The sequence below is a fragment of the Pseudooceanicola endophyticus genome, assembly GCF_018760365.1.
Classification (GTDB): Bacteria; Pseudomonadota; Alphaproteobacteria; order Rhodobacterales; family Rhodobacteraceae; genus Pseudooceanicola; species Pseudooceanicola endophyticus.
In genome coordinates this window covers 1-54,102 of the sequence record NZ_JAHIAB010000005.1, presented here as the reverse complement: position 1 = coordinate 54,102, position 54,102 = coordinate 1, and the positions used below count along the sequence as shown (strand labels likewise).

Sequence of the window (54,102 nt, the reverse complement as noted above, 5' to 3'; positions counted from 1 at the left end):
CCCGCCGGCAAAGCGCACCGCCAACCCGCCGCCCGAACTGTGGCCCAGCAGCACGACCTTCTGGCCCGGCCGGGCGAAGGCACCGATCAGATCGACGATATCCTCCTCCAGCTGGCCGATGTGATCGACATCGCCGCGCCGCCCCGGAGCCCGGCCATGGCCGCGCAGATCCGGGATCACCACGTCGGCATGGCGCGCCAGCAGCGGGGCCAGCCCGTCGAACTGCCCGCCATGCCAGCCAGAGCCATGCAGCGCGATGACCAGCGGCGCGCCCTCGGGGCCTTCCAGGCGGCGCACCGGCAGCTCCAGCCCGTCGCGCAGCGCCACCCGCCCGAGCGGCAGCGGCGGATGCCCCGCCGCCAGCACCCCCGAGAAATCCAGGCCACCACGCCCCGGCATCCGCCCGCGCGGCTGCGACAGGATCAGCCCCAGCGGCAGGACAATGCCCACCGCCACCGCCAGCTGCACCAGGTCGCGGAAGGAATCACCGTCCATCCGTCCCCCTCAGCCCTGCACCGCCCCCTGGACAGAGCGCGCATGCAGCAGCTTCCAGGTGACCGCATCGACCAGCGCCTCGAAGGAGGCATCGACTATGTTGGCCGAAACACCGACGGTGGACCAGCGCCGGCCCTCGCCGTCCTCGCTGTCGATGATGACACGGGTCACGGCCTCGGTGCCGCCATGGGTGATGCGCACCTTGAAGTCCACCAGCCGCATGTCGTCGATGATGCACTGGTACTTGCCCAGATCCTTGCCAAGCGCCTTGGACAGCGCGTTCACCGGCCCCTGATCATTGCCGTCCCCGTCCGAACTTTCCGAGACCGAGAGGATCTTCTCGCCGTCGACATGCACCACGACCACCGCCTCCGAGACGCTGATCACCTGGCCCTTCGCATTCTTGCGCCGCTCGATGGTGACACGGTAGCGCTCGACCTCGAAGAAGGCGGGCAGCTGGCCAAGCGCCTTGCGCGCCAGCAACTCAAAGCTCGCCTGGGCGCTGTCGTAGGTATAGCCCGCATCCTCGCGCCGCTTCACCTCCGAGAGGATCCCGGCCAGCGCCGGATCGCCCTTTGGCACGGCAAGACCGGCATCGGCCAGGCGGCGGCGCAGGTTCGACTGGCCGGCCTGGTTCGACATCGGGATGACCCGCTCGTTGCCCACGATCGCCGGGTCGACATGTTCGTAGGTCGAGGGATCCTTCAGGATCGCGCTGGCATGCAGCCCGGCCTTGTGGGCAAAGGCCGAAGCCCCGACATAGGGCGCCTGCTTGACCGGCACCCGGTTCAGGATGTCGTCCAGCTTGCGCGACACCCCCACCAGCTCTGCCAGCGCGCTGCGCGGCACGCCGGTCTCGTAGCGGCTGGCATAGGGTTCCTTCAGCAGCAGCGTCGGGATCAGGGTGATGAGGTTGGCGTTGCCGCAACGCTCGCCCAAACCGTTCAGCGTGCCCTGGATCTGGCGCACCCCGGCATCGACGGCGGCCAGCGAACAGGCGACCGCGTTGGCGGTGTCGTTGTGGGTGTGGATGCCCAGCCGATCCCCCGGGATGCCCGCCGCGATCACCTCGCGCACGATCTCCCCGGTCTCGACGGGCAGCGTGCCGCCATTGGTATCGCACAGCACGATCCAGCGCGCGCCCGCCGCCAGCGCCGCGCGAATGCATTCCAGCGCATAATCCCGGTTGGCCTTCCAGCCATCGAAGAAATGCTCGGCGTCAAACAGCGCCTCGCGCCCCAGCGACACCAGGTAGCCCACCGAACGCGCGATGTTCTCGACATTCTCCTCCAGGGAAATGCCAAGCGCGGTGGTGACATGGAAATCATGGGTCTTGCCCACCAGGCAGACCGCCCCGGTGCCGGCATTCACCACCGCGGCCAGCACGTCGTCATTCTCGGCCGAGACTCCGGCCCGTTTGGTCATCCCGAAGGCGGTCATCTGCGCCCGGGTCTCGGGCGCGGCCTCGAAAAAGGCGCTGTCGGTGGGGTTGGCCCCGGGCCAGCCGCCTTCGATGTAATCGACCCCCAGCAGGTCGAGCATCCCGGCAATGCGGATCTTCTCTGCGGTGGAAAACTGCACGCCCTGGGTCTGCTGCCCGTCGCGCAGGGTGGTGTCGTAAAGATAGAGACGGTCCATCAGGCTCCTCCCGCCAGAGCGCACCATGGCCCCCGGCCCTGATCATTTTCTTGTTCCAAATACCTTCGGGGGTGAATGGCGCGCGCCCGCGCGCCAGAGGGGGCAGACAGCCCCCTTGCCCGGCCTGCCCGATGCGTCACGCCAGCCCCTCCAGCTTCGCGGCATCAAAGCCCGCACCGGGGATCAGCTCGACCCCGGCCTTGGACATCCGCACCTCGACCCCGGCGGCAAGCAGCGCCTGCTTCAGACGGTCCACCTCCGAGAAATCCTTGCTCTCCATCGCGGCGGCGCGGGCGGCGGCCAGCACCCCGGCCAGCCCGGAAAGATCCGCCTCCGGGGCGGCGGCCCAATCGCCCAATTCCTCGCCCAGCAGGCCCATCAGCGCGGCCGAGGCCTTCAGCCCCGCCGCATCGCCCGCACCGGCCAGCCGGTGGAGCTCGGCCAGGGCGCCGGCGGTGTTCAGGTCATCGGCCAGCGCCGCAAGCACCGCACCCGAGATCTCTCCCGCCTCGACGCCCTCGACCAGGACCCGCCACTTGCGCAGGGTGGTCTCGGCCTCCTCGCGCTTCTTTTCGGTCCAGTCCATCGGCTTGCCGTAATGGGTGCCAAGGAAGACCATCCGGATCACCTCGCCCGGCACGCCCCTGTCCAGAAGATCGCGCACGGTGAAGAAGTTGCCCAGCGACTTGGACATCTTCTTGCCCTCGACCTGAAGCATCTCGTTGTGCAGCCAGAAGCGCGCGAAACCCGCCTCCGGGTGGGCGCAGCAGCTCTGGGCGATCTCGTTCTCGTGGTGGGGGAACTGCAGGTCGATGCCGCCGCCGTGGATGTCAAAGCTCTCGCCCAGCAGCTCGTAGCTCATGGCCGAGCATTCGATATGCCAGCCCGGACGGCCCCGGCCCCAGGGGCTGGCCCAGCCCGGCAGATCATCGGACGAGGGTTTCCAGAGCACGAAATCCATCGGATCGCGCTTGTAGGGCGCGACCTCGACCCGGGCACCGGCGATCATGTCCTCGACCGAACGCCCCGAAAGTGCGCCGTAGGCCTTGTAGCTTGCGACCGAGAACAGCACATGCCCCTCGGCCTCGTAGGCATGGCCGTTTTCGACCAGCCCGGAGATCATCTCGACCATCTGGCCGATGAAGGCGGTGGCGCGGGGTTCGTGATCCGGACGCAGGGTGCCAAGCGCATCCATGTCCTGATGATACCACGCGATCGTCTCGGCGGTGCGTTCGGCGATCAGTTCTTCCAGCGTGCCCGCAGCCCCCGCTTCCTTGCGCGCCAGCGCGGTCGCGTTGATCTTGTCGTCGACGTCGGTGAAGTTGCGCGCATAGGTCACGTGATCCGTGCCGTAGACATGGCGCAGCAGGCGGTAGAGCGTATCGAAGACCACCACGGGCCGCGCATTGCCCAGGTGCGCGCGGTCATAGACCGTCGGCCCGCAGACATACATCCGCACGTTGTCGGCGGTAATCGGAGTGAAAATCTCCTTCTTCCGCGTGCGGGAGTTGTGCAGCTTGATCTCGACCATGTCTCGCTCCTGTCGGGCCGCTCGGGCCGGGCATGTCCGCAAAGGCACTCCGCCCGCGGGCGGCTTACAGGATCCTTTGAGAGGGGAAACGAGAAGCGGCCCGCGAGAAGTATCTCAGCAGGGGATAATGCAGCCGGTAATGATGCAGCGCTTCGTCATGGCCGCGTTCATAACGAAGCCCCCCGCCCCTGCCAAGCCTTGATTTGTCACCCAAGCGTGGCAATGCTGCGGGGCATGAGCCGCGCTTTCGTCACCTCGATCTGCCAGCCGCTGCCGGGGGCTGCTGTTTCCGACCCCTGGGGCGGCGGCCATGCGGTCTGGAAGGTGGGCGGCAAGATCTTTGCCAGCATCGGCGCGCAGGACCGGGGCGTTTCGGTCAAGTGCAGCGACACCGCCTTCGCCCGCCTGCTGATCGAGGACGGCACGGCCGAACGCGCGCCCTACCTTCATGCCAGCTGGGTGCTGCTGCCCTGGGGCTGCGACGAAGGGCTGATGCGCGACAGGGTGCTGCTGTCCTACGACCTGATCCGCGCGGGCCTGCCGAAAAAGGTCCAGGCGATGCTGGCGCCGCGCCCGGACTAGAGGAACCCGGTCTCCACCGCGCGCGCCCAGTCCCAGCGGGCATGGGCGCGGGCCCGGGCCACCATCTGGGTGGTGTCATAGGGCACGAAGCGCTGCGTGATCGACCAGTGATCGCCCTGGCGCTCCACCAGCGCCCAGGCGGCATGGGCATGGCCGGTCTCGATCACATGAGGCACCGGAAGCTCGTCCTCGTAGGCCGGGCAGCCCACCGATCCGGGGTTCAGCAGGATCTGCCCGGTGGGCAGGCGCAGCGTCACCGGCAGATGGGTATGGGCGCACAGGATCAGAGAGGCCCCGATGCCCGCCGCCGCGACCTCGGCGGCGATGTCGTCGACATGGCGCAGGCTGACGGTGCCGTCGCGGGCGACCTCGTGGGTCCAGTAGACATCGTCGCAGCCCGGCATCGCGTGGCAGGCCCAGACATCGCCGAAATCCATCACCTCGGGCAGGCCCGCCAACCAGTCCAGCGCAACATCCTCCAGTGCCTCCAGAGCCACCCGGTCCGAACGCCCCATCTCGGTCGGGGACTGCTCCAGCAGGTAGCGGTCATGATTGCCGCGCAGCGCCAGGATGCGGTGCCGCAGCAGCAGCCCCGCCGTGCCCGCCGCATCCAGCGGCCCGCTGAAGTGATCGCCCAGCACCAGCACGTCCTCGGGCTGGAACTGCGCCATATCTGCCTGCACGGCGCGCAGGGCATCGGCATTGCCGTGAATATCGGCCAGTACCGCGAACCGGCCCCCCAGGGGCGCAAATCGTCTTGTCGCAAGCGTCCTCATGGCGCGAAGCCTTGCCGGTCCGCGTCATTGTGGCAAGCGCAAACCCCTTGCACTGCCGAAAGAACTGCGAAACCCTTTCGCGGACCGATCTTCAGGAGGCGAACCATGCACGATCCCGGCCCCGCGTTCCGCGCGCTTCACCAGCCCGGCCACCCCTTCGTCCTGGCCAATGCCTGGGACCTGGGCTCGGCCCGGATGCTGGCGGCGATGGGCGCCCAGGCCATCGGCACCTCTTCCGCCGCCTTCGGCTTCACCGTCGGCAAGCCCGACGGCGCAGTCACCCGCGACGAGGCCCTGGCCCATGCCGAGGCGATGGTGGCCGCCACCGACCTGCCGGTCTCGGGCGATTTCGAGAACGGCTTCGGCGACGATCCCGAGACCGTCGCCGAGACCCTGCGCCTGGCCGCCGAGACCGGCCTGGCCGGGCTTTCGATCGAGGATGTCACCCGGGGCGGCGCCGCCGCCTATGATCACGCCCTGGCGCTGGAGCGCATCCGCGCCGCCACCGCCCAGATCCGCGCCCTGCCCCGCGACATGGTGCTGGTGGCGCGCGCCGACGGGCTGGTGCAGGGCCATTACGACCTGGACGAGGCGATCGCCCGCGTCCGCGCCTTCGCAGAGGCCGGGGCCGATTGCGTCTATGTGCCGGGGCTCGCGCATTTCGAGGATCTGGAACGCGTGGTGCAGGAGGCCGGCGCCCCGGTCAACGCCCTGGCCATGGGGACGCTGGCCAGCTACGCGCGCGCCGATTTCGCCCGTATCGGGGTGGCGCGGATCTCGCTCGGCTCGGCGCTGGCGCGGGTGACCCACCGGGCAATCCTGGATGCGATGAACGAGGTCTACGAGGATGGCTCCTTCTCGCGGCTGAAGAAATCGGTGGCCGGAGAGGCGGTCGATCACATGCTGGAAGCCGGGGCCGCATCGGAATGAGGCGCGCCCTGCGCCTTCTCGCCCTGCTGGCCGCCTGTGCGGCGGCTCCGGCGGTGGCGCAGGACCTGCCGGATCCGGTCTGCAGCTATCTGAACGATTTCGCGGGGGTGCTGCCGCCCGACCGCGCCGAGGCACTGCGCCACGAGCTGCAGGTGACCCGGCGCATGACCGGGGCGCAGATCGACGTCGTCGCGCTGCCCGACCTGCGCCATTTCGACAGCGGGGAAAGCCTGTTGCAGTTCAGCCAGCGGATGCTGCGCGACTGGGAGATCGGCGATATCCGCCGGCAGGACGGCATCCTGCTGCTGCTGATCGCCGCCCCGCTGGAGGCCCGGATCGAGCTGGGCGCAGGCTATAACCGGCACTGGGACCGGATCGCCCGCGACATCGTCGCGGACACCGTGCTGCCGGCGGCGCGGCAGGGCCGGATCGGCGACGGGCTGATCGCCGGGGCGCTGGCCGCCCGTGACCGCATCGCCCGGCCCTTCGCCGAGGGGCAGCGTGCCGACGGCCAGCCCGCACCGCTGCACTACGTGGCCGCCGTGATCTTTGCGGTGGCCGGGCTGCTGGCGATGATGCGGCGCCGGGTCAACCTGATGCGGCTGGCCGCCCAGCCCTGTCCGAACTGCCGCCGCCGCGGCGGGCTGCGCCGGCAGATCGACCGCCGGGCAGACCGCGAAACCAGCCTGACCTACTGCCTCTACTGCAATCACCAGCGCGAAGAAGAACTGATCCTGCCCGATCCCGCCACCCCGGCCCGCGAAGGCGCCTGAGACGGATCTTTCGAGGCAAGGCTTTCCGGGAAAAGTCTTTCTGCGGCAACGCTTTCGGGACGGGCCCCGAGCGCCCTTCGAAACGCGAACGGGCGGGGAAATCCCCGCCCGCGCCGCAGATCCTGCTCCGGGTCACTCGGTCACGGTGACCTTGACCATGCGGTCCGGCTCTCCGGTGACAGAGCCGTTCTGGCCCATGCCGCGCTTGATCTTGTCGACCACATCCATCCCCTTGGTCACTTCGCCGATGACCGTGTACTGGCCGTTCAGGAAGTCGCCCGGGGCGAACATGATGAAGAACTGGCTGTTGGCCGAGTTCGGATCCTGGCTGCGCGCCATGCCCACCGTGCCCCGCTTGAAGGGGATGTCGGTGAATTCCGCCGGCAGGTCGGGCAGATGCGAGCCGCCACGACCGGCCATGCGCATGTCGCCGCCGACCTTGCCGTATTCGACATCGCCGGTCTGCGCCATGAAGCCGTCGATCACGCGGTGGAAGTAGACATCGTCATATGCCCCTTCCTTCGCCAGCTCGACCACCTGCGCCACGTTCTTCGGAGCTTTCTTGTCATACAGATCGATATGGACGGTGCCGTTGGCCTCGCCCGCGATCTGGATGTCCAGGCCGGTCGCCAGGGCGGGGCCGGCAAGCCCCCCCATGCACGCAACGGCCAGCAGAAGCTCACGCATCCGCGGCAACCTTCACCGAGATCATGATGTCGGGATCCGCAGGCGGCTCGCCGCGCACGATCGCGTCCACATGTTCCATGCCGTCGATGACGCGGCCGTAGACCGTGTACTGACCGTTCAGGAAGTGGTTGTCGGTGAAGTTGATGAAGAACTGGCTGTTGGCCGAGTTCGGGTTCTGGCTGCGCGCGGCACCCAGGGTGCCACGGTCATGCGGCAGACGCGAGAATTCCGCCGGCAGGTTCGGCAGGTCGGAACCGCCCGTGCCCGCCATGCGCAGGTTGAAGTCGCCGGTCTTGTTGCCGTTGGCCACGTCGCCGGTCTGCGCCATGAAGCCTTCGATCACGCGGTGGAAGACCACCCCGTCGTATTGACCCGAGCGCGCCAGTTCCTTCATGCGCTCGCTGTGCTTGGGGGCCACGTCGGGCAGAAGCTCGATCACGACCGTGCCGCCCTTGAGCTCCATGAGGATCGTGTTTTCGGGATCCTTGATTTCGGCCATTTGCCTCTCCTTCCACATGTTTGCGCCAGCAATATTAACTGACGCGCCGATTGCCAAGCACAGCCTGTTGACCCTCGCGTTACGGCGGGCGAGAAATCACCGGAATTGGTTAAAGGAGAGGACCTCATGGGCTGGAAAACCCTTGATGACATGGATATTTCAGGCAAGCGCGTTCTGGTGCGGGTCGACATCAACGTCCCCGTCGAAGATGGCCGCGTCACCGACGCGACCCGGATCGAGCGAATCGTGCCCACCGTGAAGGACATCGTGGCCAAGGGCGGCAAGGCGCTGCTCATCGCGCATTTCGGCCGCCCCAAGGGCAAGGTCGTCCCCGAGATGAGCCTGAAGGTCACCCTGCCCGCGCTGGAAGCGGCGCTTGGTCAGGACGTTGCCTTCGCGGAGGATTTCGCCGCGCTCGCCGGGATCGAGGCCGACGTGGTGCTGCTGGAGAACATCCGCTTCTACCCGGGCGAGGAAAAGAACGACCCCGCCTTCGCCAAGGAAATCGCCGCCCTTGGCGACATCTACTGCAACGATGCGTTTTCCGCCGCGCACCGCGCCCATGCCAGCACCGAGGCCATCGCGCGCGAGCTGCCCTCCTGCGCCGGGCGCCTGATGCAGGCCGAGCTTGAGGCGCTGGAAGCAGCGCTTGGCGATCCGGTACGCCCGGTGATAGCGGTCGTCGGCGGCGCCAAGGTCTCGACCAAGCTCGACCTGCTGGAGAACCTGATCGAGAAGGTCGACAAGCTGGTGATCGGTGGCGGCATGGCCAACACCTTCCTGGTCGCCCAGCACCTGCCCATCGGCAAGTCCCTGGCCGAGACAGACATGGCCGACACCGCCCAGAAGATCATGCTGAAGGCCCAGGACATCGGCTGCGAGATCATCCTGCCCTCCGACGTCGTGGTCGCGCGCGAATTCAAGGCCGGTGCAGATTGCGAGACCGTGGGCGCGGGCGAATGCCCCGAGGATGCGATGATCCTCGATGCGGGCACCGAGGCGGTCGCGCGGATCTCCCAGGCGTTCGAGGAGGCCAAGACACTGATCTGGAACGGCCCGCTCGGCGCCTTCGAGATCGCGCCCTTCGACACCGCGACCAATGCCGCGGCCCTCAAGGCGGCGGAACTGACCAGAGCCGGTTCGCTGACCTCGGTTGCCGGTGGCGGCGATACGGTGGCGGCGCTGAACGCCTCGGGCGCGGCGGCGGACTTCACCTATATTTCCACCGCGGGCGGTGCCTTCCTGGAGTGGATGGAGGGCAAGGTTCTGCCCGGCGTTGCGGCGCTGGAGGCCTGATCCGGCGGAATGTCCGCCCGCAGGAGGTGCGTTAGCGCAACCTCAATTGCAGATGGTCCCCCTGTCGCCTAGACAGGGGGAAGCGGGCGGAGGAGTGCCCCGCCTTTTCATGAACCCTTATAATTTCAGGCGATTGACATGAGCGACACGATGCAGGCCGAAAAGGTCAAGACCGATCCGGCGATGGCCGAACAGATCCGCAGCGGCGACGGCTTCATTGCGGCCCTCGACCAGAGCGGCGGCTCAACCCCGAAGGCGCTGAAGCTCTACGGTATCGAGGAAGACGCCTATTCCTCCGAGGAAGAGATGTTCCAGCTGATGCACGACATGCGTGCCCGGATCATCAAGTCCCCGGCCTTCAACGGCGAGAAGGTGATCGGCGCGATCCTGTTCGAACGCACCATGGATGGTGAGATCGACGGCGTGCCCACCGCAGAATACCTCTGGAAAGAGACCCAGGTCGTGCCCTTCCTGAAGGTCGACAAGGGCCTGGACGAGGCCGAGGACGGCGTCAAGCTGATGAAGCCGATGCCCGAAATCGACGCTCTGCTGGCCAAGGCCGTGTCGAAGGGCATCTTCGGCACCAAGATGCGCTCGGTCGTCGATGCGGCGAACCCGGTCGGCATCAAGAAGATCGTCGAACAGCAGTTCGAAGTCGGCAAGAAGATCCTGTCCTACGGGCTGATCCCGATCATCGAACCCGAGGTGACGATCTCCATCGCCGACAAGGCCGAGGCCGAGACCCTGCTGCGCGACGAGATCCTGGCGCATCTGGACGCCCTGCCCGAGGGCATCGAGGTCATGCTGAAGCTGACCATCCCCGAGGTCGACAACCAGTACAAGGCGCTGGTCGATCACCCGAAGGTCATGAAGGTCGTGGCGCTGTCGGGCGGCTATTCGCGCGAAGAGGCCAATGACCGCCTGTCGCGTCAGACCGGCATGATCGCCTCCTTCTCTCGCGCGCTGACCGAGGGCCTGTCGGCCCAGCAGTCGGACGCGGAGTTCGACGCCACGCTGGCCGCCACCATCGAGGGCATCTACAAGGCCTCCGTCGCCGGCTGAGCCCGTGCCGAAAGAACCACCGAAGGGGGGCGGATCACCGCCCCCCTTCGCATTTCCGCCCGCCTTTGGGATTCCCACGCCCCCCGGGCTGTGCCATAGTGCCCCCAAGACGTCCGCAGAGACGAGAGCCGGCCAGGGCCGACAGGAGCAGTAGACCATGAGCGCGCAGTCACGCCCGGGCTTCGGGATGTTCATCTACTTCAGCATCGTGCTGATGCTGGGCCTCTATTTCACCTTCGCCGCCGTGCAGGGGGAATTCGGCATCTTCGCCCGCGCCGAGGTCGAGGCCGACAGCCAGCAGCTGCAAACGCGGCTCGACGGGCTGAACAACCAGATCGCCGTGATGGAGAACCGCACCCGCCGGCTCTCGGACGAGTTCCTTGATATCGACCTGCTCGACCAGCAGTCGCGCGACATGCTGGGCCAGATCCGCGGCGACGAATTCGTCCTCCAGTAATCCGCCCAGGCACTCTTGCCGCACTGCGGCACACCCAGGATCAGTTCCCGATGCAGGCCCGGCTCCGTCCGGGCCTTTTTCACAGGTACGAAGTCGCCATTCCCGAAGGGCCGGCCCGCCTCATGCCGCAGCGCAGCATCGGCATTCCCCGGGCAGGGCCGCGCGAATGCCGCGCAAATCCCTCTTGCAGCTCAGGAAACCTTCCCTACCCTGTGCTTGCGTCAAATTCGCACTCGCATCCCGCCGGGAATTGCTGTAGGGGATAGTTTAATACTAAACTATCCCAGATCGCTTACCGATTCCACGGTTCACATACGGGGAGGACACCTGATGGCGACCCGCAAAGCTGCAGCCAAGCCGAACGTTTCGGCCGATGAGCTGAAACAGTACTACCACGACATGCTGCTGATCCGCCGCTTCGAAGAGAAGGCCGGCCAGCTCTATGGCATGGGGCTGATCGGTGGCTTCTGCCACCTCTACATCGGCCAGGAAGCCGTTGTCGTCGGCCTCGAGGCCGCCGCGGAAGAGGGCGACAAGCGCGTCACCTCCTACCGCGACCACGGCCACATGCTGGCCTGCGGCATGGACCCCAACGGCGTCATGGCCGAGCTCACGGGCCGCGAGGGCGGTTATTCCAAGGGCAAGGGCGGCTCCATGCACATGTTCTCGAAAGAGAAGCATTTCTATGGCGGCCACGGCATCGTCGGCGCCCAGGTGCCGATCGGCGCGGGCCTCGCCTTCGCGGACAAGTACCTCGACAACAAGCGCGTCACCTTCGCCTATTTCGGCGACGGCGCGGCGAACCAGGGCCAGGTCTACGAGACCTTCAACATGGCCGCCCTGTGGAAGCTGCCGGTGATCTTCGTGATCGAGAACAACCAGTACGCCATGGGCACCGCGCAGAAGCGTTCGACCTCCTCGGCCGAGCTTTACAAGCGTGGCGAGGCCTATGGCATCCCCGGTGAGCAGGTGGACGGCATGGACGTGCTGGCCGTCAAGGCCGCCGGCGAGAAGGCCATCGCGCACTGCCGTGCCGGCGACGGCCCCTATATCCTCGAGGTCAAGACCTACCGCTACCGCGGCCACTCCATGTCGGACCCGGCGAAGTACCGGACCCGCGAGGAAGTGCAGAACATGCGCGAGAAGCACGACCCGATCGAGGCCGTCCGCCAGATGCTGCTGACCGGTGAACACGCCACCGAGGACGATCTGAAGGCCATCGACAAGACGATCAAGGAGATCGTCAACGCCTCGGCCGAGTTCTCCAAGGAAAGCCCCGAGCCGGCGCTCGAGGAACTGTGGACCGACATCTACGCCGAAGTGGCGCCGCAAGAGCAAGACGCCTGAGGGAGACGAGAAGAATGCCCACCGAAATCCTGATGCCCGCCCTCTCTCCGACGATGGAGGAAGGCACCCTTGCGAAGTGGCTCGTCAAGGAAGGCGACACCGTCAGCTCGGGCGACATCCTGGCCGAGATCGAGACCGACAAGGCAACGATGGAATTCGAAGCCGTCGACGAAGGCGTCATCGGCAAGATCCTGATCGCGGAAGGCACCGAGGGCGTGAAGGTCAACGCCCCGATCGCCGTGCTGCTGGAAGAGGGTGAATCCGCCGACGACATCGGCAGCGCCCCCGCCGCCGCGCCCGTGGAAGAGGCCCCCAAGGCCGAAGCCCCCGCCCCCGCCAAGGCGGCCGAGCCCGCCCCCGCCGCGCCGAAGTCGAACGCCAGCCCCGACTGGCCCGAAGGCACCCCGATGAAGACCCAGACGGTCCGTGAAGCGCTGCGCGACGCGATGGCCGAAGAGATGCGCTCGGACGAGACGGTCTTCCTCATGGGCGAGGAAGTCGCCGAGTACCAGGGCGCCTACAAGGTCTCCCAGGGTCTGCTGGACGAGTTCGGCGAGAAGCGCGTCATCGACACGCCGATCACCGAGCACGGCTTCACCGGCATCGCCGTCGGCGCCGCCTTCGGTACGCTGAAGCCCATCGTCGAGTTCATGACCTTCAACTTCGCCATGCAGGCGATTGACCAGATCATCAACTCGGCGGCCAAGACGCTCTACATGTCCGGCGGCCAGATGGGCGCGCCCATGGTCTTCCGTGGCCCCAACGGTGCCGCCGCCCGCGTCGGCGCGCAGCACTCGCAGGACTACGCCGCCTGGTATGCGCAGATCCCCGGCCTGAAGGTCGTCATGCCCTACTCCGCCGCCGATGCGAAGGGCCTGCTGAAGACCGCGATCCGCGATCCGAACCCGGTCATCTTCCTCGAGAACGAGCTGATGTACGGCCAGTCCTTCGACGTTCCGGACGTGGATGACTTCACCATCCCCTTCGGCAAGGCGAAGATCTGGCGCGAAGGCAGCGATGTCACCATCGTCTCCTTCGGTGTCGGCATGAAATACGCCCTGGAAGCTGCGGACAAGCTGGCCGAAGAGGGCATCTCTGCCGAGGTCATCGACCTGCGCACCCTGCGCCCGCTCGACTATGACACGCTGATCGCCTCGGTCATGAAGACCAACCGCTGCGTGACCGTGGAAGAGGGCTTCCCGGTGGCCTCGATCGGCAACCACCTCTCGGCCTACATCATGGAAAACGCCTTCGATTACCTCGATGCGCCCGTGATCAACTGCACCGGCAAGGACGTGCCGATGCCCTACGCGGCCAACCTCGAGAAGCTGGCGCTGATCACCACGGACGAGGTGATCGCGGCGGTGAAGAAAGTCACCTACCGGTAAGGGAAGAGAGTCATGCCCACGGAAATCCTGATGCCTGCCCTCTCTCCGACCATGGAGGAAGGCACCCTGGCGAAATGGCTGGTCAAGGAAGGCGACACCGTCGCCGCCGGCGACCTGCTGGCCGAGATCGAGACCGACAAGGCGACGATGGAATTCGAAGCCGTCGACGAAGGCATTGTCGGCAAGATCCTGATCGCGGAAGGCACGGAAGGCGTGAAGGTCAACGAACCCATCGCCATCCTGCTGGAAGAGGGTGAAAGTGCCGATGACATCGGCGCCGCCCCCGCGCAAGCCGCTGCCGCTGCGCCGGAGGCGGCCCCCGCCGCCGACGCCGGGGCCAAGGCGGCCCCCGCAGGGGGCTCCGCGGCCCCGGCCCCGGCCCCGGCCGCGCCGAAGGCCGCCGATGGCGGGCGCATCTTCGCCTCGCCGCTGGCACGCCGCATCGCCGCCCAGAAGGGCCTCGACCTCGCGACCCTGACGGGCTCGGGCCCGCATGGCCGCATCGTCAAGGCCGACGTGGAAAACGCCGTGGCGAAACCCGCCGCCGCACCGGCTGCCGCCGCGCCCGCCCCGAAGGCCGAGGCCCCGGTTGCCAAGGCGGCCGCCGCCGGCCCCACCGCCGAGCAGGTCATCAAGATGTACGAGGGCCGCGACTTCGAAGAGGTCAAGCTCGACGGCATGCGCAAGACCATCGCCGCGCGTCTTTCCGAGGCCAAGCAGACCATCCCGCACTTCTACCTGCGCCGCGACATCAAGCTCGACGCGCTGCTGAAGTTCCGCTCGCAGCTGAACAAGCAGCTCGAAGGGCGCGGTGTGAAGCTCTCGGTCAACGACTTCATCATCAAGGCCGTGGCGCTGGCGCTGCAGGCCGTGCCCACCGCCAACGCGGTCTGGGCGGGTGATCGCGTCCTCCAGCTCAAGCCCTCCGACGTTGCCGTCGCCGTGGCGATCGAGGGTGGCCTGTTCACCCCGGTGCTGAAGGATGCCGACATGAAGTCGCTCTCCGCCCTCTCGGCAGAGATGAAGGACCTGGCCAAACGGGCCCGCGACCGCAAGCTCGCGCCGCATGAATACCAGGGCGGCTCCTTCGCGATCTCCAACCTCGGCATGTTCGGCATCGACAATTTCGACGCCATCGTGAACCCGCCGCATGCAGGCATCCTGGCCGTCGGCTCGGGCGTCAAGAAGCCCGTCGTCAATGATGCGGGCGAGATCGAGGTCGCAACGGTCATGTCCGTCACCATGTCGGTCGATCACCGCGTGATCGACGGGGCGCTTGGCGCCGACCTGCTGAAGGTTATCGTCGAGAACCTCGAGAACCCGATGATGATGCTGGCCTGATCCGGGGCCTGCCCCGCAACGGCTCGAAGGCCCGCTCTCCGGAGCGGGCCTTTTGCGTTACAGCTGCAGCTCCCGCAGCCTTGGCGTGGCAGGCTCCGGCCCGGCCACCGCCCGCCCGAAGGCCTGCGGCCCGTGGCTCAGGAAGCGGCGCAGCAGGTGGCTGAAAAAGCTCATCTCCTCATGACGGCCCCGCAGCGCCTCCAGCTGTGCCGCCACCGCCTGGACATGATCGCGTCCGGTCTCCGGATCCAGCGCCGCCAGATTCAGGCAGGGGTCCAGAAGGTCCGCCAGCATCCGCGCGGCCTGGGTCTCCATCTGGCTGGCGCTGGCCTCCTGCGGGCGCAGCCGTGGCGCCAGGATCGACAGCGCCGGTCCCAGGGCATGCTGGAAGCGCAGCATCATGTGATCGGCCCCCTCGCGCGGCTGGCCGATCAGCACCCGCAGCTGCGCCAGCTGCACCATGTCGCAGGGAAACGGCCCCTCGGCGGCCAGCAGCGCCGGGGTCGCGCCCCGCGGCGGCAGGTAGGGCCGCATCAAAGCCCCGAAGGCCGGAACGAAGGCGCTTTCCACCGGCTCGGGCGCCGTGCAGCGCACGACGTTGCACGCCCCCTGCCAACGCACCTTCATCCAGTCCAGGAACCAGTCCTGACTGCCCTCCGGACGCTTCAGCGCGATTTCGATCACCGTGCGTTCGGTTTCTTGATCCCAGGTTCTGCTCATCGATGTCCCGCCTCTTTCAGCATTGTTTTCTCGATGAGAGAGATTTGCGGCCAAATTGGTAAAAAACTTTCTAAAAAAGTTCGAAACTGGCCGTTCCCCCAGACAAAGCAAAACCCCGCCTCAGAAAAAAGGCGGGGTCTGAAGAACACGCGTGATCAGATGCGGGTCAGACGCCGTGGATCTGGTCCATCTTGATCGAGGGTTGATCGCAGCCCGCCTCCCCGACGATGCGGGCGGGCACCCCTGCGACGGTCGTGCAGGGCGGCACCTCGTTCAGCACCACAGACCCCGCCGCGATCCGCGAGCAGTGACCGATGCTGATATTGCCCAGCACCTTGGCCCCGGCCCCGATCAGGACCCCGTTGCCGATCTTCGGATGGCGGTCTTCCTCTTCCTTGCCGGTGCCGCCCAGCGTCACCGAATGCAGCATGGACACGTTATCGCCCACCACGGCCGTTTCGCCCACCACGATGGAATGGGCATGGTCGATCATGATCCCCTTGCCCATCCGGGCCGCCGGATGGATATCGACCCCGAAGACCTCGGAGGAGCGCATCTGGAAGAAATAGGCCAGGTCGACGCGTTTCTGCTCCCACAGCCAGTGGCCGATGCGATAGGCCTGCACGGCTTGGAAACCCTTGAAATAGAGAAGCGGCTGAAGGAAGCGATGGCAGGCCGGATCGCGGTCGTAGATCGCGACGATATCTGCCCGCGCGGCTTCGGGGATCGCGGGATCGGCGCTGATCGCCTCGTCGCAAATCTCTCGAAGCAGCTGCCCGGGCATGTCGTCCGAAGCCAGCTTCATCGCGATCCGATAGGACAGCGCGCGTTCGAAGGAGGCGTGGTGCAGGATGGTTGAATGAACCATACCGCCGAGCAGCGGCTCATCCGCAATGGCGACCTTCGCCTCGCGGGTGATACGGTCCCAAACGGGATCCAGCTCGGCGAGCTTTGCTTGCGTGTTGGCCATGGCATGTTTTCCCAATGTTTGAGGGGCAGGATATCAGATCCCGCCCCTCATGGAAAACGCAAAGCCGTGGCCTCCGGGTTCACAAATTCCGATCTTTCAAAGGTCGAAGGTCAGCATCCCGGGGCTGCCGGGACCGTATGTGGCTGAAATCTGTGATACTTCCAGATCCACAGGTCCGGAAATCCCGTCGCTGGCCTGGTCTGCCACCGAATAGACCCAGCCGGTTTCAGCCACCTCCACCTCGCGGAACAGGCTGCCCGCGCTGCGCAGCCGGACCCGGAAGGCCTGGCTGTCCTCGCCCAGTGGGATCTCGGCCAGGTCCCAGGCATCGGCGTCGATCCGGCCCCGGCGCACCCAGCTGAAGGCGATCTCGCCCGAAGTCTGAGGCGCGGCGCGCAGGTGGCAGGGCGCGTAGGGCCGCAGGCCTTTGCCGTCGAAGGCAAGCACCTCGTGACGATAGCTCGGGTCGTCCACCGGCTTCTGCGCCGGCCCGATCCGGTAATGCCGCGCCAGCCGCCGCTGGCTGGGCGCCAGGGAGATCTGCTCGGGCACGCCGTTCATCAGCACCACATAGGACCCCACGGGCCAAGTGTCGGGCATCCCCGCATCGGTGCCAAGTTGCCCTCGCAGCCGATGGCCCAGTCGATAGGCCCGGGGGCCGATGACCTCCGCATCGCGGAACTGGAACAGCTCCCAGTTGCCCGGGGTGCCATCGCCGATGGCCATCAGGTTTGCACCGGCCAGCAGCCCCGCCGCATCGGTCGAGGACAGGCTGCCCGAGGTCAGCGCAATCTCCAGCCCCGCGCCCCGATCCGGTCGCCCCGGCGCCGCGCGCTCCAGGACGCTGGTCGTCAGGCCGATCACCGCACGCGTCGCCAGTACCCGGTCCAGCTGATACCCCGCATCCGAGGCCGCAGCATAAAGCGCCGCACCGCCGCTCCAGGGTTCCGCCGTCACCGCGATATGGGGCGCATGGGGCACCTCGTCACCGCGCATCAGCGGCAAGTCCAGGAACAGCGGCAGCACCGGCACCGGCGCGGCATAGACCGGACCTTTCGGCAAGATCTCAGCCAGGGCGGCCCGGTCGTAGACCTCGGGCTCGATCCGGGTGGCTTCGAACAGGCCGGCCTCGGTGAAGTCGGCCCGATCGATCCGGTAGAAGGCGTCCTCCAGCCCCACCACGTCCCCCGGTCCGATGTCGCGCCGCGACGGCGGCAGGGCAAAGCGCAGACTGTCGCGGGACACCCGGGTTTCGCCAAGCCAGCGCTCCAGCACCTGGCGCGCCTCGGTCCGGCTCATCAGCAGCGACAGCTCGCTGCCCGAGACGACGCGGCTGGTGTCGCCGGGCAGGATCGCCTCCTCGGTCACCGCGTCGTAGTCGGCATCCGCCTCGATGAAGCGCAGCCGCATCCGGCCCGCGATCTCGGCCTCCGGTGCGCGCCGGCGCTCGGTCTCGCCCTCGATCTCCGTGACAACGGCCAGCGCATCGGGATCAAGCATCGCATCGACCCGCCCGTTGCGCATGAGGAAGCGCAGCACCCCATCGCGTTCCACCGCGTCGAAGCCGTAGCGCAGCATCAGCGATTGCAGCGCGGCGCGGGGCGCCGTGACTTCATCCATCAGGAAACCACCGACATAGCCCTGCAGGTCCGAGGTATCGATCTCCTCCACTCCGGCCTCGCGGCAGATTTCCTCGACCACGAGAGCCAGAGACCGCCCGCCGACCCTGCCCGTGATCCAGTGCCCGGCAAGATAGTTCTCGCCATCGCTCCAGAGGTCGAGGTTGCCCGGGAAATAGGGAAATGGCCGCGCATCCCAGGCCCAGACGAAGGCGCGCGACATGTCGATCATGCTGGCGCCATAGACCGACGACACAGGGTTGTGGCCCGGATCGTTCCAGTAGCCGTGCATGACCGACAGGTAGCGCTGCTGCATTAGCTCGTCGCGCTGGCCGTCCGAATAGTAAGGCAGCGCGGATTCGGAACTTTTCGGGTCAAGGAACTTGTTTGGCTGGTTGGTGCCCTTGTCGATGGCCGCGCAGCCCAGTTCGGTGAACCAGACAGGTTTCGATTGCGGCACCCAGGGGGTGGCCGTGGCCTGCCGCACGCCGCCGATCCGTTCGTGATGGGCATTCAGCCACCAGTTCCGGATGTCCTTGACGCGCCAGATCCAGGGTTCCCCCTGCCCGTCCGTGATCGTCGTGCGGATCTGTGCATCCCGGTCCGCTTGCGAGGCATAGTACCAGTCGTACAGCTCTCCGCCCTCGACATTGGTGGCCAGGTAGGTCCCGTCGTAGATCGAGGGATGCGTTTCGGCATCCAGATGCTCGGACCCGTCGCGCCAGTCCGACAGCGGCATGTAGTTGTCGATCCCGATGAAATCGATCTCCGCATCGGCCCAGAGCGGGTCGAGATGGAAGAACCGGTCGCCCGAGCCATCGCCCGGCTGGTAGCCGAAGTATTCGCTCCAGTCCGCCGCATAGCCCAGCTTGACCGAAGGCCCCAGGATCGCGCGGACCTCGGCGGCCAGAGCCCGGAAGGCCGCCACCGCCGGAAAGCTGTTGGCCGCGCCCCGGATCTGCGTCAGCCCGACCATCTCGGAGCCGATGCAGAAGCTGTCGACGCCGCCCGCCGCCGCACACAGCGCCGCGCAATGCAGCACGAAGCGCCGGTAGCGCCATTCCGCAGGACCGGAATAGGTGACCTCATCGCCCGAGATGGCAAAGTCCGAGGCCTGCGCCGTGCCGAAGAAATCCGCCACCTCGCTCGCCGCCTGCGCGGTCCCGTCCGGAGAGCCCGTGCGCCCCGGCGCCTCTGCACAGGTGATCCGCCCCCGCCAGGGCAAGGGCGGCTGGAAGGTCGCGTCGCTCCAGGGATCGGGCAGCGTGTTGCCCTCGGTCTGGTCCATCAGCATGAAGGGATAGAACATCACCGCCTGACCGCGCGCGTTCATCTCGCGGATGGCCTCGATCACCGAGAGGTCGGTGGGCGTGCCGCCGTAGATCGGACGCCCGCCACCATCCCCCGCCACCACCTCGGCGGTGTCACGGGTCAGGCCGCTGACCGACCAGGGCATCTCGGCACCGTCGAACTCGATCTGCTCGACCTTCGGGCGCAGCTCGCAGCTGCCGCAGCGCAGGTCGTTGCCGAACCAGCTCACGATCAGGGAAATCGCGCCGCTGTTGGGAAGGGAGGCCTCCAGCTGATCAAGAGAGGTCTCAAGGTCGCTCTTGCCCGAGGGCGTGTTGACGTTCTGAAGCCGCCCCGTGCCGCCGCCATAATCGTGGCGCACCGGCGTCGTCGCCAGGGCATATTCACCGCTGCCCGGCATCATCGCCACGCCGCGGATCGCATGGGAAGGTTCCTCGGCGGCGCCCGGCAAGGACAGCGGTGCGGGCCGCAACACCTCGAAGGTGAACTGCGGCACCCGGTTGCCGAAGGGCGACAGGTCCAGATCCTCGAAGACCACATAGGCCGTGCCACGATAGGCGGGCACCTCTCCGGCGCCCTCAATGGCCTCCATCCGGGGATCGGGCAGCTGGTCGGCGCTGCCAGTATAAAGCCGCATGTTCAGCGTCTCGGCAGAAACTTCGGCGCCATCCGCCCAGACCCGCCCCAGACCCGAGATCTCGCCCTCGCACAGCGCCACGGCCAGGTTCACCGTATAGGCATATTGCGTGACCTGGGGCGCAGAACCCGTGCCCTTGCCGCCGCCCGTCGTCGTGCTGCTTTCGGTGAACTGGGAGGCCCAGATGACCTGCCCCGCAATCCGCATCCGGCCATAGACACGGGCGACCGCATCGCCCTCGCCGGCATTCGACAGGCGGAACCGTTCGACCCGGCCGCTCTCGACCGCGTCCGAGCCCGTGCCCAGGATCCGCTGGTCAATCGACTGACCGATCGCGGCGCCGACAAAGCGCCCGATTGCGACCGAGGACAGACCAAGGGCCGTGCCTCCGATGGAGCCGCCGATGGCGGCCCCGGCAGCGGACAGGATGATGGTGGCCATTCAGGTCTCCTCCTGCGGCGGAAAGGTGAAACGGGCGACGATGCGGCGGCGCCAGGGGGCGCTCAGCGGGCTTTCGACGACCGCGTGACGGGAATAGGCATGAATGAAGCTGGCCCGGGGGCCGACCTCGGCGGCGATACCCAGATGCTTGGCAACCCCGCCCGAGCGCATCCGGAACAGCAGCACGTCCCCCGGCGCCTCCTGGCCCGGGGGCTTTTGCAGCAGATGCCTGCAGGCAGCCTGCCAAAGACGCTCCTCGCGCTGCGGCTCGGACCAGTCGGGCGTATAGGCCGGCACGCTCTCGGGCTCGGCGCCGTACAGATCCCTCCAGAGACCGCGCAGCAGGCCCAGGCAATCCGTCCCGGCCCCCCGCACCGAGGCCTGATGCAGGTAGGGCGTGCCGATCCAGCCACGCGCCAGGGTGACGATCCCCGCCCCGTTCATCTCAGGCTCCCGCCCGAGGACTGGCCCGAGCGCGAGGGCACCACCATCAGCCAGTCGTCCCCGGGAATATCCGGGAAACCCTGATGGTTGAGGACATTGGCGAACTTGTCCCGGCAGGTGGCGAGCCGCTTGTCGCAGCCCGCCTCCAGCCGAACCGCGGGGCTGGGTCCGGGATCGACCGACAACGGCGTCCAGAGTTCGATGACCCGGGTCGCGCCCTCCATCCAGTCGCGCTTGACCGGCACCGTGACCCCCGCCGCCGTGCCGTCGAGGATGTGCATCATGCCGCGCGCGAACCAGCCAGCCTCGTGGCTGGTCAGCCCGGCAAAACGGAAGACCCGCGCCTCCTCGACCGAAGCTGCGCTCGCGGTCACGACAAAGGCCGGATCCGTCAGATCGACCTGACACAGCGCATCTCCCAGCATTGCCGCACAGGGTGCCTGGTAGGACCGCCCTACCGGCTGGTTCAGCCTCTCGGTCAGGCCGCGCAGCTCGGCCCGGAAGGCGCCACCCGCGCGGGTGATCTCTCCGATCGTGCCACGAAAGATCATCTGGCGGGCCGATACATCGGCCCAGTTGACCAGCCAGGCACGGACCTCGGCACCGTCGAAACGCCCCGTCGCGATGTCGGCCTCGGAAATGGCGGCATCGCTCAGCGCGCCCATGGCCTCGCTGTTGTCGACCGAAACGCCGGTACCCTGCTGGAGGGCGCTGGCCGTCAGACCCGTCTCGGCGCGAAAATCGATACCGTCGAAGGACAGGTCCACGTCGTGATCGGTAAAACCAAGGACCACCCCGTCGGCCCGGGCGATCGCCCAGGCGTTGCAGGTGGTGGTGACGCCGGTGGCCAGATGGGCGGAAAGGGAAGGGTCGAAGCTCATCAGATCCGCACCTCCACCACCGGCACGCTGGGCACGTCGCCAGCCTGGAAGGACGCAACCGAGACATGGATATGATCGGTATCGAAACGCACCGGCACGTCGAATTCGAACCCGGCGGTCACCGTGGCCGACAGCGCCGGGGCCACGGCGAAGGTGATCACGCCGCTGGCGTAATCGACCGTGAAATCCGTGTCCTCGGCCTTCTCAGCCCCCGAAACCGCAACACGCAGCGTGCCCATGACGGGTTTGCTGATCGGCCGCGTGTAGCTCGCGTTCCCCGAAGCATAGAGCTTGCTCAGCGCGAAGATGGTCGAACTGCCATCGCCGGTGCCGATCAGCTGGTCCGAGGCACCGACCGTCGCGGTCGGGAGACACGACTTGTAATCGGACCAATCCTTCCAGCGAAAACCGTAAAGCTGGCCGCTGCGGGCCTCGAAGAAGGCGATCAGCGCCGCCAGATCGTCGATGGAGCGCATGGCCACCCCGGCATCGTAGCGCCGCCGCGAATGCTGCCAGCGGGCGTTGCGCTCCTCGTGGCCACTGGCCAGGGTCACCACGTCGGTGCGCCGCTCCGGCCCCCCGGTCGAGCCGAAGGAGAGCGTGGTGGGAAACCGGATCTCGTGAAAGCTCATGGGATGCTCCTCAGCGGTTGCGCTGGCCGCGGGCGATGGCTCGGCTCATCTGCGCGGCGATCTGGGATTGCGAGCGGCGGAACCCGTCGGCATCCGGGGTCGAGATGTTCATCACCACCTGGACGGGCTGCGCCGCACCGGCGCTGCGGATGCCCAGCCGCCCATCCGGGCCCCGGCTCAGCGGCACGATGGCCTCGGGGCCGGCCTCGCCCATCAGCCCCGCCCCACCGCGCATCGGAAAATAGGTCGGTGCATTGACGATGCCCCCCTTGGCGAAGGGGGTAACGCTTTGCACGAGGCTGCCCAGCGACTGGGCGATCAGCCCGCCGAACTGGTCGGTGATCGGGCGGGCAGCGGCGGAATAAGCGACACGCCCCGCTGTGCCGACAACGCCTCTCAGCGCCTCTCCTGCAGAGGCACCGTTGAACAGAACGCCATCCAGCGCCCGGCGCAGGCCACGGCTGAGGCCACGCTCCAGCGTCTGGGCGTCCTTGCCGGTTTCCTCCAGCGCCGCCCGGACTCGCTGCAGCTCGGCGCCGAACCCGGCCGCCATTTCCGCCGCCGCGACAAAGCTGTCATCCAGGCTGTCGACCTGGGATTGCAGCGCATTGACACCGTTTACATCCGCCATCTCATTCCTCCTGCCGGGCGCACCCGGTTACTCATCTTGTGCCGGAGCGTCCGGAAAAGCCGCCAGCAGCTCCTGCAGGCGCCCCTTGCCGAGGACAGGCGCGGCACCGGGCTGATCACCCAGCATCAAGCGCAACTCCGCCGGCGTCAGGCGCCAGAACTCCTCGGGCCGCAGCCGCAGGCCACAGATCCCGGCCCGCATCAGCGCCGGCCAATCGAGGGCGCTCATCCTGCCTCTCCCGGCAGCACGAAGGCGCGGGCCAGCAGCTCTGCCGCACGACGCGAGGCCTCCAGCGGACCGCCCTCGATCTCCGCGCTCAGCAGATCGCGGGCCTGCCCTCCCCAGCCGCCGCCGCGCAATCCGGCCACGATCAGCGCCAGCACATCGCGGCTGGAGCAGCTGCCGCTCTCGAACCGCTCGACCAGTTCGGCCAGCGATCCGCTGTGAAGACCCGCCTCCAGCTCGGCCAGGGCGCCGAGGGTCAGCTTCATGACCCGGCGCTCTCCGTCGAGGATCAGCGCCACTTCTCCGGCCAGCGGGTTCGCCATCAGAGCGCCGTGAAGGCCAGCGCCCCGGCCGAGGCCATCGCCAGCTCGTAGGTCGCCTCGCCGTCATGGGCGCCGGCATATTCGATCGAGGTGATCAGGAAGGGCCCTTCGACGATGCCGAAATCCGGAATGATCACCTGGAAGGCCGGCGTCTCTCCGTCGAAGAAGATCTGCCGGGCGCGTTCGTCGCTTGCATCATCCCGGAACACGCCCGAACCGCTGAGCCCCGCCGAGCGCACCCCGGCACCCGCCAGCAGCTCGCGCCAGCCCCCGGTACTGTCGAGGCTCGTCACATCGACGCTCTCGGCGTTGAAGCTGAGCCGCGAAGCCCTGAGCCCCGCCAGTGTCTGGAACGCACCCGCGCCCGTCATGTCCACCTTGATCAGAAGGTCCTTGCCGCTTTGGGCCACCATGTTCGTCACTCCGTCCAGGGATCAGCTGTCTTGCACGCGGGCGCGGAAGGTCAGGTCGATGCGGCGCAGCCGCCCCTCCCGCCGCGCCCGGGCCTTGAGAAAATTCAGGTAGATGAGATTGCCGCGCCCCAGGGCCGGGATCTCTCCGGCCAGGGCATCGGACACGGCGCCGGCCACGGTCTTGAGGGCATGGAACCCGTCCGCCGAGGCCACGACCGAGATTTCCAGCTCGTGCAGCGCCCCGGCGCCGCTCTTGTCAGAACTGTCCTTCACGGTCTCGGGACCAAGCGCCACCCAGAGCGCCGGCGGCGTCCCCTGAGGCGGCGCGTCGAAGATCGCGGTGCCAACCAGGGCCACCAGCGCGGCATCGGCGCAGAGCGCCTGGTAAAGCGAAGTCTGCAGGGCTGCGGAGACGGCATAGCTCATGGTGCCAGCTCCTCGTGGACCAGGCAGGTCAGATACTGCCCGCCCGCATCGGCCTCGCTCACCGCGTCGATCAGGTAGACATGGCCGTCGCAAAGGAAACGCTCTCCGGGAACCGGGCGGTTCGTGGCGCCAACCGGCGCCCCCCGCACGGTGATCCGGACACGCTGCGCGTGGATCTGCTGACCGCCCTCGCTGCCGGGACCGCCGCTGCGGGCCGCGATCTCGCCCCAGAGGGTGCCAAGGGCGATCCAGCTCGTGGTGCTGCCGCCAGCCCCGTCGTCGACATGGCTGCGCGCCTCCAGCACCAGCTTGCGATTCAGTCGCGGGCTCATGCACGGATTCCCTTGCCAAGACGGATCGGACGGTAACGTTCGATCAGCGCTGTCACCCCGAACGGCATGCAGCCGCGCGACAGTCCCGGGTCGTTGCGGTACTCGTAGTAATGCGCCGCCAGCAGCAGCACAGCCTGGGCCAGATCGCCGGGCAGCACCGCCCATTCGGTGGCGGCCCCCGCCGTCATCAGCACCTCGGCCTTGCCGTTGTCCGGAATCGTCGGCAGCAGGCCCGAGGTCCGGCGGAACACAGGGAAATAGGAATCCGCGGTGATCCGGAATTCGTCCCCGGTGATCGCGGAATAGGTGGCTTCGTCCTCGTAGATCCGCACTTCCTGAATGAACCGGACCGGTGTCACCGGCACGCGCACGCCCTCCGGATCGCTCCATTCCTCCAGCGTCCAGATGAAGTCCCGCTGCAGGAAGGCCTGGCCGGTGCGTCCTTCAAGCGCGGCAATGGCTGCCCGCAGATAGGCTTCCAGCACACCGTCCTGCAGCCCGTCCTCGGCAAAGCCAGAGCCAAGCCGCAGGTGATCGCGGAAGGCTTCGATGGGAAGCAGCGTGCTCGCGACCTGATTGATTTCGACAAGTAACATCCGAATTCTCCCGTGATCCCGGGCCCCTGCCCGTCCTCAACCCGCGCGCCGGGGCCGTCCCCGACGCGTGTCTCCCAACGTTGCTCGGACGGAGGGAGCTGCTGGACAACGCATGCAGGAGACACGCGCCCGACGAGGCCGAGAGGCCCCGGCCCCGCCGATCCGCCGCCCTCAGGAGGCGGCGAACTTCAGCAGCTTGATCGCCGCGAAATCGCTGACGTCACCGCCGACGCGCTTGGTGGCGTAGAACAGGACATGCGGCTTGGCGCTGAAGGGATCGCGCAGCACGCGCAGGTCCGGGCGCTCCGCGATGGTGTAGCCGGCATGGAAGTCGCCGAACGCGACCGAGAAGCTGCCCGCCGCGATGTCCGGCATGTCCTCGGCCACCAGCACCGGATAGCCCATCAGGCGTGCGGGCTCCCCCGCGGCAAGGCCATCCGACCACAGGAAACGGCCGTCGGCATCCTTCAGCTTGCGCACCGAACCGGCGGTCTTCGAGTTCATCACGAAGGTGCCGTTGGCGCGGTAGCGGGCACCAAGCGCATAGACCAGCTCGACGATGGAATCCGCCGGGTCCGAGGGGTCGAAATCCCCCGAGGTGCCGGTGGCGATGTAACCCAGGTTGCCCCAGGTCCAGGACCCGTTGGCGACCGAGGTGTGGTCGAGGAACCCGGTCGGCTTGTCCGAGCCATCGCCCGAGATGAAGGCGGCGGCCTCGGCGCGGGCGAACTTGTCGGCGATGCGCTCGGCCAGCCAGCCCTCGATGTCGAAGGCGCTGTCATCCAGCAGCCGCTGCGAGGCCTTGGGCAGCGCCGAGAGCTCGTAGAGCGGGATCGAGATGCGGTCGATCGAGGGGGTCGAGGTTTCCGAGACCGAGCTTTCGTCGTTCCAGCCCGCGCCGATGTCGGTGGTGTCGATCAGCACGTCGTAGGAGGTCGCGTTGACGTTCACCACATTGGCGATCTGACGCAGCGAGGCGGTGCTTTTCAGGACCGACTGCACGGTCGAGGAGGTCACCGGATCGACCAGGTAACCGCCGTCGCCCGACACGGTCGAGATGGCCTTGCCTTCCAGCTCCAGGCCGCGCAGGCCATCGTCATCACCGTTGCGCAGATAGGCGTTGAAGGCCTTCTGATGGGGCGCCTCGATCTCGGCGGCGATGGCCAGTGCCGGACGTGCGGCAGAGAGGGATTTGCGGTCAAGCATGGTCAGTCGGCTTTCCTGTTGTTGAAGACGTTCCTTGATGTCGAACTGGAAGTCCTTGAACTCCCGCACGAAATCCGTCAGCGCGGATTTCACCTCGGCGACCGGAGACACGATCTCTCCGGGCCGAGAACTCTTCTCGGTCATACCCATCGACTACTCCTCGATTGGAAGGTGAGAGCGCCCTAGCGGCCGCCCAACTCGGCCCCTGCGGCCCTCAGGGCCGCTGCCAATTCGCGCAGCGGCTCTTCCAGGGGGTCGAACCCCTTGGCGGCCACCCGCGCACTGGGCAGCATCGGGAAGGTCACCAGCGACACCTCCCACAGCTCCAGTTCCGTCAGGAGCCTGCGGCCCCCGTCATCCTTGGCCGAGCGCTTCGTGCGATAGCCGATCGACAGCCCGTCGATGGCCCCGGCACGGATCAGCTCGGCGGCCTCGCGACCCCGCGCGACACCCTCCAGAAGGCGCCCCTTGACCCAGAGGCCCGTGGCATCCTCGCGGATCTCGTCCCAGATGCCGATGGGCTGGGCGGGATCATGCTGCCACAGCATCTTGACCCGCCGCCCCTCGGCCATCAGCCGCGCCAGGCTGGACTTGTAGGCCCCCGCCTGAACGATGTCGCCGCCCTGATCACAGGCCCCGAAGCGCGAGGCATAGCCCTCGATGGTCAGCCCGTCGGCCTGCACCGTCAGGTCCTCGTCAAAACGGCAGAACTTCTGCTCCAGCCCCGAGGCCGCCTCTTTCATCTGTTCGTACATGGTCATGGTCTCCGATCAGGGAAGCTGGTCCAGGATGGACTGGAAGGCCTGGGCAAGGATCGCGCCGACGATGCCGAAGACGGTCAGCCAGAGGCGCTTTTCCAGCCGCTCGACCAGGGCCTCCAGCCGGGCGATGCGCTCGTGCAGCGCGTCGTTCTGCAACTTCGAGACCTTCTCGTGCGATTGCAGCCGCAGCGACGGGCCGCATTCGAAATCCTCGTAGACGGGACGCGGATCAGGCATCGCCATCGTCCAGAGGCGGCAGGCCAAGGGCGGCGCGCTTCTCGGCACGGGTCAGGAAATCGGCCTCGCCGATGCGCTTCCACTGGCTGTCGCGTTCCGCCGACAGCGCCGGCACACGGTCCAGATCCGGGCGCAACTCCAGCTGTTCACCGCTGAAACGTTCCAGCCATTCGGCCACGGCGGCGGTGACACGGGTCACCAACGGCAGCACCGTCAGGCGGAAGAAGGCGCGGTGGGCCTCCTGGTAATTGGCATAGGTGGCCTCTCCGGGGATGCCCAGCAGCATGGGCGGCACGCCCAGGGCAATCGCGATCTCGCGCGCGGCGGCCTCCTTGGTCTTGTGGAACTCCATGTCCGAGGGGCTGAAGCCCATGGGCTTCCAGTCCAGCCCCCCCTCCAGCAGCATCGGCCGGCCGGCATTGGCGGCGCCCTGATGGTACATCTCCATCTCGGCCACGAGGCGGTCGAACTGGTCGGGGCTCATGGTGCTTTCGCCATCCGTGCCCTTGTAGACGATCGCCCCCGAGGGCCGTGCGGCATTGTCCAGCAGCGCCTTCGACCAGCGCGAGGCCGAGTTGTGCACGTCCAGCGCCTGCGCCGCCGCCTGCAGCGGCGACAGCCCGTAATGGTCATCCTGCGGATGGAAGGTCTTCAGATGCAGGATCGGAGAGCGCGGCCCCGACACGTCGAAGCGCACCTTGCTGGAATTCACCGTGTAATCGAAAGCCACCGGCCAGCCATCCGCGCCGGGCACCAGGCTCATCCGGTCCGAGCGCAGGACGTAGAGTTCGACCGGCGTGCCTTCCTCGGCGGCGACGGCCTCCATGTAGGCATTCCCGGTCAGCAGCATCTGGCCATAAAGCGCCTCGAACAGCTCGGCCCGGCCCTGCATCGGATTGGGGTTGCGCAGCAGCGACAGCACCGGGTGCTGGTCATAGCGGCGCGCCTCGTCCTGCAGGATCAGCGGCAGAGAGGCTGCGGCCTCGGCCACCAGCTTCACCGCGCGAAAGACCACGGGGTTGGCGGTAAAGCCGGTCCGCGTCAGGCTTGCGGTATCGCGCGCGGACCAGGCGACACGACCGCCGCTGGCATAGGCAACGATGCGCCCCGTGGCCGAGGCCTTCCGCTCCGGCGCGCCCTTGTCGGACGACCCGGCATCCTTGCGGAAATAGTCGATGACCCCCATGCGTCTCTCCTTGCTTGCGTCGCGTCCCGCCCCCGGGCGGTGGCCGGGTTCGTCCCGGGCCGTGCGAGGAATGTGCTGCAAATGGATTAAATTCGCCTCAGACCACCGTGCGGTGGGTCAGATGGCCCGAAGCTGGGGACGCGCGCTGCTGCGCTGCGACAGCACCAGCTCGTGCAGCGCCCAGACCAGCGCATCCAGCCGGTCCGGGCTGCCCTTGCCCTCCCAGCCCCGGGTGGTCATCTGGGCCAGCTGATCCTCCAGCGCGCCAAGGCCGCGCACGTGATGCACACGGCCCGTCTCGTAAAGCATGGCGACCGGCTCGGCCCGCGCGGCCTTGCCCCGGGTCGCACGCACCTGCTTCAGCGGCACCAGGGGATCGACCTGCCGGATCACGCTTTCCACCAGGTCGCCGCCCTGGTTGACCTCGGCGACGATCCGGTCGGCCCCATGGCGCGCCATCGCCGCCACCGCCGCCTCGGCCCATTGCCGAGGAGAGGCCGCCCGCACCGAGGCATCCTCCAGCACATAGGCCTGCCAGCTGCCCACCGGCCCCGAGCGCACGACGCCCGCGACGATGATGCCGCATTCATCCGACCCCTCGTGGCCCGTCACCGGCGGGTCCACCGCCACGACGATGCGATCCAGCGGCGGCACCTCCGTGACCTGCGCCGCACTCAGCATCGCCTCGGTCCAGAGCGCCCCTTCGGCATCGGCCATCAGGATGCCGTCCAGCTCCTGCCGGCCCAGCCGCGTGCCCGCGTAACGCGCCCGCACCTCCTCCAGGAAGCTGTCGGCCAGGTTGGCGCGGTTGGCCTCGGTGGGCGCATGGGTCACCACGGTCGAGGGGCTTTCGAGCAGCTTCTTCAGCACGCCGACGTTGCGCGGCGTGGTGGTGACGCAGACGCGGGGATCCTCGCCCAGCCGCAGCGCGAACTGCAGCATGTCCCAGGTGTCCTGCGCCTTCTTCCACTTCGCCAGCTCGTCCAGCCAGGCGCCGTCGAACTGCGGGCCGCGCAGCGCCTCGGGCTCGCTGGCGGAAAACGCCTGCGCCTCGGCGCCGTTGGGCCAGATCAGCTTGCGCTCGCTGGCCTTCCACAGCGGACGGCGATCGGGGGGCGAACAGGCCATGATGCCGCTTTCGCCAAAGATCATCACGTCGCGCACCTGATCGAAGGTTTCGCCCACCAGCGCAAGGCGCCGGCAGCGCCCCGGCTCCAGCGGCAGGTTGCCCTCGACCTGGGTCCGCACCCATTCCGAACCCGCCCGCGATTTGCCCGCGCCGCGCCCGCCCATGATCACCCAGGACCGCCAGTCCCCCTCGGGGGGCAGCTGATGCGGCAGGGCCCAGAATTCGAGCAAAAAAGGGAGAGCACGAAGCTCTCCCTCATCAAGGTCATCCAGGAATGCGTTCTGGATGTCCGCACCTGCGGAGGCGATCCAGGCGGCACCCGATCGAAGCCCTTGCGGCCCCGAGGTCGATGTCTCCGCCCGCCCGTTGTCCCTGTCTTCCGTCATCGAGCTTGGCCTCCATTTCCATTGCAAAACCGATCCATTTGCGGATCTCCTGACACATCTTCGTCGTTTCCCCGACCGCCGTGACATCGCCGGCGCGCACCCTGTCCTGCAGCGCCTCCAGATCCCTGGTGATGTCGCCGATCTGGCGATCGAGCCTGTCGATGGTGTCCCGCAGCCGGGTCTCGTCTCTGTCGGACCGAGTTGTCATTTTGTTTGCCTCGTGCGTTATCGTTGTCCCTCCGACGCGCAGCACGAAAAAACGGCCTCGGGGTTTCCCCCGGGCCGTTTGCCCATGTGTTCCAGCATGTCACAACCTATACGGGAAACCGTGCGGTGGGTCAAGATCCCCCAAAGCACGAAGGCGGAACGCTCTGTTAACGCTCCGCCTTCAATAGCCCGTCAATCCATTGAAACAGATCAGTTATTCTGCTTCTCGGACTCCAGCTGGCGCCATTTCGCGACGTTCCTGTTGTGCTCGTCCAGGGTCGAGGCAAAGGCGTGCCCGCCCGATCCGTCGGCGACGAAATACAGGTAATTCGTCTGCTCCGGGTTCACCGCCGCCTCGATCGAGGCCTTGCCCGGGTTGGCGATCGGCGTCGGCGGCAGCCCGTCCACCACATAGGTGTTGTAGGCATTGTTCGCGCGCAGCTCGCTGGCGCGGATGCCGCGGTCCAGCACACCCTTGCCCTTGGTGATGCCGTAGATCACCGTCGGGTCGGTCTGCAGGCGCATCCCCTTCTCCAGGCGGTTCTCGAAGACCGAGGCGACCACGCGGCGTTCGTCGGGAACCCCGGTTTCCTTCTCGATGATCGAGGCCATGATCAGTGCCTCCTGGGGGGTCTTCAGCGGAATGCCATCGGCCTTCTTGGCCCAGGCCGCATCCAGGATCTGCGTCTGCTCGTCCTGCATCCGCTTGACCAGCGCAGCCCGGGTATCCCCCTTGGAGAACTCGTAGCTGTCGGGCGCCAGCGTGCCCTCCTTCGGCAGATCGCCGATATCGCCATCCAGCACATCGACCGAGTTCAGCATCTGCACGACCTGCCAGGCGGTGACACCTTCTGCCAGGGCGATCCGGTAGCGCGTGTCGGGCTCCTTCTCGACCTTGGCCACCACATCAGGGGCCTTGTCCTCGCCCGGCACGTAACGCGCCTCCTCGACATACTGCGAGGTCGCCGGATCCACCGAACGCACCAGCACGTCCGACTGCCGCACCCCGACCCGGTACAGGATCTCGGTGCCGCAGGTGCTGGCCCCGCCCCGGGTCACGATATCGACGATATCGGACATCGAGGCCGAGGCCGGCACCAGAAAGGCCCCGGCCTTCAGCGCCCCGGACTTGTCGGCATATTCGGCGCCGATGCGGAACAGCATCCCGCTCGACACCGCGCCGGTCTTGACCAGGTCATCACTGAGGCCGCGCATCGTCTCGCCCTGCTTGACGCGGACACACATGCCCTGCGCCAGCGGACCCGGTTCGACATACTGGTTCTTGCCCCACAGGATGGCGCCAGCCAGCATCACCGCGCCCACGATCAGCAGCGTCAGCCCGTTCGAGGCGATGGCACGCCACATATCAGCGCACTTTCCCGAACACGAGGCTCGCATTGGTGCCGCCGAACCCGAAGGAGTTCGACAGAGCCACGTCGATCTTGCGCTCGACCTTCTTGTTCGGCGCCAGGTCCAGCTTCGGCGTCACCGCCGGGTTGTCCAGGTTGATCGTCGGCGGCGCGACCTGATCGCGGATCGCCAGGATCGAGAAGATCGCCTCGATGGCGCCCGCCGCCCCCAGCAGGTGGCCGGTCGCGGATTTCGTCGAGGACATGGTGACGTTCTTGGCGTGATCGCCCAGCAGACGCTCCACCGCGCCCAGCTCGATCGTGTCGGCCATGGTCGAGGTGCCGTGCGCGTTGACGTAATCCACGTCCGCCGGCGTCAGGCCGGCGCGCTTCAGCGCCATCTCCATGCAGCGGCGTGCGCCGTCGCCGTCTTCCGACGGGGCGGTGATGTGATAGGCGTCGCCCGACAGGCCGTAGCCCAGGTATTCGCCGTAGATCTTGGCGCCACGGGCCACCGCGTGCTCGTATTCCTCCAGCACCACGATGCCGGCCCCCTCGCCCATGACGAAGCCGTCACGGTCCTGGTCATAGGGACGGCTGGCCGCCTGGGGATCATCGGCGCGTTTCGTGGACAGCGCTTTGCAGGCGTTGAAGCCCGCGATGCCGATCTTGCAGATCGCCGCCTCGGCGCCGCCCGCGATCATCACATCCGCGTCGCCCCACTGGATCAGACGCGCCGCATCGCCGATGGCATGTGCCCCGGTCGAGCACGCCGTCACCACCGAATGGTTCGGACCGCGGAAGCCGTGCTTGATGCTGACCTGACCCGAGATCAGGTTGATCAGCGCGCCCGGCACGAAGAACGGCGACACCCGGCGGGGGCCCTTCTCGTTCATCAGGATCGCGGTGTTGGCGATCGAGTTCAGGCCCCCGATGCCCGAGCCGATCAGGACGCCGGTGCGCTCCAGATCCTCGGCCTCGGTCGGAGTCCAGCCGCTGTCGGCCACGGCCATGTCCGCAGCCGCGATGCCGAACTGGATGAAGGTATCGACCTTGCGCTGTTCCTTCGGCTCCATCCACAGGTCCGCATTCCAGGTCCCGTCGGTCCCGTCACCACGCGGCACTTCGCAGGCATAGGTGGTGGCCAGCCCCTCGGTATCGAACTGCGTGATCGGACCCGCACCCGATTTTCCGGCCAAAATCCGGCTCCAGCTTTCCTCGACCCCCACGGCCAGGGGCGTAACCAGCCCCAGCCCGGTGACAACGACACGACGCATGTAATCCGCCCCCAAAATTTTCTTCACTGCCGCTCATACCCGAGGCCGCCCCCAAGGGGCAAGCCTCGCAGACCCCGCCCGCAAGCCTCCGCCACCGCAATATCTTCATCTTTCCGAAAATACGGCGGCGCAACCGGACCCGGCACGGCAGGGGCACGGCCCCCGGTCCCCAGATGGGGCCAGGGCGCACAAAAGCAAACCCCCTGCCGCAACGGCAGGGGGTTCTCACCCATCCGGGTGCAATCTGGACGCGGCCCGCGGGCCGCTCAGATCATGCGGCTTCGGAGATGAACTTCACCGCGTCGCCGAAGGTCTGGATGTTCTCGGCAGCGTCGTCCGGGATCTCGATGCCGAACTCTTCTTCGAACGCCATGACCAGCTCGACGGTGTCGAGGCTGTCTGCGCCCAGGTCGTCGATGAAGGAAGCGTTCTCGGTCACTTTCTCTTCTTCCACGCCGAGATGCTCGACAACGATTTTCTTCACGCGCTCTGCGACATCGCTCATAGGTTTTCCCTCTGTCAGGTGGGCCAGCGGCCCGGTTCTTGCCTCACCCCTTGCGGGGCCGATTGATGGGGTCTCTCGACCCCGGTCTCCCCGCAGAGCGAGGCGCGGGACAGGCCTTGCGACCCCCGCTGATACGCGCCGCCTATAGCATATGCTTCACACGACGCAAACGCTTTCGAGACCTGCGCCCTTGCAGCGGAAATTGCAAGGTGCCGCCTCGGCTTTCGCGCCCCGCAACCCTTGTTTCCAATGCTGCGAGGCGGCAATGTCCCGGCCCGCAGGCTCAGAGCATGGCCATGCCGCCGTTCACGTGCAGCGTACTGCCAGTAACGTAACCTGCCTCGGGGCTCGCCAGATAGAGCACGGCCGCGGCGATCTCTTCCGGGCTGCCCATGCGGGCGGCGGGAATCTGCGCGTTGATCTTGGCCTTCTGCTCATCGTTCAGCTTGTCGGTCATCGCGGTGGCGATGAAGCCCGGCGCCACGCAGTTGGCGGTGATTCCCCGGCTCGCGACCTCGTAGGCGATCGACTTGGTCATGCCGACCATGCCGGCCTTGGCGGCGGCATAGTTCACCTGGCCCGGGTTGCCGGTCGCCCCGACGATGGACGAGATGTTGATGATCCGGCCCCAGCGGGCCTTCATCATCGGGCGCATGACGCCCCGGCACAGCCGCATGGTCGCGGTCAGGTTCACGTCGATGACGCTGGCCCAGTCCTCGTCGCTCATCCGCATGAAAAGCTGGTCACGGGTGATGCCCGCATTGTTGACCAGGATATCGAGGCCGCCCATGGCAGCGATGGCAGCCTTCGGCAGCGCCTCGACGGCCTCCGCATCACCCAGGTTGCAGGGCAGCACATGGGCGCGCTCGCCCAGCTCGGCGGCCAGCGCCTCCAGCGGCTCGACGCGGGTACCCGACAGCCCCACCGTCGCGCCCGCCTCGTAGAGCGCCTTGGCGATCGCCCCGCCAATGCCACCGCTCGCGCCGGTCACCAGCGCCGTCTTGCCCGTCAGATCGAACATCCGTCTCTCCCGTCGGCAGGTCTCCCTGCCCTTTTCTTGTTTCAAATACCTTCGGGGGTCCGGGGGCAGACAGCCCCCGGCCGCACAGCAAGCAAAAAGCCTCAGCCCTTCAGCGCCTCGGCAGCCGCAGCCACCTCTTCGGGCGTGCCGACCTGGGCGCAGGCCACGGATTTCTCGATCCGGCGCACCATGCCCGACAGCGCCTTGCCGGCACCGATTTCCCAGATCGCATCGACGCCGCGCACGGCCATCCACGCGATGCTCTCGCGCCAGCGCACCGACCCGGTCACCTGCTCGACCAGCAGCGCCTTCAGCACCTCGGGATCGCTCACCGCCTCGGCGCGCACATTGGCCACGACCGGCACGGCAGGCGCCTTGAAGGTGACGGCGGCCAGCGCCTCGGCCATGACTTCGGCTGCGGGCTGCATCAGCGCGCAGTGGAAGGGCGCGGAGACCGGCAGCATCACCGCCCGCTTGGCACCACGGGTCTTGGCGATCTCCACGGCACGCTCCACGGCGGCCTTGTGACCAGACACCACGACCTGACCCGGATCATTGTCGTTGGCGGCCTGGCAGACCTCGTCCTGCGCGGCCTCCTTGGCCACCTCCATCGCCGCCTCGAAGCTCAGCCCCAGCAGCGCCGCCATGGCGCCCACGCCCACCGGCACGGCCTCCTGCATGGCCTGGCCCCGGGTGCGCAGCAGACGCGCCGCATCGGCAATGCTCAGCGTGCCGACCGCCGCCAGAGCGGAATATTCGCCCAGCGAATGGCCAGCCACGAACTCGGCGGCGGTAATGCTGACGCCTTCGGCCTCCAGCGCGCGCATGGCGGCCAGAGAGGTCGCCATCAGCGCCGGCTGGGCGTTCTGCGTCAGCGTCAGCTCGTCCTGCTCGCCCTCCCAGATCAGCGCGCTCAGCTTCTCGCCAAGCGCGTCATCGACCTCTTCGAAAACGGCCTTTGCCGCCGGATAGGCATCGGCCAAGGTGCGGCCCATGCCGATGGTCTGGGCACCCTGGCCCGGGAAGACGAATGCGCGGCTCATCGCGGCCTCCTTCTGATCTTCGGTTTCCGCCCCTTCGGGCAGCCTTTGCGGGGGCATAGCCAATGGCGCCGGGCATGGCAATCCGCATGGCGATCCGCCCCCGCCTCGGCGGCGGCACCACCGGCACGCCCCATGCGCGCAGATGCGCCCCGGCATTCGCGCACAGACCCTGCGCGCAGGCCCCGACTTGAGCCACCCTGCCCGCTCTCTATTCTGTGATCATCCTCCGGGCGCCCCCTGGCCCGTCCCTTCCGAACTCCCGATCCAAGGACCCTTCCCATGGCCCTGACAGACAGCAAGGACCAGTACGGCGCCGTTTCCCGGCTCATCCACTGGCTGACCGCGCTCCTCATCCTCGTCGACTGGCCGCTGGGCCTCTATGCCCATGCCCTGACCGAAGGCCTCGCCTCCGCCCCGTCCGAGGAACAGGCCGCCCTGGTCAGCCGCACCGCCATGCTCTTTTCGGTCCACAAGACCCTCGGCGTCGCCGTCTTCCTGGTCTCGCTGCTGCGCATCCTCTGGGCCCTGACACAGCGCCGTCCCGGCCTCGTCAACGGCGATCACGCCCCGGCGGCAAGCGCCGCCGCCCTGGTGCACTGGCTGCTCTACGCCCTGCTGGTCGCGGTGCCGCTGACCGGCTGGATCCACCATGCCGCCACCTCTGGCTTCGCTCCGATTCTCTGGCCCTTCGGCCAGCATCTGCCCTTCGTGCCGGAAAACGAGGCCGTCTCGTCCGTCTTCTCGGGGCTGCACTGGGCCTTCACATGGCTGCTGCTGATCACCCTGGCCCTGCATGTCGCCGGCGCCCTGAAGCACCATCTGTTCGACCATGATGCCACCCTGCGCCGGATGTGGCGCGGCACCCCCGCGCACCCCTCGGAGCACCAGCCCGGCCATGCCATCCCCGCCGCCGGCGCCCTGGTCGTGCTGATCCTCGCCGTGACCCTCGGCCTGGTCACTCGCCCCACCGACTCCGACGGCAGCAACACCCCCACCCCGCAGCTCGCGCAGGTCCGCAGCGACTGGACCGTCCAGGATGGCACCCTTGCCCTCTCGGTCACCCAGTTCGGCAAGACCGTCTCCGGCAGCTTCACCGACTGGACCGCGCAGATCGCCTGGGACGACACCGTGCCCGAGGGCAAGGCCGGCCATGTCACCGTGACGATCTCGATCCCCTCCATGACCCTCGGCTCCGTCACCAAACAGGCGCTCGAAGCCAATTTCCTGGACGGCGCCGGGCATCCGACCGCCACTTTCGACGCCGACCTCTTCCGGATGCCCGAGGGTCCCGTCGCCCGGGGCACGCTCCGCCTGCGCGGCAAGGACGTGCCTCTCGACTTCCCCTTCCAGCTCGAACTCGCCGACGGCACCGCGACGGCCGCCGCCGATTTCTCCCTCGACCGGCGCGCCTTCGGCATCGGCGACAACATGCCCGACGAGAAGACCGTGGCCTTCCCCGTCCAGGTCCATTTCGAGCTGACCGCGCAGCACGGCGCCGGCACCTGATCCCCGAAGCAAGCTCCGGTGGCACCGTCGCGATGCCTCCGGCGGGGATATTTCTGGCCAGATGACAGGAGCGCCGCCCGACCCCGGACGGCGCTCCTGCGCATTTTCTTGTTTCAAATACCTCGGGGGAGTCTCCCGGTACGGGAGACGGGGGCAGCGCCCCCCCCTTCTCTTCCCTCCAGAGGCCATGCAAAAGGGGCGGCCCCGGGACCGCCCCTCCGATTTACCACCAGGATCCGAAGATCACTCGGCCTTCTGGGCCTCGATCGAGATCTCCAGCTTGACCTCGTCGCTGACATAGGGCGCGTACATGCCAAGGTTGTAGTCCGAACGGATCAGCGTGGTGGTCGCGTTGAAGCCCGCCCAGGGCTTGCCTTCCATCGGATGCTCGCCGGCCTGATTCAGCTTGGCGTCCAGCACCACCGGCTTGGTCACGTCGTTCAGCGTCAGGTCGCCGGTGATCAGCGCAGTGTCCTCGCCGGTCACCTCGATGGAGGTCGACTTGAAGGTCACCATCTTCTCGGAGCCATCGGGCGCCGCGAAGAAGTCATCGGACATGAAATGCTCGAAGCGGGGTTCGAAGCCGGTGATCATCGAACGCACCGGGAAGCTGACCTCGACCGAGCTGTTCGCCGGATCTTCCTGGTCAAACTGGATCGTGCCGTCGAAACCCGAGAACATGCCGTGGCCGGTGGAGAAGCCGAGGTGGTTGTAGCTGAACACGATCTGGGAGTGGCCCGGATCCAGCGTGTAGGCCTCGGGGGCGGCAAAGGCGGCGGGGGCGACCAGGGCGAGGGCGGCGGCCATCACGAGGGATTTCATGTTTTTCCTTTCCTCTCAGGAAGATGCGGGAGGCATTTACGCGGTTGAGCGCATGGCGGTAACTTCACCTCACGGGCCCGTGTCCTCAAGTCGCCATGGCTCCACAGAATATGTGGAAATCCGAACAACGGTTGTGCCGGCAGGTCTTTTCCGCCCTCGGGGTGCTTGTGCAACGGGGCATTATGGTCTAAGGGCAGGCTTCCTTCCGCAGGTCGCAATCAACCGCGCAGCCTCTCGTGGTCGGGTCGCGGAAGGTCAGACCCACCTATGAAATGCGCCTCGATACAAACAGGAGTGCACATGCCTCTCTACGAGCATGTCTTCATCTCGCGCCAGGACCTTTCCAACGCGCAAGCCGAAGGTCTCATCGAACATTTTGGCACCGTCCTCTCGGACAACGGCGGCAAGCTGGTTGAATCCGAGTACTGGGGCGTCAAGACGATGGCCTACAAGATCAACAAGAACCGCAAGGGCCACTACGCCTTCCTGAAGTCGGACGCTCCCGCCTCCGCCGTCCAGGAAATGGAACGCCTGATGCGTCTGCACGACGACGTGATGCGCGTCCTGACCATCAAGGTCGACACGCACGAGGAAGGCCCCTCGGTCCAGATGCAGAAAAAGGACGAGCGCGAAGAGCGCCGTTCGCGTCGCTGATCTCCCGGTTTCAGGAAAGGACATAAATCATGGCCGCAAAACCGTTTTTCCGTCGTCGTAAAGTTTGCCCCTTCTCGGGCGACAACGCGCCGAAGATCGACTACAAGGACACCCGTCTGCTGCAGCGCTACATCTCCGAGCGCGGCAAGATCGTTCCGTCCCGCATCACCGCCGTCTCGGCAAAGAAGCAGCGTGAACTGGCCCGCGCCATCAAGCGCGCCCGCTTCCTCGCCCTGCTCCCCTACGCCGTGAAGTGAGGAGCTGACCAATGCAAGTGATCCTTCTCGAACGCGTGGCCAAGCTCGGCCAGATGGGCGACGTCGTCTCCGTCAAGCCCGGCTACGCCCGCAACTACCTGCTGGCACAGGGCAAGGCCCTGACCGCCTCCAAGGAAAACATCGCGCAATTCGAAACCCAGAAGGCGCAGCTGGAAGCCAACAACCTCGAGACCCGCAAGGAAGCCGAGGCCCTGGGCGAAAAGCTGGACGGCCAGAAGTTCGTGGTGATTCGCGCAGCCTCCGACGGCGGCAACCTCTACGGTTCCGTCAGCCCGCGTGACGTGTCCATCGTGGCCACCGAAAACGGCTTCACCGTCGAGCGCAAGCAGGTGATCATCCCCGATCCGATCAAGGAACTGGGCCTGCACGAAGCCAAGGTGACCCTGCACCCCGAGGTCGAGGTCACCGTGATCCTGAACGTCGCGCGCTCCGTCGAGGAAGCCGAAGTCCAGGCACAGGGCAAGTCGATCCAGGAGCTGGCTGCCGAAGAGGAAGCCGCTGCCGAGTTCGAGATCGCGGAACTCTTCGAGGATATCGGCTCTGCCGCATCCGACGACGAAGACGCAGGCGAGGCAGAAGAGAAGTAATTCTCTCTCCCTTTGCAACGCCTTCGAAACCGCGCCTTCGGGCGCGGTTTTTTCATGCCTGACCGGCAAGCCCCCTCAGCAGCGGGAACCGCGCCTCGAGCTGTGGCAGCCGCTCAGCCGGCACTTCGTTGCCGGCATCGTAAAGCCCCCGGCTGTCGTTATGGGCATGGAGCGTGCGCAGGTAATAAGGCGAGAGGTCGTCGATCACCCGACTGGGAAAGCGGCGGCCAACCTTCTTGTGCGCCACGGAAAACGGCGTGAGGGCGGTCGTGGCCGGGGCCAGCAGCGACAGGCCGAGATTGGTGAAGGGCACGTGACGGCGAAACAGCCGGGGCGGCGCCCTGTCGTCCCACAGCAGGCTGTAGCCGCGCGGGAAGGACAGGAACACCGCCTCCTGGCCCGGGGCCAGGCAACTGCGCGCCGCCGTGGCCTCCTGCCGCAACCGTACCGTGAAATCGCAGGCCACGGCATCATCATCGTCCAGCACGCATTGCACCGCCCAGCTGCCGGGCGGACAGAGCCGGCGCAGGCAGGCCAGAAACGGCGGAGACGCCGATCCCCGCGGCTCGGCCAGCACATGGGCCCGCGCGCCCAGCATGTCGCCGCAGAGCCGCTGCAGCGCCGCCAGCGCGGGGCCGGGCATATGGGCGGAGGTCAGGACCAGCAGGTGAAACTCCGCATCCAGCTGGTCGCGCAGTGACGGCAGGGTGATCGCGCCGAACAGCCGCAACCTCTTCGCCAGCCGCGCGGGATCGAACAGCAGCGCCGGATCCCTGCTGGCGGCGGACCGCCAGCCGGATTGCCCCCAGAAGGAATAGCGGGTCTGGAACAGGATCTGCATCGCCCCCCTTCCCGGGTCCGGGCCGCCTGCCGGGTCGCGGCCCCACGCGCAACCTGAGGCAGATTCCCCCGCAAGGCAAGGCACTCCGGAATGCAAAAGGGCACCCCGGCGGGGTGCCCTTTCCTGTCTCGTGATCCGCCCGTCGGGCAGAGCGAGATTACGCTTCGTCTTCCAGCGCTTCGACGGCCTTCTGCAGCTCGTCCTTGGTGGTTTCCTTTTCGGAGACCGCCGCCTTGTCGAAGACGAAATCGACAACCTTGTCCTCGAAGATCGGCGCGCGCAGTTGCTGCTGCATCTGGGCGTTCTGCTGCACGAACTCGAAGAACTGACGCTCCTGGCCCGGGTACTGGCGTGCCTGGTTCAGGATGGCCTGGGTCATCTCGGCGTCGGTCACTTCGACCTCTGCCTTCTGGCCCAGCTCGGCCAGCAGCAGGCCCAGCTTCACGCGACGCACGGCCAGCTTGGTGTGCTCTTCGGTGGTTTCCACGGCGCCGTGGTTGTGGTCGTGAACCTCGGGGTTCTCTTCGTGCCACAGCTGATGCGCGATCTGGTTGGCTTCGGCTTCCACCAGGCTCGGCGGCAGTTCGAAGGTCACGGTCTCGTCCAGCTTGTCCAGCAGGGCGCGCTTCATGACGGCGCGGGCGGCACCGGCATATTCCGCTTCCAGACGCTCGGAGATCTGGCCCTTCAGGGCGGCCAGGTCTTCGGCACCGAACTTCTTCGCCAGCTCGTCGTCGATCTCGGCAGCCTTCGGCGCCTTCACGGCCTTGACGGTGCATTCGAAGACGGCAGCCTTGCCGGCCAGATGCTCTGCGCCGTATTCCTCGGGGAAGGTCACTTCGACGTCCTTGCTGTCGCCAGCCTTGACGCCTTTCAGGCCATCCTCGAAGCCCGGGATGAAGGCGTTGGAGCCCAGCACCAGCGGGTAATCTTCGGCGGAACCGCCTTCGAAGGCTTCACCGTCGACCTTGCCGACGAAATCGAAGACGACCTGGTCGCCTTCCTCGGCTTCGCCATCCTTGTCCTCGAAGTCCTGGGCGGTTTCGGCCAGGTTCTTCAGGGCTTCGTCGACGGCGGCGTCATCGGCCTTGGCAACCAGCTTTTCCAGCGAGATGGCCGAGAAGTCGACCTCGGGGATCTCGGGCAGCGCTTCGTAGGACAGGTTGACGACGACATCGTCGCCCTCTTTCCAGTCCTCGCCGTCGACCATGTCGACCTTCGGCTGCAGCGCGGGGCGCTCGCCGGTGGCTTCGAAATGCTCGTTCATGGCGCCGTCGATGCTTTCCTGCATCGCCTCGCCCAGCATGCGCTGGCCGAACTGCTTCTTCAGGAGCGCCATCGGCACCTTGCCCTTGCGGAAGCCCTTCAGTTCGATCTCGGGCTGAGCCTCTGCCAGCTTCTCGCTCACCTTGCCGTCCAGTTCGGCAGCGGTGACGGTGATCGTGTAGCCGCGTTTCAGGCCCTCTTTCAGGGTCTCGGTGACCTGCATTGTCGCTTGTCCTTCCATACCGGGGGCCGCCTCAGTTGCGGCCTTCGAAATCAAGCGTCCTTCTATGAGCAGGCCTGCGCTGTTGCAAGGTGAAACGCGCGGCGCGCCCCGCCTGACAAGGCGATTTCCCGCGAAAAGGCGCAGTGCCGCGCCGCCCGGACCGCGCTCCGGCCACGCAGTCCCCGGCCCGCCTCAATAGGCTTCGTACATCACCACGGCGGCGTTCATCTCCTGCAGGGCGACCTCGACATGGTATAGCAGTTCCGAAAGCTTTTCCTGATCCGACAGCAGCCCGCCAAGCGCCGCGCCAAGCGGGATCCCCATCCAGTCCCAGATGATCCGGACCAGCTCCAGCTGCATCTCGATCTCGAAGGAGGGCGGCGCGATGACCCCGGTCTTGGCATTGCCCTGCTGCAGCGCGTCGAGGCGGGTCGCGAATGTGTCCATGGTGCGCGCCAGCCGCGCCCGGTCGCCGTTCACGTCATAGCCCCGCCCGGCCATGCAGATTTCCTTGACCAGCTTCATCAGCAGCATTCGCTGGCCGCCCGCGACGTTGATCGTGTTGGCGATCTCGGCGGCAACCAGCCCACCGCTGTAGGCATGATCCATCTGCTGCACGGCGGTGTTCATCGCCTCCATCAGCGGATCTGCCCGACCGTGGATGGCGCGCAGGTCGTTGTCGTGCCCCTCGGCGATATAGCGTTCGACCGCCGCACGATAACCGTCCCAGAGGCTCTGCACCTCCAGCAGCTGCTCCTGGATCTGCGGGTTGGTTTCCGGCGGCAGGTTCTGGGCCGGATCGCCATGGCGCAGCGCCGTCAGCACGGTGTCGAACTGGGCGCTTGCGGCGGCAGCCCGGGCCAGCGCGCTCTGGCTCTGCACCCCGGTGCCCGCCAGACAGGTCAGCATCGCCATGCGCTGCACCAGCATCCGCTCCCGCCCGGCGATGTTGATCTTGTGCTTGGCGATCTCGTCGGTCTGGACAGCGGCCCGAAGCGGCACCGGCCTGGCCAGGGGCACCACCAGCACCATCAGCGTCAGCAGCGCCGCCCGCAAGACTGTCATGGAATCGCCCTTTCTCCGCTTCCGCCGGCCCACAGGAAAGCCGCCCGTCCTCTAGAATCCGTTAAACCGGGCCCTCAGCCCTCCTCTTCCTCCTCGTCTCCGGCCAGCAGCAGCAGCTCTCCGGCGGCCTCCAGGGCGCGGATCTCGTTGATGACGGTGTTCATCGCCTCCTCCCCATCCTTGAGCTTCACCTTGCCCTTGTCGGTCACCTCCTCCTTGAGGCTGTCGGCCAGGCGGGCGGACATGTTGCCCAGAATGTATTCCGCGGTCTTCTGCTGCTCGGGGTCGACCGAGGCCGCCAGCGCCGTGACCAGCACCGCAGGATCCAGCTGGCGGACGATCTTGGGAATGTCGCGGGGCGCGATCCGCTGGGGAATGTTCACATAGGTGAAGATCGCCTTGCGAACCTTCTCGGCAAAGTCCGAATCCGTCTCGTCCAGACCTTCCAGGACATCGTCCCGGGTGGCAGCGGTGGAATAGTTCAGAATCGCCCCCACCCGCTCCACCGGGTCCTTGTCGAAAACCGAGATCGGCTGCGCGTCAAGCTGGGCCGCCAGCGACAGGCCGATCCGGTCCAGCGCCTCGGGCGTGATCGCGCTGGTCAGCGACACCGCATAGGTGATCCGCCGCGCCCGCGCCCCCGGCAGCATCGCCAGCAGCTTCGCCGCCTTCGAGGTATCGAGCTTCGAGAGCATGACCGCCGCGATCTCGACACTCTCGTTCTCGGCAATCGGCAGCAACTTCTTCAGATCCAGCGCCTTCACCCTTTCCCAGGGATCACCCGTCTGGCGCACGCCCGCCTCCTTGCGAAGCCGCGCCGCCGTATGCGGGCTGATCTTGCCGTCCAGGGCGGCCAGCGCCCCGGCGATCCCCTTGGGGAAGGTCAGGCCAAGCGCCTCCAGCTCCTCGATGAATTCCTCCACCACGTTGGACAGGGTCCCGCGGTCGATATGGCGCATGTGGCCCAGCAGCATCGTCAGCTCGGCCTGCATCTCGTCGGGCAGTTCCTTCAGCGGCACGTCAAGCCCGTGGTTCAGCAGCAATCGCACGATCACCGCGGCCTTGTGCTTGCGCGTCAACTGCCCGCGCACGGGCAAAGGCGGCGGCGCAAGCTGTGCCAGAGGTGCGAGTTGTCCCATCTTCCCCTCGTCGAAAATCCGAGAGGCAGAAAACCATCCCCCGATGAAGAAAGACTGAACCGCGCCCCGATGCGGGACGCGGCTCTTTCATCTGGCCGGAAATATCCCCGCCGGAGGCCCGGCCCGCAGGGCCGGCCCCGACCGTCGCAACCGGCGCTTCTGGCGAAGCACCGGGCCTCCGGCGGCCGTATTTGGCGGAAAGATGAAGATCAGGACTCGCCGAAGACGCGTTTGAAGATCGTGTCGACGTGCTTGGTGTGGTAGCCCATGTCGAACTTGGCGTTGATGCCCTCGACGCCAAGCGCCTTCACCACCTCTGCATCCGCCAGCAGCAGCTCTCGGAAGTCGAGGCGCTCTTCCCAGACCTTCAGGGCGTTGCGCTGGACCATGGAATAGGCATCCTCGCGCGACACGCCGGCCTGGGTCAGCGCCAGCAGCACCCGCTGCGACATCACCAGACCCGGGAACTTGTTCATGTTCGCCAGCATGTTCTCAGGGTAGATGATCATCTTGTCGACGACACCCGCCAGGCGGTTCAGCGCGAAGTCCAGCGTGATCGTCGCATCCGGCGCGATGCCGCGCTCGACGGAAGAGTGCGAGATGTCGCGCTCGTGCCAGAGGGCGACGTTCTCCATCGCCGGGATCACCGTCATGCGCACCAGGCGTGCAAGGCCGGTCAGGTTCTCGGTCAGAACGGGGTTCTTCTTGTGCGGCATCGCCGACGAGCCCTTCTGGCCCATCGAGAAGAACTCCGCGCCTTCCAGCACTTCGGTGCGCTGCATGTGGCGGATCTCGATCGCGACGTTCTCGATCGAGGAGGCGATGACGCCAAGGGTGGCGAAGAACATCGCGTGCCGGTCGCGCGGGATCACCTGGGTGCTGATCGGCTCGGGGATCAGGCCCAGCTTCTCGCAGACATGTTCCTCGACCGCCGGATCGATATTGGCGAAGGTGCCGACGGCACCCGAGATCGCACCGGTGGCGATCTCCGCGCGCGCGGCCTGCAGACGGGCCTTGTTGCGGTCCATCTCGGCGTAGAAGCGGGCGAAGGTCAGGCCCATGGTGGTGGGTTCTGCATGGATCCCGTGAGAGCGGCCGACGCGCACGGTCATCTTGTGCTCGAAGGCGCGTTTCTTCAGGGCGGCAAGCACCTTGTCCATATCCGCCAGCAGGATGTCGGCGGCGCGCACCAGCTGCACGTTCAGGCAGGTGTCCAGCACGTCCGAAGAGGTCATGCCCTGGTGCACGAAACGCGCTTCCTCGCTGCCCACATGCTCGGCCAGGTGGGTCAGGAAGGCGATGACGTCATGCTTGGTGACGGCCTCGATCTCGTCGATGCGGGCGACGTCGAACTCCACGTCCTTCGCCTTCCAGACCGCCTCGGCGTTCTCCTTCGGGATCACCCCCAGCTCGGCCTGGGCATCGCAGGCATAGGCCTCGATCTCGTACCAGATCTTGAACTTGGTGGCGGGTTCCCAGATGGCGGTCATCTCGGGGCGGGCATAGCGAGGGATCATCGGCGGGCTCCTTGCGCGGCGCAGCTTTCGGTATGCGTAAGGCCCCGGGGCTTTACGCGAACTCGCGCGGTCTTTACTTCCTGACGGGGGGCTGGGCAAGGGCGGCGCCGGAACCAGCGGAGGCAGAGCCGTGCAGATCACCGATTTCGAGGGCGACTGGCGGATCGACCGCCGCATCGAGGACCGCCGCGGCGGCCAGAGCGGCCGTTTCCGCGGCACCGCCCGGCTGGAACGCACCCCCGAGGGCCACTGGCTGTGGCAGGAGGACGGTTTCATGCAGCTGGGCCCCGCCCTGCCCGTGCGCGCCACCCGCCGCTACCTCTGGGCCCCGGAGGGCCCGCGCATCCAGGTGTTCTTCGACGACGGGCGCTTCTTCCACGCCTTCGATCCGCGTGGCGTCCAGAGCGCGGCGGATCACCAGTGCCTGCGCGACCATTATGCCGTCAGCTATGCCTTCGATGCCTGGCCCGCCTGGCAGGCGCGCTGGCAGGTCCGCGGGCCGATGAAGGACTACTGTCTGATCTCGGACTATTTCCGCGACGCGGCATGAGGCTTGATCCGCTCTCCCCTAACGTGCATGAAGGGGCAAATTGTCCCAGGGTCAAGGAGGAGGAGAACCCATGTCCCAGACCAATGCGCGCGTCCTGAGCGAGGCCTTCGGCCCGTCAGAGGGCACCGCCCGCCGGATCAAGCAGCTGGCGCTCGTGCTGTGCGGCATCGCGCTTCTGGCGGTCGCCGCCAAGATCAAGCTGCCGGTGCCCGGCTCTCCGGTGGCGGTGTCGATGGGCACTTTCGCGGTGCTGTCGCTGGGGGCGGCCTACGGGGCGCGCCTGGGGCTGGCCACGATCCTCGGCTACATGCTGGTGGGGATGCTGGGCTTCGATGTCTTCCAAAGTTCCTCGGCCGAGGTGAACGGGCTGGACTACATGATGGGCGGCACCGGCGGCTACCTGCTGGGCTACGTGCTTGCGACCGGGGTGCTGGGCCTGCTGGCAGCGCGCGGCTGGGACCGGTCGGTGCCGAAGATGGCCGGGGCCATGGCGCTTGGCAACGTCGTGCTCTACATCCCGGGGCTGCTGTGGCTGGGGGTGCTCTACGGCTGGGACAAGCCGATCCTGGCCTGGGGGCTGACGCCCTTCATCTTCGGTGACCTGCTGAAGCTGGCGCTGGCGGCCATGGTGCTGCCGCTGGCCTGGAAACTGGTCGGTCGCGTCCGCGGCTGACCCCTGCCGCAGGCCCGCAAGCGGGCCCGAAGGGGCGCCCTGGGGCGCCCTTTTTTCGTGCCTTTCCCTTGCGTTGGCCCAGGCTTTTCACGGGGGCCCCGAACTTCCCTTTCCCCGCTCCGGCGCGGCGGGACTAGGCTGCGGCCATGACACCGATCCTGCACGATTCCATTCCCCACGGCCCGCCGCAGCGCATGCCCGGCATGGCCCCCCTCGATCCCGCCGACTGGATCCGCGTGGACGAGACCTTCGGGGCCCAGATGGCCCTGCGCGACCAGCTGGTCGCCACCCGCCCGGACGAGGTGCTGCGCCTCGATCCCGCCGCCCGCCCCGCCGCCGAAGAGCTTCTGGCGACCGTGCTGACGCAGCTGGCGGCGCGGCCCGACTACCGGGTCGCCCCCGGCGAGGTGACCCGGCCCGACGGCCTGCGCGTCCCTGTCGACGCCGCCGCGCCGGTGCGCACGCTCGCGCGGCTGGTCCAGCAGGACCTGCTGATCCTGCAATACAGCGAGGAGCTGGGCGAACATGTGCTGACCGGTGGCGCCCTGTGCTTTCCCGCCCAGTGGAGCCTGGCCGAAAAGTTCCTCCGACCGCTGGTCTCGATCCACGTACCGGTGCCGGAGTACGACGCGGCGCTGGCGAAACGGGTGCAGCGGCTCTTCGACGGCGTGCAGCCGGGCCGGCCGCTGTGGCGTGCGAACTGGTTCGAATATGCCGACCCCGGGCTCTTCACCCCCGCCTCCGAGACGCGCCCGCGGACCGAGCGCCTTCCCGGCCACGGCGGCTACATCCGCAGCGAACGCCAGAGCCTGTGGCGCCTGCCCGACAGCCGTGCCGTGGTCTTCGGCATCCACACCTACATGATGCGAAAGCCGGCGCCGGACAGCGCCCCGGCCTGAGAAACGAAAAGGGGCGCCCCAAGGGGCGCCCCGATCCTTCCGGTCCCGAAGGGATCAGCAGGAGTAGTACAGTGCGTATTCGACGGGGTGCGGGGTGTGCTCGTAGAGCTCCAGCTCTTCCATCTTCAGAGCGATGTAGCCATCGATCTGGTCCTTGGTGAACACGTCACCTGCGGTGAGGAAGTCCATGTCCTTCTGCAGCTCTTCCAGAGCTTCACGCAGCGAACCGCAGACGGTCGGAATCTCTGCCAGCTCTTCCGGGGGAAGATCGTAGAGGTTCTTGTCCATGGCTTCGCCGGGGTGGATCTTGTTCTTGATGCCGTCGATGCCGGCCATCAGCAGAGCCGAGAAGCACAGGTAGGGGTTCGCCGAGGGGTCGGGGAAACGGGCTTCGACGCGCTTTGCCTTCGGCGATTCGGTCCACGGAATACGGACGCAGCCGGAACGGTTGCGGGCCGAGTACGCGCGCAGAACGGGGGCTTCGAAGCCCGGGATCAGACGCTTGTAGGAGTTGGTGCCCGGGTTGGTGAAGGCGTTCAGCGCTTTCGCGTGCTTCAGGATGCCGCCGATGAAGTACAGGGCTTCGTCGGAGAGATCAGCATACTTGTCGCCTGCGAAGACCGGCTTGCCGTCTTTCCAGATCGACATATTCACGTGCATGCCGGTGCCGTTGTCGCCCTTGATCGGCTTCGGCATGAAGGTTGCCGACTTGCCGTAGGCCTGCGCCACGTTATGGATGACGTACTTGTACTTGAGGATCTCGTCCGCCTGCTTGGTCAGGGTCGAGAAGATCAGGCCAAGCTCGTGCTGGCAGGAAGCAACCTCGTGGTGGTGCTTGTCGACCTTCATGCCCATCTTCTTCATGGTGGTGAGCATTTCGGCGCGGATGTCCTGGCCGTCGTCGACGGGGTTGACCGGGAAGTAGCCGCCCTTGATGCCGGGACGGTGGCCGGTGTTGCCCATCTCGTAGTCGGTGTCGGTGTTCCAGGACGCGTCCAGGGCATCGACCTCATACGCCACCTTGTTCATGGCGACCGAGTACTTGACGTTGTCGAACAGGAAGAATTCAGCTTCCGGGCCCATGTAGGCCGCGTCGCCGATGCCGGTGGCCTTCAGGTAGGCTTCGGCTTTCAGCGCGGTGCCGCGCGGGTCGCGCTCGTAGGGCTCGTTGGTGTCGGGCTCGACGACGTTGCAGTGAATGCACAGCGTCTTCTCGGCGTAGAACGGGTCGAGGTAGGCCGACTCGGTGTCGGGCATCAGCTTCATGTCGGATGCTTCGATCGACTTCCAGCCCGCGATCGACGAGCCGTCGAACATGAAGCCCTCGTCGAGGAAGTCCTCATCGACCAGATCGGAGACGACCGTCACGTGCTGCAGTTTGCCGCGCGGGTCGGTGAAGCGGATGTCGACGTATGCGACGTCCTCTTCTTCGATCAGCTTGAGAACGCTTTCCTTGCTCATTCCCTTTTCCCTTCGGTTTTGAGTCTTTTTCACATCGCGCCCACCCCTGGGCACGACTGTTACAGCGCGTCGGGGCCCGTTTCGCCGGTCCGGATCCGGATGGCCTGTTCAACGGGGGACACGAAAATCTTGCCGTCGCCGATCTTCTCGGTGCGGGCTGCGCCGATGATCGCCTCGATGGCGCTATCGACCTGGTCGTCGTCCAGAACTGCCTCGATCTTCACCTTGGGGAGGAAATCGACGACATATTCGGCACCGCGATAGAGTTCCGTGTGGCCCTTCTGGCGACCGAAACCCTTGACCTCGATGACCGAAAGGCCCTGCACGCCCACGTCCTGAAGCGCCTCCTTGACCTCATCAAGCTTGAACGGCTTGATGACCGCTTCAATTTTCTTCATCGGAAACTCCTCGCAGTAACGTCGATCCGGTCAGAACACTTTCCCGAAGCGCCCTCAATTGACTAATGTGAAACCGGGGGGAGAGGCCAGAGGCTGAACCGATATGACGCGAATTTCAGGGCCGGACGATTAAATTTTGTGCAAGTTGAAAAAATCATGCCCGAGCTGCTGACCGGAACCCAGATGCAGGCACTGGAACGGGCCGCGATGGCCCGGGGAGAGGCCCGGGGAACCGCCCTGATGGAGACTGCCGGAAAGCAGGTAGTAGAGAGCATTTACTCAACCTTTCCAGACAGTTCAGCAAAGCCCGACCGCAGCGCATTGATTCTGTGCGGCCCCGGCAACAACGGCGGGGATGGATTCGTCATTGCCCGCCTGCTGGCCACCCGCGGCTGGCAGGTCCGGGTCGTGCTGGCCGGGGAGCGGGCGCAGCTTGCAGGCGATGCGGCAGGGAATTGCCAACTCTGGGGAGAGCTGGGCGACATCCTGCCGCCTGATCCTGAGGCAGTTGAACGCGCCCTGCCCCGACCCGATCTGGTGGTGGATGCGCTCTTCGGCACCGGGCTGAAGCGGCCGCTTTCGACCGCGCTTCGGGCGCTGCTGTCGCACGCGCTGGACATTGCGCACCACAGCGTTTCCGTCGACATCCTGTCGGGGATCTGTGCCGACAGCGGGCGCTGGCTGGGGTCCTTGCCGCCACTGGGGCCGGTGGATCTGACCGTCACCTTCCACCGCCCCCGCACCGGGCACATGCTGTCGGACGGCGGCACCGCGACCGGGCGGCTTGTCGTCGCCCCGATCGGCCTGCCGCAGGCCGCGCCCGTGCCGCCCGGGGCCGGCCCCGTCGTGGGGCTGGTGACCGCCCCCGCCGGGCTGGGCGACAAGGCAGCGGCGGGTCACAAGTACAGCCACGGTCACGCGCTGATCCTCAGCGGTGGCCCGGGGCGCAGCGGCGCCGCCCGGCTCTCGGCCCGGGCAGCGCTGCGGGTCGGCGCCGGGCTGGTGACTCTGGCCGCCCCCTCGGCCGCCCACCCCGAGATCGCCGCGCAGATCACCGCGCTGATGCTGCGCAGGCTCGACTCCCCCGAGGAGCTGGACCGGCTGCTGGCCGATCCGCGCTACGGCGCCCTCTGCCTCGGCCCCGGGATGGGTCCGGATGCGCGGACGCGGCTGCTGCTGCGGCATGCCCTGGCGCATGGCCGCGCCCAGGTGCTGGATGCCGATGCCCTGGGCTGCTGGTCCGACGCGCCCGAAGACTTTTTTGCCCTGACACGCGGCACCGAAACCGTCCTGACGCCCCATGGCGGCGAATTCGCCCGGCTGTTCCCGGACCTTGCCGCGCGACTGCGGGCCCCGGCCACCACCGGCCCGGCCTGGTCGCGCCTCGATGCCGTGGCCGAGGCCGCCACCCGCAGCGGCTGCTGCGTTCTGCTGAAGGGCGCCGATACGGTGATCGCCGCGCCGGACGGACGCCGCGCCGTGCATGCGGCCCTGCGGGAGCGCCGCGCGCCCTGGCTGGCGACTGCCGGCTCCGGGGATGTGCTTGCCGGGCTGATCTGCGGCCTGCTGGCCCGCGGTCTGGCCTGTTACGAAGCCGCCTGCGCTGCTGCCTGGCTGCATGTGGAGGCGGCCCGGGCCTTCGGCCCCGGCCTGATCGCCGAAGACCTGCCCGAGACCCTCCCCCGGGTCCTGGCGGGGCTGTCTGCCGCGACGCCCGGCGCATGATTTTGCACTTCACCCGGACCGGGCGCTTTGCTACTAAGCGCGGCACATGCCCCGGTCGACGCACCGGGGCATGACGGTTGCGGGTGTGGCGGAATTGGTAGACGCACCAGATTTAGGTTCTGGCGCCTTTGGCGTGGGGGTTCGAGTCCCTTCACCCGCACCATATTGAAATCGTTGATCATTTTCCGAGGTCTCCTTTTCGAGATGCTGCGATTCAGGAGTGGTTTCGCAGATTGTTTCGCACTTTCCCGATTTGTTTTTGCTTCGTTCCCGCTTCTGCTGGGCCCGTTTGGACGCCTTCTTCTGATCTGCGCCGGAGGCATATTTTTGCGCCATTTCAGTTGTCTGGTGCCCGGTGACAGCTTTGATGTCGGAAATGTCGACGCCCGCGTCTGCTAGCTCCTTGACCGCAGTGTAGCGCCACCCATGAGGTACGAGGCGATCCTCGCCCTCGAACACTCCAAGCGCCTTCCGTACATCTTCAATGGCCTTTTGAACCTGGCGTATGCCGATAGGCTGTGATGGCGACTTCGCTATGATGTACTGCCCACTCTTCGTCAGAGACTTGAGGTAAATTCGTAGCCGTTCGGGACAGTAAACCTCGATCTTGTTGCCGGTCTTCTCCTGTACAACCGACATGAATTCGTAATCATCGTCGAGGTCTTTCCAACGCATCTTGATGCAGTCCCCTAGCCTCTGACCCGTTCCTATCGCCAGCTCATATGCGGTGCGTGCAAGCTGACGATCATTCTGATCGCAGAAGACTTCAAACTCGGTGAGCTTGCTGTCCGGCCAATGGCGATATTCGCCCCCCTTCAGCTTGGGGATGTTGACTACTGGATTTGTTGTGATCCAATCGAGGTCCACCGCAAACTTGAGGAGTATTGACAGCACTGCGATACGCTCGTTGGCCTTGGACCAGGTGTCTTGAAGGGCATTGCGGACTTTAATCGCATCCGAACGCTTGAAACTGCGAATATCCAGATCGCCGTTCTTCTCGCGGATATCTTCGCAATGCCGCTTGTAGTTCTTTCGGGTGCCGTCCCTCGTCTGTCCGAATTCAGGGCTTCCGTAGTACTCGACGATCAAGGCTTCCCATGTCCGATCCGGCTCTTTCTTTCGCTTACCCTTCCCTCGGCGGGCTTGCCAATATGCGTCCATGAACTCAGGTGTGTCAGGGTCGTGTGGCAATCGGACTCGGTGCGCGCCCTTTCGAAAATATATGTAGAACCTGCCCTTTACGGTTTTGTACTCAAGGTATGGAAGGTCAGGTTTTCTCATACTCTGAACTCTTGGGGTTCGGCCTCATCCGCGCGCAACACGGCCTCGAGCTCTCTGACGGACCAGAGAAGATTGCGCCCCAACGGAATTGGTTGCGGCAGAATCCCGTTGTCAACAAGGCGTTCGAATTCTTTGGTCGGCAGGGAAAGCATCTTGGCCGCCCGGCCTGCGGGAACCGCCAGAATCTGCAAGTTGGCCATGAGCTTCATTCCTGTCCTGTCGAGTGGCAAGGTCTCACGCTCGGTGCCACCATGTTGTCGGAAATGAACTCTTCAATCGCGTTCCGCGGCAGATAAAAGTTCGATCCGATGCGAAGGTGGCGCAGCTTTCCATCTCTCAGCAGCTGTCTGATCCGTTTCTCCGGCCATCCACTATGCGCCGCCAGCTCTCGCGGTGTGAGGATGTCCAGTGTGTCGTAAGTGCTTTCCATCTCCTGCCTCATCTCGCTATGATGTGGAAATGGTGCCCTTTTGGGGCACGATATTGGGATGTTAGGTCACAAATGGGTACACCGCAAGGGGTAATCCCTCTGCTGCCAGAGCGATTGAATGCTGTGCGAAAAGCCGCCGAGCTTTCGCAGGTCGATTTCGCGAAACGCCTCGGTCTGTCACCCCGCGGCTACAAGAACTATGAACTGGGTCTCAGGGAGGTGCCGCTCTCTGTCGTGAGTACGGTCCACCAGGAGTTTGATGTCGACCTTCACTGGCTCGTATACGGCGAGGTGGGCAGCGTATCGTCCCAGGCAGCCGAGGAGGCGATGTTAAGGGTCATGCGGAGCGTCCGCGCCTTCGAGAAAAAGCAAGGTGTCGCGCTTTCGGATGAAAAGGCTGACGTCGTGACGACTTATCTCTTCAGGCAGCTCCTGAGGCGCCCTGATTTTTCTGATGATGAGATGTGGGAATACCTTGAGACAACGCTGTAGGAGGTCACGATGAACGCTGATGAACTCTCAGAGCGCTTGGACTACAACGAGCGAGTCATTGGAACCAAGATCCTTCGGGCAATGCTGATAGTCGCCTGCATTGATGCTGTCGCATACGTAGTATTCTTGCTGGCCCATATTTTTGGTTCTGATGCCTCTTGGCGCGTCATTTCCGGTATTGTTGCCTTGGTGCTGACTTGCGTCGTTCTCGCTTTGGGCGCGGTTGTCTTGTACCTGCGGCGGCACTTCCATCGCAATCAAGTGGCGCTGAAGAACAAGGGCAAAAGGCTCTAGTTTTTGGCATCTGACTGGAGATTCCATTGGAGGCAGGGTGCTGGAAGCTGATCCCGCGTCCTATAGCGAAGCGGCCAGGCGACCGCTTCGAGCCCGAAAACGACCAGAGCGCGCCCGCCGATCTTGCACGCGCAGAGACGCGCTCAGCGTACCAACCGGCCCAGAGCATGCGTAATTGGGCTGCCTCTGTGGAGAGGTCGAGCTCCTGTTAGGATCGGATGATCCAATGGAAGGGAGTGAGATATGGAATACTTTGCCGGACTTGATGTTTCGCTGCGCAGCTGCGCGCTC

59 protein-coding genes, 1 tRNA gene and 1 pseudogene (1 of these 61 only partly in view) are annotated in these 54,102 nt (G+C 66.3%); 20 read left to right on the top strand and 41 right to left on the bottom strand.

Annotation, left to right across the window (positions count from 1 at the left end):
• From KM176_RS10455 to cysS, 3 genes are all read right to left on the bottom strand, one after another.
• Positions 1–495 carry the 5' end (the start) of an alpha/beta hydrolase gene (locus KM176_RS10455; RefSeq protein WP_160896991.1) on the bottom strand. 495 nt of this gene lie to the left of the window's left edge, so only the first 495 of its 990 coding nucleotides appear in the window; its start codon is at positions 493–495; the stop codon falls past the left edge of the window.
• Between the two features lie 9 nt (positions 496–504).
• Positions 505–2,133, bottom strand: coding sequence for a citramalate synthase (cimA, locus tag KM176_RS10450; RefSeq protein WP_202398089.1), 1,629 nt, complete (start codon positions 2,131–2,133; stop codon positions 505–507).
• 136 nt (positions 2,134–2,269) lie between these two features.
• On the bottom strand, positions 2,270–3,664 hold the full coding sequence (gene cysS / locus KM176_RS10445) for a cysteine--tRNA ligase (protein WP_160896989.1): 1,395 nt from the start codon (positions 3,662–3,664) through the stop codon (positions 2,270–2,272).
• A 234-nt stretch (positions 3,665–3,898) separates the two neighbouring features.
• On the opposite strand from cysS, the gene KM176_RS10440 reads away from it, so the two are divergent.
• Entirely contained in the window at positions 3,899–4,246 is a 348-nt protein-coding gene (locus tag KM176_RS10440) for an MmcQ/YjbR family DNA-binding protein (RefSeq protein ID WP_160896988.1), read from the top strand.
• On the opposite strand, the gene KM176_RS10435 is transcribed toward KM176_RS10440, so the two are convergent.
• Positions 4,243–5,022 carry a metallophosphoesterase family protein gene (locus KM176_RS10435; protein ID WP_160896987.1) on the bottom strand — a complete coding sequence of 260 codons (780 nt, stop codon included), beginning with the start codon at positions 5,020–5,022 and terminating at the stop codon, positions 4,243–4,245. The genes KM176_RS10440 and KM176_RS10435 overlap by 4 nt on opposite strands.
• Before the next feature lie 105 nt (positions 5,023–5,127).
• Here KM176_RS10435 and KM176_RS10430 point away from each other — a divergent pair, with 105 nt between their 5' ends.
• Both KM176_RS10430 and KM176_RS10425 read left to right on the top strand, forming a co-directional pair.
• Positions 5,128–5,952, top strand: a complete 825-nt coding sequence (locus KM176_RS10430) for an isocitrate lyase/PEP mutase family protein (protein ID WP_160896986.1) — start codon at positions 5,128–5,130, stop codon at positions 5,950–5,952.
• Entirely contained in the window at positions 5,949–6,725 is a 777-nt protein-coding gene (locus KM176_RS10425; RefSeq protein ID WP_215558776.1) for a TPM domain-containing protein, read from the top strand. Before KM176_RS10430 ends, KM176_RS10425 begins: the two co-directional genes overlap by 4 nt.
• Positions 6,726–6,857: 132 nt before the next feature.
• On the opposite strand, the gene KM176_RS10420 is transcribed toward KM176_RS10425, so the two are convergent.
• Positions 6,858–7,412, bottom strand: coding sequence for a peptidylprolyl isomerase (locus tag KM176_RS10420; RefSeq protein WP_160896980.1), 555 nt, complete (start codon positions 7,410–7,412; stop codon positions 6,858–6,860).
• A complete protein-coding gene (locus KM176_RS10415; protein WP_160896979.1) occupies positions 7,405–7,911 on the bottom strand; it encodes a peptidylprolyl isomerase in 507 nt (168 codons plus the stop codon). Before KM176_RS10415 ends, KM176_RS10420 begins: the two co-directional genes overlap by 8 nt.
• 126 nt (positions 7,912–8,037) lie before the next feature.
• Here KM176_RS10415 and KM176_RS10410 point away from each other — a divergent pair, with 126 nt between their 5' ends.
• The 6 genes from KM176_RS10410 to KM176_RS10385 all read left to right on the top strand — a co-directional run bounded on the left by KM176_RS10410 (position 8,038) and on the right by KM176_RS10385 (position 14,802).
• Positions 8,038–9,207, top strand: a complete 1,170-nt coding sequence (locus tag KM176_RS10410; protein WP_160896978.1) for a phosphoglycerate kinase — start codon at positions 8,038–8,040, stop codon at positions 9,205–9,207.
• A gap of 138 nt (positions 9,208–9,345) precedes the next feature.
• Entirely contained in the window at positions 9,346–10,269 is a 924-nt protein-coding gene (locus KM176_RS10405; protein ID WP_236045268.1) for a fructose bisphosphate aldolase, read from the top strand.
• A 157-nt stretch (positions 10,270–10,426) separates the two neighbouring features.
• Positions 10,427–10,726, top strand: a complete 300-nt coding sequence (locus KM176_RS10400) for an FtsB family cell division protein (protein ID WP_160896977.1) — start codon at positions 10,427–10,429, stop codon at positions 10,724–10,726.
• A 330-nt stretch (positions 10,727–11,056) separates the two neighbouring features.
• The gene (gene pdhA, locus KM176_RS10395) at positions 11,057–12,073 is read left to right on the top strand and encodes a pyruvate dehydrogenase (acetyl-transferring) E1 component subunit alpha (RefSeq protein ID WP_160896976.1); all 1,017 of its coding nucleotides are present in this window, start codon (positions 11,057–11,059) and stop codon (positions 12,071–12,073) included.
• Between the two features lie 14 nt (positions 12,074–12,087).
• Complete coding sequence (locus tag KM176_RS10390; protein ID WP_160896975.1) at positions 12,088–13,461, top strand: pyruvate dehydrogenase complex E1 component subunit beta; 1,374 nt, start codon at positions 12,088–12,090, stop codon at positions 13,459–13,461.
• 12 nt (positions 13,462–13,473) lie between these two features.
• A complete protein-coding gene (locus KM176_RS10385; RefSeq protein ID WP_160896974.1) occupies positions 13,474–14,802 on the top strand; it encodes a pyruvate dehydrogenase complex dihydrolipoamide acetyltransferase in 1,329 nt (442 codons plus the stop codon).
• A 57-nt stretch (positions 14,803–14,859) separates the two neighbouring features.
• On the opposite strand, the gene KM176_RS10380 is transcribed toward KM176_RS10385, so the two are convergent.
• From KM176_RS10380 to fabD, 24 genes are all read right to left on the bottom strand, one after another.
• Positions 14,860–15,522: a hypothetical protein gene (locus tag KM176_RS10380; protein ID WP_160896973.1), complete on the bottom strand. Its 663-nt coding sequence runs from the start codon at positions 15,520–15,522 to the stop codon at positions 14,860–14,862.
• A 166-nt stretch (positions 15,523–15,688) separates the two neighbouring features.
• Positions 15,689–16,492, bottom strand: coding sequence for a serine O-acetyltransferase (gene cysE, locus KM176_RS10375; RefSeq protein WP_160896972.1), 804 nt, complete (start codon positions 16,490–16,492; stop codon positions 15,689–15,691).
• Positions 16,493–16,588: 96 nt separating this feature from the next.
• Positions 16,589–20,500, bottom strand: a complete 3,912-nt coding sequence (locus KM176_RS10370) for a baseplate multidomain protein megatron (RefSeq protein WP_160896971.1) — start codon at positions 20,498–20,500, stop codon at positions 16,589–16,591.
• Complete coding sequence (locus KM176_RS10365; RefSeq protein WP_160896970.1) at positions 20,501–20,944, bottom strand: C40 family peptidase; 444 nt, start codon at positions 20,942–20,944, stop codon at positions 20,501–20,503.
• Entirely contained in the window at positions 20,941–21,825 is an 885-nt protein-coding gene (locus KM176_RS10360; protein WP_202398086.1) for a DUF2163 domain-containing protein, read from the bottom strand. The genes KM176_RS10365 and KM176_RS10360 overlap by 4 nt, the downstream gene beginning before the upstream one ends.
• Positions 21,825–22,457, bottom strand: a complete 633-nt coding sequence (locus tag KM176_RS10355) for a DUF2460 domain-containing protein (protein WP_160896969.1) — start codon at positions 22,455–22,457, stop codon at positions 21,825–21,827. Before KM176_RS10355 ends, KM176_RS10360 begins: the two co-directional genes overlap by 1 nt.
• Positions 22,458–22,467: 10 nt before the next feature.
• Entirely contained in the window at positions 22,468–23,088 is a 621-nt protein-coding gene (locus KM176_RS10350; protein WP_160896968.1) for a phage tail tape measure protein, read from the bottom strand.
• A 27-nt stretch (positions 23,089–23,115) separates the two neighbouring features.
• Positions 23,116–23,316, bottom strand: a complete 201-nt coding sequence (locus KM176_RS10345) for a rcc01693 family protein (RefSeq protein ID WP_160896967.1) — start codon at positions 23,314–23,316, stop codon at positions 23,116–23,118.
• Positions 23,313–23,636, bottom strand: coding sequence for a gene transfer agent family protein (locus tag KM176_RS10340; RefSeq protein ID WP_160896966.1), 324 nt, complete (start codon positions 23,634–23,636; stop codon positions 23,313–23,315). Before KM176_RS10340 ends, KM176_RS10345 begins: the two co-directional genes overlap by 4 nt.
• On the bottom strand, positions 23,636–24,049 hold the full coding sequence (locus KM176_RS10335) for a phage major tail protein, TP901-1 family (RefSeq protein WP_160896965.1): 414 nt from the start codon (positions 24,047–24,049) through the stop codon (positions 23,636–23,638). Before KM176_RS10335 ends, KM176_RS10340 begins: the two co-directional genes overlap by 1 nt.
• 21 nt (positions 24,050–24,070) lie before the next feature.
• A complete protein-coding gene (locus KM176_RS10330; protein WP_160896964.1) occupies positions 24,071–24,475 on the bottom strand; it encodes a DUF3168 domain-containing protein in 405 nt (134 codons plus the stop codon).
• The gene (locus tag KM176_RS10325) at positions 24,472–24,807 is read right to left on the bottom strand and encodes a head-tail adaptor protein (RefSeq protein WP_160896963.1); all 336 of its coding nucleotides are present in this window, start codon (positions 24,805–24,807) and stop codon (positions 24,472–24,474) included. Before KM176_RS10325 ends, KM176_RS10330 begins: the two co-directional genes overlap by 4 nt.
• Entirely contained in the window at positions 24,804–25,403 is a 600-nt protein-coding gene (locus KM176_RS10320) for a head-tail connector protein (protein WP_160896962.1), read from the bottom strand. Before KM176_RS10320 ends, KM176_RS10325 begins: the two co-directional genes overlap by 4 nt.
• 171 nt (positions 25,404–25,574) lie before the next feature.
• Entirely contained in the window at positions 25,575–26,759 is a 1,185-nt protein-coding gene (locus tag KM176_RS10315) for a phage major capsid protein (RefSeq protein ID WP_160896961.1), read from the bottom strand.
• 32 nt (positions 26,760–26,791) lie between these two features.
• On the bottom strand, positions 26,792–27,364 hold the full coding sequence (locus tag KM176_RS10310; RefSeq protein WP_236045267.1) for an HK97 family phage prohead protease: 573 nt from the start codon (positions 27,362–27,364) through the stop codon (positions 26,792–26,794).
• Between the two features lie 15 nt (positions 27,365–27,379).
• A complete protein-coding gene (locus KM176_RS10305) occupies positions 27,380–27,607 on the bottom strand; it encodes a GTA head formation protein, RCAP_rcc01685 family (protein ID WP_160896960.1) in 228 nt (75 codons plus the stop codon).
• Positions 27,600–28,793: a phage portal protein gene (locus tag KM176_RS10300; protein WP_160896959.1), complete on the bottom strand. Its 1,194-nt coding sequence runs from the start codon at positions 28,791–28,793 to the stop codon at positions 27,600–27,602. Before KM176_RS10300 ends, KM176_RS10305 begins: the two co-directional genes overlap by 8 nt.
• A 117-nt stretch (positions 28,794–28,910) precedes the next feature.
• A complete protein-coding gene (locus KM176_RS10295; protein WP_236045266.1) occupies positions 28,911–30,152 on the bottom strand; it encodes a DNA-packaging protein in 1,242 nt (413 codons plus the stop codon).
• Positions 30,153–30,186: 34 nt separating this feature from the next.
• Positions 30,187–30,516, bottom strand: coding sequence for a hypothetical protein (locus KM176_RS24875; protein ID WP_236045265.1), 330 nt, complete (start codon positions 30,514–30,516; stop codon positions 30,187–30,189).
• A 209-nt stretch (positions 30,517–30,725) separates the two neighbouring features.
• A complete protein-coding gene (gene mltG / locus KM176_RS10290) occupies positions 30,726–31,880 on the bottom strand; it encodes an endolytic transglycosylase MltG (RefSeq protein WP_160896957.1) in 1,155 nt (384 codons plus the stop codon).
• A gap of 1 nt (position 31,881) precedes the next feature.
• On the bottom strand, positions 31,882–33,141 hold the full coding sequence (gene fabF, locus KM176_RS10285; RefSeq protein ID WP_160896956.1) for a beta-ketoacyl-ACP synthase II: 1,260 nt from the start codon (positions 33,139–33,141) through the stop codon (positions 31,882–31,884).
• A gap of 271 nt (positions 33,142–33,412) precedes the next feature.
• Entirely contained in the window at positions 33,413–33,646 is a 234-nt protein-coding gene (locus tag KM176_RS10280) for an acyl carrier protein (RefSeq protein ID WP_119840776.1), read from the bottom strand.
• A gap of 283 nt (positions 33,647–33,929) precedes the next feature.
• Positions 33,930–34,667 (bottom strand): 3-oxoacyl-ACP reductase FabG, encoded by a 738-nt coding sequence (gene fabG, locus KM176_RS10275; protein ID WP_160896955.1) that lies wholly within the window; start codon positions 34,665–34,667, stop codon positions 33,930–33,932.
• A gap of 101 nt (positions 34,668–34,768) precedes the next feature.
• Positions 34,769–35,710: an ACP S-malonyltransferase gene (gene fabD, locus KM176_RS10270; RefSeq protein WP_160896954.1), complete on the bottom strand. Its 942-nt coding sequence runs from the start codon at positions 35,708–35,710 to the stop codon at positions 34,769–34,771.
• A gap of 279 nt (positions 35,711–35,989) precedes the next feature.
• Here fabD and KM176_RS10265 point away from each other — a divergent pair, with 279 nt between their 5' ends.
• Positions 35,990–37,216 (top strand): cytochrome b/b6 domain-containing protein, encoded by a 1,227-nt coding sequence (locus KM176_RS10265; RefSeq protein ID WP_160896953.1) that lies wholly within the window; start codon positions 35,990–35,992, stop codon positions 37,214–37,216.
• Positions 37,217–37,459: 243 nt separating this feature from the next.
• Here the strand turns inward: KM176_RS10265 and KM176_RS10260 are convergent, their stop codons facing one another.
• Positions 37,460–38,038 carry a YceI family protein gene (locus KM176_RS10260; RefSeq protein ID WP_160896952.1) on the bottom strand — a complete coding sequence of 193 codons (579 nt, stop codon included), beginning with the start codon at positions 38,036–38,038 and terminating at the stop codon, positions 37,460–37,462.
• 300 nt (positions 38,039–38,338) lie between these two features.
• Between KM176_RS10260 and rpsF the strand changes: the two genes are divergently transcribed.
• Genes rpsF through rplI form a run of 3 tightly spaced genes read left to right on the top strand, consistent with a single transcriptional unit; the run spans position 38,339 to position 39,557 of the window.
• Positions 38,339–38,692: a 30S ribosomal protein S6 gene (gene rpsF / locus KM176_RS10255; protein WP_160896951.1), complete on the top strand. Its 354-nt coding sequence runs from the start codon at positions 38,339–38,341 to the stop codon at positions 38,690–38,692.
• 29 nt (positions 38,693–38,721) lie between these two features.
• Positions 38,722–38,949 carry a 30S ribosomal protein S18 gene (gene rpsR, locus KM176_RS10250; protein ID WP_005982441.1) on the top strand — a complete coding sequence of 76 codons (228 nt, stop codon included), beginning with the start codon at positions 38,722–38,724 and terminating at the stop codon, positions 38,947–38,949.
• A gap of 11 nt (positions 38,950–38,960) precedes the next feature.
• Complete coding sequence (gene rplI / locus KM176_RS10245) at positions 38,961–39,557, top strand: 50S ribosomal protein L9 (RefSeq protein ID WP_160896950.1); 597 nt, start codon at positions 38,961–38,963, stop codon at positions 39,555–39,557.
• Between the two features lie 52 nt (positions 39,558–39,609).
• Here the strand turns inward: rplI and KM176_RS10240 are convergent, their stop codons facing one another.
• The 5 genes from KM176_RS10240 to purB all read right to left on the bottom strand — a co-directional run bounded on the left by KM176_RS10240 (position 39,610) and on the right by purB (position 45,608).
• The gene (locus KM176_RS10240) at positions 39,610–40,398 is read right to left on the bottom strand and encodes a glycosyltransferase (RefSeq protein WP_160896949.1); all 789 of its coding nucleotides are present in this window, start codon (positions 40,396–40,398) and stop codon (positions 39,610–39,612) included.
• Between the two features lie 157 nt (positions 40,399–40,555).
• Positions 40,556–41,887, bottom strand: a complete 1,332-nt coding sequence (gene tig / locus KM176_RS10235; protein WP_160896948.1) for a trigger factor — start codon at positions 41,885–41,887, stop codon at positions 40,556–40,558.
• A 192-nt stretch (positions 41,888–42,079) separates the two neighbouring features.
• Positions 42,080–42,952: a type IV pili methyl-accepting chemotaxis transducer N-terminal domain-containing protein gene (locus KM176_RS10230; RefSeq protein WP_160896947.1), complete on the bottom strand. Its 873-nt coding sequence runs from the start codon at positions 42,950–42,952 to the stop codon at positions 42,080–42,082.
• A 74-nt stretch (positions 42,953–43,026) separates the two neighbouring features.
• The gene (locus KM176_RS10225; RefSeq protein ID WP_160896946.1) at positions 43,027–44,091 is read right to left on the bottom strand and encodes a flagellar motor switch protein FliG; all 1,065 of its coding nucleotides are present in this window, start codon (positions 44,089–44,091) and stop codon (positions 43,027–43,029) included.
• Between the two features lie 209 nt (positions 44,092–44,300).
• Entirely contained in the window at positions 44,301–45,608 is a 1,308-nt protein-coding gene (purB, locus tag KM176_RS10220) for an adenylosuccinate lyase (RefSeq protein WP_160896945.1), read from the bottom strand.
• A 130-nt stretch (positions 45,609–45,738) separates the two neighbouring features.
• Here purB and KM176_RS10215 point away from each other — a divergent pair, with 130 nt between their 5' ends.
• The 3 genes from KM176_RS10215 (at position 45,739) to KM176_RS10205 (ending at position 47,730) form a co-directional block, all read left to right on the top strand.
• Positions 45,739–46,158, top strand: coding sequence for a DUF6314 family protein (locus KM176_RS10215; RefSeq protein ID WP_160896944.1), 420 nt, complete (start codon positions 45,739–45,741; stop codon positions 46,156–46,158).
• Positions 46,159–46,228: 70 nt separating this feature from the next.
• Positions 46,229–46,831, top strand: coding sequence for a biotin transporter BioY (locus KM176_RS10210; protein ID WP_160896943.1), 603 nt, complete (start codon positions 46,229–46,231; stop codon positions 46,829–46,831).
• Positions 46,832–46,977: 146 nt separating this feature from the next.
• Entirely contained in the window at positions 46,978–47,730 is a 753-nt protein-coding gene (locus tag KM176_RS10205) for a heme-dependent oxidative N-demethylase family protein (protein ID WP_160896942.1), read from the top strand.
• 54 nt (positions 47,731–47,784) lie between these two features.
• On the opposite strand, the gene glnA is transcribed toward KM176_RS10205, so the two are convergent.
• Complete coding sequence (gene glnA / locus KM176_RS10200; protein ID WP_160896941.1) at positions 47,785–49,191, bottom strand: type I glutamate--ammonia ligase; 1,407 nt, start codon at positions 49,189–49,191, stop codon at positions 47,785–47,787.
• 59 nt (positions 49,192–49,250) lie between these two features.
• A complete protein-coding gene (locus tag KM176_RS10195) occupies positions 49,251–49,589 on the bottom strand; it encodes a P-II family nitrogen regulator (protein WP_160896940.1) in 339 nt (112 codons plus the stop codon).
• 156 nt (positions 49,590–49,745) lie between these two features.
• On the opposite strand from KM176_RS10195, the gene KM176_RS10190 reads away from it, so the two are divergent.
• Both KM176_RS10190 and KM176_RS10185 read left to right on the top strand, forming a co-directional pair.
• Positions 49,746–51,314 (top strand): NAD(P)H-hydrate dehydratase, encoded by a 1,569-nt coding sequence (locus KM176_RS10190; protein WP_160896939.1) that lies wholly within the window; start codon positions 49,746–49,748, stop codon positions 51,312–51,314.
• A 79-nt stretch (positions 51,315–51,393) separates the two neighbouring features.
• A tRNA-Leu gene (locus KM176_RS10185) sits at positions 51,394–51,477 on the top strand.
• Positions 51,478–51,632: 155 nt separating this feature from the next.
• On the opposite strand, the pseudogene KM176_RS10180 reads toward KM176_RS10185, so the two are convergent.
• From KM176_RS10180 to KM176_RS10170, 3 genes and pseudogenes are all read right to left on the bottom strand, one after another.
• Positions 51,633–52,475 (bottom strand): annotated as a pseudogene (locus KM176_RS10180) (tyrosine-type recombinase/integrase); the annotation flags it as partial.
• A 116-nt stretch (positions 52,476–52,591) separates the two neighbouring features.
• Entirely contained in the window at positions 52,592–52,795 is a 204-nt protein-coding gene (locus KM176_RS10175) for a hypothetical protein (RefSeq protein WP_160896938.1), read from the bottom strand.
• A 5-nt stretch (positions 52,796–52,800) separates the two neighbouring features.
• Positions 52,801–53,025 (bottom strand): helix-turn-helix domain-containing protein, encoded by a 225-nt coding sequence (locus tag KM176_RS10170; protein WP_202398085.1) that lies wholly within the window; start codon positions 53,023–53,025, stop codon positions 52,801–52,803.
• A 72-nt stretch (positions 53,026–53,097) separates the two neighbouring features.
• Between KM176_RS10170 and KM176_RS10165 the strand changes: the two genes are divergently transcribed.
• Together KM176_RS10165 and KM176_RS10160 are read left to right on the top strand one after the other, a co-directional pair.
• Entirely contained in the window at positions 53,098–53,517 is a 420-nt protein-coding gene (locus tag KM176_RS10165) for a helix-turn-helix domain-containing protein (RefSeq protein WP_160896937.1), read from the top strand.
• A 9-nt stretch (positions 53,518–53,526) separates the two neighbouring features.
• Positions 53,527–53,811: a hypothetical protein gene (locus KM176_RS10160; protein ID WP_160896936.1), complete on the top strand. Its 285-nt coding sequence runs from the start codon at positions 53,527–53,529 to the stop codon at positions 53,809–53,811.
• Positions 53,812–54,102: the final 291 nt, after the last annotated feature.

Excerpts from the sequence above, each read along its gene's own strand:
- KM176_RS10415 (WP_160896979.1), bottom strand. The coding sequence starts at position 7,911 with ATGGCCGAAATCAAGGATCCCGAAAACACGATCCTCATGGAGCTCAAG.
- KM176_RS10305 (WP_160896960.1), bottom strand. The coding sequence starts at position 27,607 with ATGCCTGATCCGCGTCCCGTCTACGAGGATTTCGAATGCGGCCCGTCG.
- KM176_RS10320 (WP_160896962.1), bottom strand. The coding sequence starts at position 25,403 with ATGTTACTTGTCGAAATCAATCAGGTCGCGAGCACGCTGCTTCCCATC.
- cysS (WP_160896989.1), bottom strand. The coding sequence starts at position 3,664 with ATGGTCGAGATCAAGCTGCACAACTCCCGCACGCGGAAGAAGGAGATT.
- fabF (WP_160896956.1), bottom strand. The coding sequence starts at position 33,141 with ATGCGTCGTGTCGTTGTCACCGGGCTGGGGCTGGTTACGCCCCTGGCC.
- KM176_RS10205 (WP_160896942.1), top strand. The coding sequence starts at position 46,978 with ATGACACCGATCCTGCACGATTCCATTCCCCACGGCCCGCCGCAGCGC.
- KM176_RS10190 (WP_160896939.1), top strand. The coding sequence starts at position 49,746 with ATGCCCGAGCTGCTGACCGGAACCCAGATGCAGGCACTGGAACGGGCC.
- KM176_RS10175 (WP_160896938.1), bottom strand. The coding sequence starts at position 52,795 with ATGGCCAACTTGCAGATTCTGGCGGTTCCCGCAGGCCGGGCGGCCAAG.
- KM176_RS10360 (WP_202398086.1), bottom strand. The coding sequence starts at position 21,825 with ATGAGCTTCGACCCTTCCCTTTCCGCCCATCTGGCCACCGGCGTCACC.
- KM176_RS10340 (WP_160896966.1), bottom strand. The coding sequence starts at position 23,636 with ATGGCGAACCCGCTGGCCGGAGAAGTGGCGCTGATCCTCGACGGAGAG.
- cimA (WP_202398089.1), bottom strand. The coding sequence starts at position 2,133 with ATGGACCGTCTCTATCTTTACGACACCACCCTGCGCGACGGGCAGCAG.
- KM176_RS10405 (WP_236045268.1), top strand. The coding sequence starts at position 9,346 with ATGAGCGACACGATGCAGGCCGAAAAGGTCAAGACCGATCCGGCGATG.
- KM176_RS10225 (WP_160896946.1), bottom strand. The coding sequence starts at position 44,091 with ATGGGACAACTCGCACCTCTGGCACAGCTTGCGCCGCCGCCTTTGCCC.
- pdhA (WP_160896976.1), top strand. The coding sequence starts at position 11,057 with ATGGCGACCCGCAAAGCTGCAGCCAAGCCGAACGTTTCGGCCGATGAG.
- KM176_RS10280 (WP_119840776.1), bottom strand. The coding sequence starts at position 33,646 with ATGAGCGATGTCGCAGAGCGCGTGAAGAAAATCGTTGTCGAGCATCTC.
- cysE (WP_160896972.1), bottom strand. The coding sequence starts at position 16,492 with ATGGCCAACACGCAAGCAAAGCTCGCCGAGCTGGATCCCGTTTGGGAC.
- KM176_RS10210 (WP_160896943.1), top strand. The coding sequence starts at position 46,229 with ATGTCCCAGACCAATGCGCGCGTCCTGAGCGAGGCCTTCGGCCCGTCA.
- rpsR (WP_005982441.1), top strand. The coding sequence starts at position 38,722 with ATGGCCGCAAAACCGTTTTTCCGTCGTCGTAAAGTTTGCCCCTTCTCG.
- purB (WP_160896945.1), bottom strand. The coding sequence starts at position 45,608 with ATGATCCCTCGCTATGCCCGCCCCGAGATGACCGCCATCTGGGAACCC.
- KM176_RS10420 (WP_160896980.1), bottom strand. The coding sequence starts at position 7,412 with ATGCGTGAGCTTCTGCTGGCCGTTGCGTGCATGGGGGGGCTTGCCGGC.
- KM176_RS10310 (WP_236045267.1), bottom strand. The coding sequence starts at position 27,364 with ATGTACGAACAGATGAAAGAGGCGGCCTCGGGGCTGGAGCAGAAGTTC.
- KM176_RS10380 (WP_160896973.1), bottom strand. The coding sequence starts at position 15,522 with ATGAGCAGAACCTGGGATCAAGAAACCGAACGCACGGTGATCGAAATC.
- KM176_RS10265 (WP_160896953.1), top strand. The coding sequence starts at position 35,990 with ATGGCCCTGACAGACAGCAAGGACCAGTACGGCGCCGTTTCCCGGCTC.
- KM176_RS10170 (WP_202398085.1), bottom strand. The coding sequence starts at position 53,025 with ATGGAAAGCACTTACGACACACTGGACATCCTCACACCGCGAGAGCTG.
- KM176_RS10435 (WP_160896987.1), bottom strand. The coding sequence starts at position 5,022 with ATGAGGACGCTTGCGACAAGACGATTTGCGCCCCTGGGGGGCCGGTTC.
- KM176_RS10355 (WP_160896969.1), bottom strand. The coding sequence starts at position 22,457 with ATGAGCTTTCACGAGATCCGGTTTCCCACCACGCTCTCCTTCGGCTCG.
- KM176_RS10400 (WP_160896977.1), top strand. The coding sequence starts at position 10,427 with ATGAGCGCGCAGTCACGCCCGGGCTTCGGGATGTTCATCTACTTCAGC.
- KM176_RS10365 (WP_160896970.1), bottom strand. The coding sequence starts at position 20,944 with ATGAACGGGGCGGGGATCGTCACCCTGGCGCGTGGCTGGATCGGCACG.
- KM176_RS10390 (WP_160896975.1), top strand. The coding sequence starts at position 12,088 with ATGCCCACCGAAATCCTGATGCCCGCCCTCTCTCCGACGATGGAGGAA.
- KM176_RS10260 (WP_160896952.1), bottom strand. The coding sequence starts at position 38,038 with ATGAAATCCCTCGTGATGGCCGCCGCCCTCGCCCTGGTCGCCCCCGCC.
- KM176_RS10440 (WP_160896988.1), top strand. The coding sequence starts at position 3,899 with ATGAGCCGCGCTTTCGTCACCTCGATCTGCCAGCCGCTGCCGGGGGCT.
- KM176_RS10345 (WP_160896967.1), bottom strand. The coding sequence starts at position 23,316 with ATGAGCGCCCTCGATTGGCCGGCGCTGATGCGGGCCGGGATCTGTGGC.
- KM176_RS10300 (WP_160896959.1), bottom strand. The coding sequence starts at position 28,793 with ATGGGGGTCATCGACTATTTCCGCAAGGATGCCGGGTCGTCCGACAAG.
- KM176_RS10425 (WP_215558776.1), top strand. The coding sequence starts at position 5,949 with ATGAGGCGCGCCCTGCGCCTTCTCGCCCTGCTGGCCGCCTGTGCGGCG.
- KM176_RS10330 (WP_160896964.1), bottom strand. The coding sequence starts at position 24,475 with ATGAGCTATGCCGTCTCCGCAGCCCTGCAGACTTCGCTTTACCAGGCG.
- KM176_RS10350 (WP_160896968.1), bottom strand. The coding sequence starts at position 23,088 with ATGGCGGATGTAAACGGTGTCAATGCGCTGCAATCCCAGGTCGACAGC.
- KM176_RS10315 (WP_160896961.1), bottom strand. The coding sequence starts at position 26,759 with ATGGGTATGACCGAGAAGAGTTCTCGGCCCGGAGAGATCGTGTCTCCG.
- KM176_RS10385 (WP_160896974.1), top strand. The coding sequence starts at position 13,474 with ATGCCCACGGAAATCCTGATGCCTGCCCTCTCTCCGACCATGGAGGAA.
- KM176_RS24875 (WP_236045265.1), bottom strand. The coding sequence starts at position 30,516 with ATGACAACTCGGTCCGACAGAGACGAGACCCGGCTGCGGGACACCATC.
- fabD (WP_160896954.1), bottom strand. The coding sequence starts at position 35,710 with ATGAGCCGCGCATTCGTCTTCCCGGGCCAGGGTGCCCAGACCATCGGC.
- tig (WP_160896948.1), bottom strand. The coding sequence starts at position 41,887 with ATGCAGGTCACCGAGACCCTGAAAGAGGGCCTGAAACGCGGCTACACG.
- rplI (WP_160896950.1), top strand. The coding sequence starts at position 38,961 with ATGCAAGTGATCCTTCTCGAACGCGTGGCCAAGCTCGGCCAGATGGGC.
- KM176_RS10410 (WP_160896978.1), top strand. The coding sequence starts at position 8,038 with ATGGGCTGGAAAACCCTTGATGACATGGATATTTCAGGCAAGCGCGTT.
- KM176_RS10165 (WP_160896937.1), top strand. The coding sequence starts at position 53,098 with ATGGGTACACCGCAAGGGGTAATCCCTCTGCTGCCAGAGCGATTGAAT.
- KM176_RS10325 (WP_160896963.1), bottom strand. The coding sequence starts at position 24,807 with ATGAGCCCGCGACTGAATCGCAAGCTGGTGCTGGAGGCGCGCAGCCAT.
- rpsF (WP_160896951.1), top strand. The coding sequence starts at position 38,339 with ATGCCTCTCTACGAGCATGTCTTCATCTCGCGCCAGGACCTTTCCAAC.
- KM176_RS10240 (WP_160896949.1), bottom strand. The coding sequence starts at position 40,398 with ATGCAGATCCTGTTCCAGACCCGCTATTCCTTCTGGGGGCAATCCGGC.
- KM176_RS10195 (WP_160896940.1), bottom strand. The coding sequence starts at position 49,589 with ATGAAGAAAATTGAAGCGGTCATCAAGCCGTTCAAGCTTGATGAGGTC.
- fabG (WP_160896955.1), bottom strand. The coding sequence starts at position 34,667 with ATGTTCGATCTGACGGGCAAGACGGCGCTGGTGACCGGCGCGAGCGGT.
- KM176_RS10430 (WP_160896986.1), top strand. The coding sequence starts at position 5,128 with ATGCACGATCCCGGCCCCGCGTTCCGCGCGCTTCACCAGCCCGGCCAC.
- KM176_RS10335 (WP_160896965.1), bottom strand. The coding sequence starts at position 24,049 with ATGGTGGCCCAAAGCGGCAAGGACCTTCTGATCAAGGTGGACATGACG.
- glnA (WP_160896941.1), bottom strand. The coding sequence starts at position 49,191 with ATGAGCAAGGAAAGCGTTCTCAAGCTGATCGAAGAAGAGGACGTCGCA.
- mltG (WP_160896957.1), bottom strand. The coding sequence starts at position 31,880 with ATGTGGCGTGCCATCGCCTCGAACGGGCTGACGCTGCTGATCGTGGGC.
- KM176_RS10230 (WP_160896947.1), bottom strand. The coding sequence starts at position 42,952 with ATGACAGTCTTGCGGGCGGCGCTGCTGACGCTGATGGTGCTGGTGGTG.
- KM176_RS10160 (WP_160896936.1), top strand. The coding sequence starts at position 53,527 with ATGAACGCTGATGAACTCTCAGAGCGCTTGGACTACAACGAGCGAGTC.
- KM176_RS10370 (WP_160896971.1), bottom strand. The coding sequence starts at position 20,500 with ATGGCCACCATCATCCTGTCCGCTGCCGGGGCCGCCATCGGCGGCTCC.